Origin of the sequence: Rhodococcus sp. BE178 (genome assembly GCF_050433545.1) — a bacterium.
GTDB lineage: Bacteria > Actinomycetota > Actinomycetes > Mycobacteriales > Mycobacteriaceae > Prescottella.
In genome coordinates, this window is sequence record NZ_JBNPXA010000014.1 from 1 (window position 1) to 57,490 (window position 57,490).

At 68.8% G+C, this 57,490-nt stretch carries 55 protein-coding genes (1 of these 55 cut by a window edge); 39 read left to right on the forward strand and 16 right to left on the reverse strand.

Going from position 1 to position 57,490, the window contains the following annotated elements:
* The first annotated feature begins 105 nt into the window (after window positions 1-105).
* Window positions 106-795 (forward strand): response regulator, encoded by a 690-nt coding sequence (locus tag J2X34_RS21310; RefSeq protein WP_114721894.1) that lies wholly within the window; start codon window positions 106-108, stop codon window positions 793-795.
* Between the two features lie 77 nt (window positions 796-872).
* Here the strand turns inward: J2X34_RS21310 and J2X34_RS21315 are convergent, their stop codons facing one another.
* Window positions 873-1,721, reverse strand: coding sequence for a DUF559 domain-containing protein (locus tag J2X34_RS21315; protein WP_114721895.1), 849 nt, complete (start codon window positions 1,719-1,721; stop codon window positions 873-875).
* A 258-nt stretch (window positions 1,722-1,979) separates the two neighbouring features.
* Here J2X34_RS21315 and J2X34_RS21320 point away from each other — a divergent pair, with 258 nt between their 5' ends.
* The 3 genes from J2X34_RS21320 to J2X34_RS21330 are packed head-to-tail and all read left to right on the forward strand — an operon-like array spanning window position 1,980 to window position 5,594.
* Window positions 1,980-2,735 (forward strand): ABC transporter ATP-binding protein, encoded by a 756-nt coding sequence (locus tag J2X34_RS21320; RefSeq protein WP_114721896.1) that lies wholly within the window; start codon window positions 1,980-1,982, stop codon window positions 2,733-2,735.
* A 23-nt stretch (window positions 2,736-2,758) separates the two neighbouring features.
* On the forward strand, window positions 2,759-5,179 hold the full coding sequence (locus J2X34_RS21325; RefSeq protein WP_429519695.1) for an FtsX-like permease family protein: 2,421 nt from the start codon (window positions 2,759-2,761) through the stop codon (window positions 5,177-5,179).
* Window positions 5,180-5,234: 55 nt separating this feature from the next.
* Window positions 5,235-5,594 (forward strand): hypothetical protein, encoded by a 360-nt coding sequence (locus J2X34_RS21330; protein WP_429519831.1) that lies wholly within the window; start codon window positions 5,235-5,237, stop codon window positions 5,592-5,594.
* On the opposite strand, the gene J2X34_RS21335 is transcribed toward J2X34_RS21330, so the two are convergent.
* A complete protein-coding gene (locus J2X34_RS21335; RefSeq protein WP_429519697.1) occupies window positions 5,579-6,289 on the reverse strand; it encodes a TIGR03089 family protein in 711 nt (236 codons plus the stop codon). The genes J2X34_RS21330 and J2X34_RS21335 overlap by 16 nt on opposite strands.
* Before the next feature lie 40 nt (window positions 6,290-6,329).
* On the reverse strand, window positions 6,330-7,829 hold the full coding sequence (locus tag J2X34_RS21340; RefSeq protein WP_114722004.1) for an LCP family protein: 1,500 nt from the start codon (window positions 7,827-7,829) through the stop codon (window positions 6,330-6,332).
* A 186-nt stretch (window positions 7,830-8,015) separates the two neighbouring features.
* On the opposite strand from J2X34_RS21340, the gene rfbD reads away from it, so the two are divergent.
* The 4 genes from rfbD to J2X34_RS21360 all read left to right on the forward strand — a co-directional run bounded on the left by rfbD (window position 8,016) and on the right by J2X34_RS21360 (window position 11,745).
* Window positions 8,016-8,876 (forward strand): dTDP-4-dehydrorhamnose reductase, encoded by an 861-nt coding sequence (rfbD, locus tag J2X34_RS21345; RefSeq protein WP_429519699.1) that lies wholly within the window; start codon window positions 8,016-8,018, stop codon window positions 8,874-8,876.
* Between the two features lie 34 nt (window positions 8,877-8,910).
* Window positions 8,911-9,828 carry a glycosyltransferase family 2 protein gene (locus J2X34_RS21350; protein ID WP_429519701.1) on the forward strand — a complete coding sequence of 306 codons (918 nt, stop codon included), beginning with the start codon at window positions 8,911-8,913 and terminating at the stop codon, window positions 9,826-9,828.
* A complete protein-coding gene (locus tag J2X34_RS21355; RefSeq protein WP_429519703.1) occupies window positions 9,825-10,904 on the forward strand; it encodes a sugar phosphate nucleotidyltransferase in 1,080 nt (359 codons plus the stop codon). Before J2X34_RS21350 ends, J2X34_RS21355 begins: the two co-directional genes overlap by 4 nt.
* 64 nt (window positions 10,905-10,968) lie before the next feature.
* Window positions 10,969-11,745: an SGNH/GDSL hydrolase family protein gene (locus tag J2X34_RS21360; RefSeq protein WP_114721902.1), complete on the forward strand. Its 777-nt coding sequence runs from the start codon at window positions 10,969-10,971 to the stop codon at window positions 11,743-11,745.
* Between the two features lie 66 nt (window positions 11,746-11,811).
* On the opposite strand, the gene J2X34_RS21365 is transcribed toward J2X34_RS21360, so the two are convergent.
* Complete coding sequence (locus J2X34_RS21365; RefSeq protein ID WP_114721903.1) at window positions 11,812-13,095, reverse strand: MFS transporter; 1,284 nt, start codon at window positions 13,093-13,095, stop codon at window positions 11,812-11,814.
* Between the two features lie 178 nt (window positions 13,096-13,273).
* Between J2X34_RS21365 and J2X34_RS21370 the strand changes: the two genes are divergently transcribed.
* From J2X34_RS21370 to J2X34_RS21380, 3 genes are all read left to right on the forward strand, one after another.
* Window positions 13,274-13,990: an IclR family transcriptional regulator gene (locus J2X34_RS21370; protein WP_429519832.1), complete on the forward strand. Its 717-nt coding sequence runs from the start codon at window positions 13,274-13,276 to the stop codon at window positions 13,988-13,990.
* A 115-nt stretch (window positions 13,991-14,105) separates the two neighbouring features.
* On the forward strand, window positions 14,106-15,293 hold the full coding sequence (locus tag J2X34_RS21375; RefSeq protein WP_429519705.1) for a 4-hydroxybenzoate 3-monooxygenase: 1,188 nt from the start codon (window positions 14,106-14,108) through the stop codon (window positions 15,291-15,293).
* 138 nt (window positions 15,294-15,431) lie between these two features.
* Window positions 15,432-16,358 carry an NAD-dependent epimerase/dehydratase family protein gene (locus tag J2X34_RS21380; RefSeq protein ID WP_114721905.1) on the forward strand — a complete coding sequence of 309 codons (927 nt, stop codon included), beginning with the start codon at window positions 15,432-15,434 and terminating at the stop codon, window positions 16,356-16,358.
* Between the two features lie 95 nt (window positions 16,359-16,453).
* On the opposite strand, the gene J2X34_RS21385 is transcribed toward J2X34_RS21380, so the two are convergent.
* Genes J2X34_RS21385 through pcaH form a run of 6 tightly spaced genes read right to left on the reverse strand, consistent with a single transcriptional unit; the run spans window position 16,454 to window position 22,436 of the window.
* Window positions 16,454-17,665, reverse strand: coding sequence for an acetyl-CoA C-acetyltransferase (locus J2X34_RS21385; RefSeq protein ID WP_429519707.1), 1,212 nt, complete (start codon window positions 17,663-17,665; stop codon window positions 16,454-16,456).
* Entirely contained in the window at window positions 17,658-18,500 is an 843-nt protein-coding gene (locus J2X34_RS21390) for an IclR family transcriptional regulator (RefSeq protein WP_429519833.1), read from the reverse strand. The genes J2X34_RS21385 and J2X34_RS21390 overlap by 8 nt, the downstream gene beginning before the upstream one ends.
* 20 nt (window positions 18,501-18,520) lie before the next feature.
* The gene (gene pcaD, locus J2X34_RS21395; protein WP_429519709.1) at window positions 18,521-19,708 is read right to left on the reverse strand and encodes a 3-oxoadipate enol-lactonase; all 1,188 of its coding nucleotides are present in this window, start codon (window positions 19,706-19,708) and stop codon (window positions 18,521-18,523) included.
* On the reverse strand, window positions 19,705-21,063 hold the full coding sequence (gene pcaB / locus J2X34_RS21400; protein ID WP_429519711.1) for a 3-carboxy-cis,cis-muconate cycloisomerase: 1,359 nt from the start codon (window positions 21,061-21,063) through the stop codon (window positions 19,705-19,707). Before pcaB ends, pcaD begins: the two co-directional genes overlap by 4 nt.
* Window positions 21,064-21,076: 13 nt before the next feature.
* Window positions 21,077-21,721 (reverse strand): protocatechuate 3,4-dioxygenase subunit alpha, encoded by a 645-nt coding sequence (pcaG, locus tag J2X34_RS21405; protein ID WP_429519712.1) that lies wholly within the window; start codon window positions 21,719-21,721, stop codon window positions 21,077-21,079.
* The gene (gene pcaH, locus J2X34_RS21410; protein ID WP_114721911.1) at window positions 21,714-22,436 is read right to left on the reverse strand and encodes a protocatechuate 3,4-dioxygenase subunit beta; all 723 of its coding nucleotides are present in this window, start codon (window positions 22,434-22,436) and stop codon (window positions 21,714-21,716) included. The genes pcaG and pcaH overlap by 8 nt, the downstream gene beginning before the upstream one ends.
* Before the next feature lie 185 nt (window positions 22,437-22,621).
* Between pcaH and J2X34_RS21415 the strand changes: the two genes are divergently transcribed.
* Together J2X34_RS21415 and J2X34_RS21420 are read left to right on the forward strand one after the other, a co-directional pair.
* A complete protein-coding gene (locus J2X34_RS21415; RefSeq protein WP_114722007.1) occupies window positions 22,622-23,368 on the forward strand; it encodes a CoA transferase subunit A in 747 nt (248 codons plus the stop codon).
* Window positions 23,365-24,012, forward strand: coding sequence for a CoA transferase subunit B (locus tag J2X34_RS21420; protein WP_114721912.1), 648 nt, complete (start codon window positions 23,365-23,367; stop codon window positions 24,010-24,012). The genes J2X34_RS21415 and J2X34_RS21420 overlap by 4 nt, the downstream gene beginning before the upstream one ends.
* 25 nt (window positions 24,013-24,037) lie before the next feature.
* On the opposite strand, the gene J2X34_RS21425 is transcribed toward J2X34_RS21420, so the two are convergent.
* The 3 genes from J2X34_RS21425 to cofD are packed head-to-tail and all read right to left on the reverse strand — an operon-like array spanning window position 24,038 to window position 26,973.
* A complete protein-coding gene (locus J2X34_RS21425; RefSeq protein WP_114721913.1) occupies window positions 24,038-24,595 on the reverse strand; it encodes an NUDIX hydrolase in 558 nt (185 codons plus the stop codon).
* Window positions 24,596-25,972, reverse strand: coding sequence for a coenzyme F420-0:L-glutamate ligase (locus J2X34_RS21430; protein WP_258557877.1), 1,377 nt, complete (start codon window positions 25,970-25,972; stop codon window positions 24,596-24,598).
* On the reverse strand, window positions 25,969-26,973 hold the full coding sequence (gene cofD / locus J2X34_RS21435; protein WP_114721914.1) for a 2-phospho-L-lactate transferase: 1,005 nt from the start codon (window positions 26,971-26,973) through the stop codon (window positions 25,969-25,971). The genes J2X34_RS21430 and cofD overlap by 4 nt, the downstream gene beginning before the upstream one ends.
* Window positions 26,974-27,438: 465 nt before the next feature.
* On the opposite strand from cofD, the gene J2X34_RS21440 reads away from it, so the two are divergent.
* Window positions 27,439-27,672, forward strand: a complete 234-nt coding sequence (locus J2X34_RS21440) for a WhiB family transcriptional regulator (RefSeq protein WP_174914882.1) — start codon at window positions 27,439-27,441, stop codon at window positions 27,670-27,672.
* A gap of 7 nt (window positions 27,673-27,679) precedes the next feature.
* Here the strand turns inward: J2X34_RS21440 and J2X34_RS21445 are convergent, their stop codons facing one another.
* Complete coding sequence (locus J2X34_RS21445; protein ID WP_114721916.1) at window positions 27,680-28,171, reverse strand: metallopeptidase family protein; 492 nt, start codon at window positions 28,169-28,171, stop codon at window positions 27,680-27,682.
* Between the two features lie 131 nt (window positions 28,172-28,302).
* On the opposite strand from J2X34_RS21445, the gene J2X34_RS21450 reads away from it, so the two are divergent.
* From J2X34_RS21450 to secA, 18 genes are all read left to right on the forward strand, one after another.
* Entirely contained in the window at window positions 28,303-28,701 is a 399-nt protein-coding gene (locus J2X34_RS21450) for a DUF3499 domain-containing protein (RefSeq protein ID WP_429519716.1), read from the forward strand.
* 209 nt (window positions 28,702-28,910) lie between these two features.
* Window positions 28,911-30,293: a phosphomannomutase/phosphoglucomutase gene (locus J2X34_RS21455; RefSeq protein ID WP_114721918.1), complete on the forward strand. Its 1,383-nt coding sequence runs from the start codon at window positions 28,911-28,913 to the stop codon at window positions 30,291-30,293.
* 78 nt (window positions 30,294-30,371) lie between these two features.
* Window positions 30,372-31,511 (forward strand): tobH protein, encoded by a 1,140-nt coding sequence (locus J2X34_RS21460; protein ID WP_114721919.1) that lies wholly within the window; start codon window positions 30,372-30,374, stop codon window positions 31,509-31,511.
* Entirely contained in the window at window positions 31,511-32,758 is a 1,248-nt protein-coding gene (manA, locus tag J2X34_RS21465; protein WP_174911961.1) for a mannose-6-phosphate isomerase, class I, read from the forward strand. The genes J2X34_RS21460 and manA overlap by 1 nt, the downstream gene beginning before the upstream one ends.
* 47 nt (window positions 32,759-32,805) lie before the next feature.
* Window positions 32,806-33,726 carry a cation diffusion facilitator family transporter gene (locus tag J2X34_RS21470; protein WP_429519718.1) on the forward strand — a complete coding sequence of 307 codons (921 nt, stop codon included), beginning with the start codon at window positions 32,806-32,808 and terminating at the stop codon, window positions 33,724-33,726.
* Between the two features lie 75 nt (window positions 33,727-33,801).
* Complete coding sequence (locus J2X34_RS21475) at window positions 33,802-35,307, forward strand: amino acid permease (RefSeq protein ID WP_174911954.1); 1,506 nt, start codon at window positions 33,802-33,804, stop codon at window positions 35,305-35,307.
* Between the two features lie 108 nt (window positions 35,308-35,415).
* A complete protein-coding gene (locus J2X34_RS21480) occupies window positions 35,416-36,636 on the forward strand; it encodes an alkane 1-monooxygenase (RefSeq protein ID WP_429519720.1) in 1,221 nt (406 codons plus the stop codon).
* The gene (locus J2X34_RS21485) at window positions 36,633-36,800 is read left to right on the forward strand and encodes a rubredoxin (protein ID WP_114721924.1); all 168 of its coding nucleotides are present in this window, start codon (window positions 36,633-36,635) and stop codon (window positions 36,798-36,800) included. Before J2X34_RS21480 ends, J2X34_RS21485 begins: the two co-directional genes overlap by 4 nt.
* Before the next feature lie 2 nt (window positions 36,801-36,802).
* Window positions 36,803-36,985 carry a rubredoxin gene (locus J2X34_RS21490; RefSeq protein ID WP_114722009.1) on the forward strand — a complete coding sequence of 61 codons (183 nt, stop codon included), beginning with the start codon at window positions 36,803-36,805 and terminating at the stop codon, window positions 36,983-36,985.
* Window positions 36,986-37,034: 49 nt separating this feature from the next.
* On the forward strand, window positions 37,035-37,643 hold the full coding sequence (locus J2X34_RS21495) for a TetR family transcriptional regulator (protein ID WP_114721925.1): 609 nt from the start codon (window positions 37,035-37,037) through the stop codon (window positions 37,641-37,643).
* Window positions 37,644-37,721: 78 nt separating this feature from the next.
* The gene (gene ahcY, locus J2X34_RS21500) at window positions 37,722-39,200 is read left to right on the forward strand and encodes an adenosylhomocysteinase (protein WP_174911941.1); all 1,479 of its coding nucleotides are present in this window, start codon (window positions 37,722-37,724) and stop codon (window positions 39,198-39,200) included.
* Between the two features lie 165 nt (window positions 39,201-39,365).
* Window positions 39,366-40,028 (forward strand): dTMP kinase, encoded by a 663-nt coding sequence (locus tag J2X34_RS21505; protein WP_114721927.1) that lies wholly within the window; start codon window positions 39,366-39,368, stop codon window positions 40,026-40,028.
* 96 nt (window positions 40,029-40,124) lie between these two features.
* A complete protein-coding gene (gene mtrA / locus J2X34_RS21510) occupies window positions 40,125-40,802 on the forward strand; it encodes an MtrAB system response regulator MtrA (RefSeq protein WP_429519726.1) in 678 nt (225 codons plus the stop codon).
* Entirely contained in the window at window positions 40,799-42,607 is a 1,809-nt protein-coding gene (gene mtrB / locus J2X34_RS21515) for an MtrAB system histidine kinase MtrB (protein WP_114721929.1), read from the forward strand. The genes mtrA and mtrB overlap by 4 nt, the downstream gene beginning before the upstream one ends.
* A gap of 41 nt (window positions 42,608-42,648) precedes the next feature.
* On the forward strand, window positions 42,649-44,403 hold the full coding sequence (gene lpqB / locus J2X34_RS21520; protein ID WP_397484713.1) for an MtrAB system accessory lipoprotein LpqB: 1,755 nt from the start codon (window positions 42,649-42,651) through the stop codon (window positions 44,401-44,403).
* Window positions 44,404-44,480: 77 nt separating this feature from the next.
* A complete protein-coding gene (locus tag J2X34_RS21525) occupies window positions 44,481-45,155 on the forward strand; it encodes a ComF family protein (protein WP_114721930.1) in 675 nt (224 codons plus the stop codon).
* Window positions 45,156-45,473: 318 nt separating this feature from the next.
* The gene (hpf, locus tag J2X34_RS21530; RefSeq protein WP_114721931.1) at window positions 45,474-46,151 is read left to right on the forward strand and encodes a ribosome hibernation-promoting factor, HPF/YfiA family; all 678 of its coding nucleotides are present in this window, start codon (window positions 45,474-45,476) and stop codon (window positions 46,149-46,151) included.
* Between the two features lie 177 nt (window positions 46,152-46,328).
* A complete protein-coding gene (gene secA / locus J2X34_RS21535) occupies window positions 46,329-49,142 on the forward strand; it encodes a preprotein translocase subunit SecA (RefSeq protein ID WP_429519731.1) in 2,814 nt (937 codons plus the stop codon).
* 8 nt (window positions 49,143-49,150) lie between these two features.
* Here the strand turns inward: secA and J2X34_RS21540 are convergent, their stop codons facing one another.
* Window positions 49,151-49,681 carry an Rv3235 family protein gene (locus J2X34_RS21540; protein WP_114721933.1) on the reverse strand — a complete coding sequence of 177 codons (531 nt, stop codon included), beginning with the start codon at window positions 49,679-49,681 and terminating at the stop codon, window positions 49,151-49,153.
* Window positions 49,682-49,929: 248 nt separating this feature from the next.
* Between J2X34_RS21540 and J2X34_RS21545 the strand changes: the two genes are divergently transcribed.
* The 7 genes from J2X34_RS21545 (at window position 49,930) to J2X34_RS21575 (ending at window position 56,901) form a co-directional block, all read left to right on the forward strand.
* On the forward strand, window positions 49,930-50,388 hold the full coding sequence (locus J2X34_RS21545; RefSeq protein WP_114721934.1) for an HAD-IA family hydrolase: 459 nt from the start codon (window positions 49,930-49,932) through the stop codon (window positions 50,386-50,388).
* A 69-nt stretch (window positions 50,389-50,457) separates the two neighbouring features.
* Window positions 50,458-51,831: a WS/DGAT/MGAT family O-acyltransferase gene (locus tag J2X34_RS21550; protein ID WP_258557885.1), complete on the forward strand. Its 1,374-nt coding sequence runs from the start codon at window positions 50,458-50,460 to the stop codon at window positions 51,829-51,831.
* 75 nt (window positions 51,832-51,906) lie between these two features.
* Window positions 51,907-52,419 (forward strand): DUF6912 family protein, encoded by a 513-nt coding sequence (locus J2X34_RS21555; protein WP_181818775.1) that lies wholly within the window; start codon window positions 51,907-51,909, stop codon window positions 52,417-52,419.
* A gap of 118 nt (window positions 52,420-52,537) precedes the next feature.
* Window positions 52,538-53,653, forward strand: coding sequence for a ferredoxin reductase (locus tag J2X34_RS21560; RefSeq protein WP_114721937.1), 1,116 nt, complete (start codon window positions 52,538-52,540; stop codon window positions 53,651-53,653).
* A gap of 143 nt (window positions 53,654-53,796) precedes the next feature.
* On the forward strand, window positions 53,797-55,056 hold the full coding sequence (locus J2X34_RS21565) for a fatty acid desaturase family protein (RefSeq protein WP_114721938.1): 1,260 nt from the start codon (window positions 53,797-53,799) through the stop codon (window positions 55,054-55,056).
* Window positions 55,057-55,117: 61 nt separating this feature from the next.
* Window positions 55,118-56,356, forward strand: coding sequence for a fatty acid desaturase family protein (locus J2X34_RS21570; RefSeq protein ID WP_114721939.1), 1,239 nt, complete (start codon window positions 55,118-55,120; stop codon window positions 56,354-56,356).
* A 155-nt stretch (window positions 56,357-56,511) separates the two neighbouring features.
* Window positions 56,512-56,901, forward strand: a complete 390-nt coding sequence (locus J2X34_RS21575; RefSeq protein ID WP_114721940.1) for an SHOCT domain-containing protein — start codon at window positions 56,512-56,514, stop codon at window positions 56,899-56,901.
* Window positions 56,902-56,908: 7 nt separating this feature from the next.
* On the opposite strand, the gene rsgA is transcribed toward J2X34_RS21575, so the two are convergent.
* A protein-coding gene (gene rsgA, locus J2X34_RS21580) for a ribosome small subunit-dependent GTPase A (protein ID WP_429519834.1) crosses the window boundary here: on the reverse strand, window positions 56,909-57,490 show its 3' portion. It continues 474 nt past the right edge of the window; the window shows 582 of its 1,056 coding nt (coding positions 475-1,056); the start codon falls outside the window, past its right edge; it ends in the stop codon at window positions 56,909-56,911.

Sequence of the window (57,490 nt, forward strand, 5' to 3'; positions counted from 1 at the left end):
GGTCGGGGTGTGTGTGGTAACCACACCGATACCGGAGGTCCTCGCCTACTTCCTCACGCCACGCTGTTCGCAACCTGCCTGGGAACTACACCTAGGCTGGTCGACATGGAAGAAACCGCCACGCAGCCGATCCGCGTCGCCCTCGTCGACGATCAGCAACTGGTGCGGGCGGGGTTTCGGATGGTGATCGATTCGCAGCCGGACCTGACAGTGGTGATGGAGGCGTCCGACGGTGCCCGCGGCGTCGACGAGCTGGCGCGCACCCCCGCCGACGTCGTGCTGATGGACGTGCAGATGCCGATCATGGACGGCATCGAGGCCACCCGCCGGCTCACCGCGCAGGACGCGTCCCCGAAGGTGGTGGTGCTCACCACGTTCGAGAACGACGAGTACGTGATGTCGGCGATCAGCGCGGGCGCCAGCGGCTTCCTGCTCAAGGACGTCCCGCCGGAGCAACTGCTCGACGCGATCCGGACCGTGCACCGCGGCGACGCCGTCATCGAGGCGCGCTCCACCCGCAAGCTGTTGCAGCACGTCGGCCCGATGCTGGGCAATGCGGTACGGCCGTCGCTTCCGGACGACCTGACGCCCCGCGAGGTCGAGGTGCTCGAGGCGATGGCGCGCGGGCTGTCGAACTCGGAGATCGCCGAGAAGTTCGTGGTCTCCGAGGCGACCGTGAAAACCCATGTGGGACGGGTGCTGTCGAAGACCGGCTCGCGGGACCGGGTGCAGGCCGTGCTGTATGCGTTCCAGATCGGTCTCGTGCGGCCGCAGGATCTCCTGGGCTCCGACTGACGTCGGCCTGCGCGCCCATTCCTCAGGCCGCGGCGCGGATTCCCGCGCACACACTCGAGGAGTGGACATCCACGCCGTCAGCGCCGCGCGTGCCTGCGCCGTCGAACCACCTCGACCACCTCGTCCGCGACCCGCCCGGAGTCCTCGAGGACGTCGTACGCGGCGTACCGCAGCACCAGCCACCCCTGACGGACCAGCCAGTTCTGCCGTCGGCGGTCGGACCGGAACACCTCGGGCGCACTGTGGAACTCGCGGCCGTCGACCTCGACGACCACCCGCCCCGGTGCATCGACGAAGTCGCAGACGTACGGCCCGACGGCTTCGTTGGCGGCGAGCGGGCAGCGTCGAGCGTGGAACGCCCGTGCGAGGATCCGCTCGGGTTCGGACGCCGCGCGCACCGCGGCGACCCGCAGTTGCGCCACCGCCGCGGTGTTTCCCCAGCGCCCGGGGTGCGCAGTGCACAGGTCCCGCACGCGCTCCGGATTCACGGACCGGCACAGTTCGGCGTCGACGAGGGGCTCGAACTCGGGCGCGGGCATCACGGTCGCGCAGTCGACGAGTGCCTGCGTGGCCGACACCGTCGGCAGCGAACGGCGCTCGACGACCTCGGCCGGGTCCAGGACCCGGCGGTGGATCCGGAGCCACTCGGGGGCGCGGGCCCGGATGTTCGGCGGGACCGTCGCTTCGAGGATCTTCGGCTCGTCCGTCCACCCGTGCAGCCACGCCGCGGTGCGGTGGCTGAGGGTCGCGGTCGGCTGCCAGCGCGTCACCGCGCAGCAGAGTGCGAGCGTGGTCGGCTCGCCGGTCGCGTAGACCCGGGGGAGGACGCGCCGGTACCGGCCGGTGCGACAGCGGCTGCCGATCGTGCTCGGCGGCACCCCGGCGGCGGTCAACTCCTCGAACGTGTGGACTCCGAAGTGGTTCATGGCTGCAGCCTGGGGGCGCCCGGTGACGGAGTCGGCTACAGGCTCGGGCGCAGGAGTTCGCCTGTGGATCAGTTGGGCGCTGTGGACAGTTCGGCCTGAGCGCCCACTCCTCGGGCCGCAGCGCGGGATCCCGCGGCGATCGCGCAGGAGTGGGCTCTGGGGCTGACCCGGCGTCCTACTCCGGGATGACGCGATCCGCCGAGAGATCGCCCCGCGCTCCGATGTGGAAGGCCACTGACCAGCCATAACGTCGTAACCATGAGAACTGATGACCAGAAGGTGCGGGCGCGGGGCCTGACCAAGACCTACGGCGCCGGCGAGACCGCGGTGCACGCGCTGCGTGGCGTGGATGTGGACTTCGCGGCCGGGGCGTTCACCGCGATGATGGGGCCGTCGGGCTCGGGCAAGTCGACGCTGATGCACTGCCTGGCCGGACTGGACACGGCGACGTCGGGGACCGTGACGATCGGCGGCACCGAGATCACGGCGCTGGGCGACAAGGCGCTCACCGAACTCCGTCGCGAGCGGATCGGGTTCGTGTTCCAGGCGTTCAACCTGCTGCCGGTGCTCTCGGCGGAGGAGAACATGCTGCTACCGATGCGACTGGCGGGCCGGGTGCCCGAACCCAAATGGCGTGAGGAGGTGGTGCGCCGGCTCGGGCTGTCCGACCGGCTCGGACATCGCCCGCACGAGCTGTCCGGGGGTCAGCAGCAGCGCGTCGCCGTCGCGCGGGCGTTGCTGCCGCAGCCGGATGTCATCTTCGCGGACGAGCCCACCGGCAACCTCGACTCGCGGACCGGCGCCGAGGTGCTCGACCTGCTGCGGTCGAGTGTCCGCGAGACGGGGCAGACCGTGGTGATGGTGACGCACGACCCGGTGGCCGCGTCGTACGCCGATCGGGTGGTGCTGATCGCCGACGGCGGGATCGCCGGTGAGATCGACCGTCCCACGACCGATTCGGTGATCGAGACGATGCGCCTCCTCGGCGCCGACGACCTGAGTCGGGCGCGCTGATGCGGGGGCTGGCGTGGGCGCAGATGCGCGCACATGCGGGACGCTACCTCGCGTCGGTGCTGGCGGTCGTGATCGCCGTCGCGTTCATCGTGGCGACACTGACGCTGAATTCGACGTTGAAGGCGGGCGTGACGGATTCGCTTGCCGGGCAGTACGCGACGACGGACGTCGTGGTCAGCGGCAGCGACGACCTGGCGGCGATCCGGGCGGTGCCGGGTGTCCACGCGGTCACCGAGGACGTCTCGGCGAGCGTCAAGGTGCGCCGCGACGGGGAGGGCTCGTCGTTCGGGTCGGCGCAGTCGCTGTCCGACGATCCGGGACTGCGCTGGCAGACCCTGTCCGACGGGCGATTCCCCGAGGCGCCGGGCGAGATCGCCGTGGATGCGGGCTCGGGCGTGCCGATCGGGTCCGATCTGACCGTCACCACGCTGAGCTCCGAGGCGCAGATCAGCGACACCGCGAAGGTGGTCGGGCTGGTCGATCTGTCCGGCACGGCACAGCAGATGAACGGCACCACCGTCTTCGCGACGGTCGAGCAGCTCGACGCGTGGACGTCGGGCGGCGGGAACCGCGAGATCCGGATCGCCGGCGACGGCGTGATGTCGCAGCAGCAGCTCGCGGACCGGGTGCGCGGCGCGCTGCCCGCGGATGCGACGGTCGACACCGGTGTCCACCAGGCGGAACTGGCATCGCAGCAGTTCCTCGGCGATTCCGACCTCCTCGCGAGCGTCCTGCTGGCGTTCGGTGCCATCGCCGTCGTGGTCGCGGCGCTCGTGATCGCCAACACGTTCGCGGTGTTGCTGGCCGCGCGGACGCAGGAACTGGCGCTGCTGCGGTGCGTGGGCGCGACGGCGGCGCAGGTCCGCCGCAGTGTGCGGGTCGAGGCGGCCGGTGTCGGCGTGGCCGCGTCGGTCCTGGGCGTGATGCTGGGCGTCGGAACGGCGTGGCTCGTGGCCCGGATCGCGGCCGCGGCGGACGTCCCGATCCCGTTGCGCGGGTTGAGCGTGACGCCGGTGACGGTGATCGTCGGCGTGGTGGTGGGCGTCGTGATGACCCTGGCCGCGGCGTCGGCTCCCAGCCGTGCCGCGACCCGGGTCTCCCCGCTCGCGGCGCTGCAGCCGCTCGAATCGACGCCCGAACCCGTCGCGGTGTCGCGGGCGCGCCGCGTCCTCGGGACGCTCGCGTTGATCGCGGGTGTCGGCATCCTCGCGCTGGGGGCCACCACCGGTCAGGTGCTGATCGCGTGCGTCGGCGGTCTGCTGACGTTCGTCGCGATCGTGATGCTGAGTCAGCGGATCGTCCCGGCGGTGATCTCTCGGGTCGGTGCGCTGCTGGGACGGTTCGGTGGGCCGGTGGGGCTGCTCGCCGCAGGCAACGCCGGCCGCAATCCGCGCCGGACCGCGGCGACCGCGACGGCCCTGCTGATCGGCGTCACGCTCACGAGCACGCTCGTCGTCGGCATCGCCGTGACGAAGGCCAGTGCGCCCGGCGCGGTCGACGACCAGTTCCCGGTGGACGTGAGCGTCGAGGCGGGTGGCAGCACCGGACTGCCCGGCGTCCTGGCCGAGCGCATCCGCGGCCTCGAGGGTGTGGACGCGGTGGCCCCGCTCGGCACTGCCGACGTCTCCCTGCCCGACGGCCGGACGCTGCCGGTGGTCGGCGTGGACGTCGCGGCGGTCCGGGCGACCCTGCGCACCGACGTCGACCTGCCCGGTCCGCACCAGCTGCTGCTGTCGCCGGACGACCGGCTCGATCTGGGGCTCGACCTCGGCGAGACGGTGTCCCTCACGGGCAACGTCGGACGAAGCGAGCTGACGGTCGGCGCGTCCACGGGCCAGCCGGCCCTCACCGAGGCGCGCCTGCTCGCGGCCCTGTCGTCGCAGGTGACGACCGACCAGATGTGGATCCGGCTCGCCGACGGACTGAGCGACGACGAGCGCCGTGTGGTGCAGGACGAGATCACTGCGCTCGCGGAGCAACTGGCACCGGGAAGCGAGGTCGGTGGATCGCTGGCGATGCGCGCGACCCTCGACAGTGTCCTCGACACGCTGTTGCTGGTCGTGGCGGGACTGCTGTCGGTGGCCGTGGTGATCGCACTGATCGGCGTCGGCAACACGATGGCGCTGTCGGTGCTCGAGCGGCGCCGGGAGTCGGGCCTGCTGCGCGCCGTGGGGCTCACACGCGCGGGCCTGCGGTCGTTGCTGCTGTGGGAGGCGGTGCTGATCGCCGGGGTGGCGTCGGCGCTCGGTGTGGCGCTGGGCCTTGCGTTCGGCATCACCGGATCGGCGTCGGTGTTCGGCTTCGACGACCTCGTGCTGGGCACGCTGCCGTGGCCGACCCTCGCGTTGATCGTGCTGGGCGGGGGAGCGGCCGGAGTGCTCGCCGCGATCCTGCCGGCGCGGCGGGCAGCGCGCACCGCGCCGGTGGCGGCGCTGGCCGGGTGACGACGCTAGCGTGAGGTGTGTGAGCACGACGCGAGGGGCCCGGGATCGGCAGACCATGCTGACCCGGGCCGCTCGCGGCAGTCGGACCTCGCGCCTCGTGACCGTCGTGGCCCTGCGGTACGCCCGGTTGTGGCGGGCCCGCATCGAATTCGACGACCGGTACGGGATCTTCGTGTGTTCGGGGATGCGGGGCGGATTCGGTCGCGGCGGCACCACGCTCGGCGGCGCCTACCTGACGCGAGGCAACACCGCCGATCGCGTGATCCGGCACGAGGCCGTCCACGCCGACCAGTGGGGTTGGCACGGCGCGGTTTTCGCGCCGATGTACCTGTGGGAGGAGATCCGTAACCCCGGCGCCCGCAATCGATACGAGATCGCGGCGGGACTCGAGGACGGCGGCTACGTCGCGAGCTGAGCGGTGACCTTCTCGGATTCGACGCGCCGCGTCATCGCCGCGTCGTCCGGATTCGACACCTGCACCAGCGACGCCCCGGCGGCGAGGACCGAGACCAGCCCCGCGATCAGGTCGTCGGTGGTCGCCCACGAACGGGTGGACAGGACCCGGTCCGAGCCGCTCACGTTCTGCGCGACGGCCACCGCCCGGGCCGCTGTCAGGACATCGTCGACACCGCGGCCGTCCAGCGCCGCGGACCCGGCACTGCCGGGACGGAACTGGTCGCCGTGCACACGCACCGCGGTCGCGTAGTCGGTGACGCCCACCGGCAGGTCGGGGACCGGACGGCCGAAGGCGTCCAGCGACAGCACCGCAACCTCGGGCGCATCGGCGACGTCGTCGAGTCGATCCGCCGTGACCAGGGCCGCGTCGGCGTCGGGATCGGCCTCCAGCGTCACCTCGAGCCCGGCCCACCACGCGCCGAGCAGGACGGCGGCGGTCTGCCAGTGCGCCGGCAGCAGCACCGAGACCCGCGCGCCGGGCATCAGCGCGAACTCGTCGCACAGGAAGTTGGCGGTCTTGGCCGCCCAGTTGGCCAGCGTGATCGCGGACAGCTCCACCCGCTCGCCGGTGGCGTCGTCGTAGTACGTGATCCGCGGGCCGGCCGGGTCGGTGGCCAGGATCGGGTCGAGCAGCGCGGTGGTCAGGTTGGGCACGGTGTTCCGATCTGTACTCGGTTGACGCAGTGGTGACCGCTCAATTTACGCAGTGGGGGCCGTTGTTGCCCGCGTCGATCGCGGGACCGGGTTCGACGGGGGTGGGCGAGGTGCCGGCGCTGGAGATGCCCGAGGATCCGGATCCGGAGCCCGACGAGGTTCCGGAGGGACCCTTGTAGTCGCCGGCGAGGACGACACGCACGGTGCCCGACGACAGCGACTTGTCGGTCTCGATCGGCAGGCCACCGAGAGTCACCGAGACGGCCTGGGCGCCCTTGCTGTCCGACTTGTTCGCGAACACGGTGGATCGCGTCACGGACTTGCCCGTGTTGTTCCCGACCTCGCCGAGGCCGAAGCCCTTGCCGTCGAGGGTCGTTCCGACGCTCGAGGCGAGACCGCTGATGCTGCTGTCGTTGGAGACGTCGACGGTGACGGAGGACGGATCGATGTCGGGCATCTCGGTCGGGACGGCGGACGTGGTGCTCTGGTCGGACTTGTCCTCGGTGGGTTCCTCACCGACCAGTCCGGCGACGTACTTGCGGACGGCCTTGGGATCGACCTGCACGATCGACTCGCCGTAGTCGGTCATCGCGTTGATGTCGACGACGGGGATGGTCTCGAACTTGACCTTGCCGCCCGCGAGGTCCTTGAGCTGGGTGGCGAACTCGATGATGTCCCAGTCGGCGTCGAGCACCACCGACCGCTGCACCGCGGAACTGAGCTGGTTCAGCTTGCCGGGGTTGGTGAGGGTCTGCGCGCTCAGCACCTCGCGCACCAGCGAGGCCATGAACACCTGCTGGCGGACGATCCGGTCGAGGTCGCCGCGGGGCAGGTTGTGTCGCTGGCGGACGAAGCTCAGGGCATCGGAGCCGTCGAGTGTCTGGTCGCCGGCGGGGAACTTCGCACCCGAGAGCGGTTCGTCGACAGCCGCGTTGAGGCACACGTCGACCCCGCCGACCGCGTCGGTGAGCAGGACGAAGCCGAGCAGGCCGATCTCCGCGTAGTGGTCGACGGTGATGCCGGTCAGTTTCGCGACGGACTTGATGAGCGCTTCGCGGCCCGCCTGCGTCGATTCCTTCTCGGCGTCGGAATCGGATTCCCCGTCCTCGACCAGCTTCTGCCGCTCGGTTTCCTTGGTCGCGCCGTAAGCGGCGTTGATCTTCGACATCCCGATCCCGGGCACGTCGACGTACGCGTCGCGGGGAATGGAGATGGCGGTGGCCGAACTGCCGTCGTTGGGCACGCGCACCAGGACGATCGTGTCGGTGTTGGACGCGACCTCCTCGCCCGCACGCAGCGACTCGAGTTCGGATTGACTCAGCGGATTGCCGTGGGCGTCGGTGCGGCTGTCGGTACCGACGAGCAGGATGTCGACGGCGCCGTCCTTGGTGCCGCCCAGTCCGAGATCGCCGATCGTCGAGAGGCTCGACCGCAGCGAGTCGACACTGCGCCAAGCGAATCCGGTGATCACGAGCACCAGCACCGCAGCGACCGCGATGGCGATCTGGATGCGCGAGACCGGGGCTGGCGGTCGCGGCACTTCCGATGCGGTGGGCTCCTGCGGCACCTGTGGCCCCTCCCTGAAGATCCTTGAAAATCCGAGCAGATCCGAACTGCATTCCGAATCGCAATCCGAGCAACTGCGCGATTACAGCCGCTGTCAAGGCTACTGGTGTTCTGCGCGCAGCACGCGATACAGCTGTCCGGCGTGCCAGACTCGGAACCCGTGAAGAGGATTCTGGTGACCGGCGCACGCGGGCAGTTGGGTGGTCGCCTGCTCGCGTTACAGGACCTCGTCGACGTCCCGATCGTCGGAGTGGGTTCGGACGAGCTCGACATCACCGACCGCGGTGCCGTCGACGCCTGGGTGGAACCCGGTTCGGTGGTGGTGAACTGCGCGGCCTATACCGCCGTGGACGCGGCGGAGTCGGACGAGGAGACCGCCGCCGCGGTCAACGCGACCGGGCCGCGGAACCTGGCGTCGGCGTGTGCGCGTGCGGGGTCGCGGTTGATCCACGTCTCCACCGACTACGTCTTCGCGGGGGACCGTGCGGGGGACCGTGCCGTGCCGTACGAGACGGACGACCCCACCGATCCGCAGACGGTGTACGGCCGGACCAAGCTCGCCGGCGAGCTTGCGATCCGCGAGGTGCTGCCCGACGCGCAGATCGTCCGGACGGCATGGGTGTACACGGGAGTCGGGAACGACTTCGTCGCGACGATGCTGCGGCTCGAGCGCGACCGCGACACCGTCCAGGTGGTCACGGACCAGGTGGGTTCGCCCACGTACTCCGCGGACCTCGCTGCCGGACTGCTCGAACTGGCCCGCACCGGCGGCGGGGGCGCGACCACGCTGCACGCGACCAACTCGGGTACCGCGACATGGTTCGACCTTGCCCGTGCCGTGTTCGAGGGGGTGGGCGCCGACCCCGCGCGGGTCCGGCCGTGCAGCAGCGCCGAGTTCGTGCGCCCCGCGCCGCGACCCGCCTACTCGGTGCTCTCGCCCGCGTCGTGGGTTGCAGCCGGTCTGACCCCGCTGCGGCCGTGGCAGGACGCGCTGGGCGACGCGCTGGCCCGGCTCGAATGAGGACGATGCGGGCTTTCGGGATACGCTTGCCCGCGTGAGTTCGAAGCTGGCCGTGGTGACGGTGACCTACTCGCCCGGCGAGCATCTGGAGCATTTCCTCGACACGTTGGCCGATGCGACGGTCGAAAACCCGCAGGTCATCCTGGCCGACAACGGGTCGACCGACGGGGCGCCCGAGGCCGCTGCGGCGGCTCACGATCACGTCCGACTGCTCCGCACCGGCGGCAACATCGGGTACGGCGGTGCGATCAATCGCGCCGTCGCCGAGATCGACCCCGACATCGAGTTCGTCGTCGTCGTCAATCCCGATGTGCGCTGGTCGCCCGGCGCGATCGACGAACTGCTCGCCGCGGCAGCGCGCTGGCCGCGGGCCGGTGCCCTCGGGCCGATGGTCCGCGAACCCGACGGCAGCATGTACCCCTCGGCCCGTCGCGTGCCCGATCTGATCTCCGGTGCCGGCCACGCCGTCCTCGGTTCCGTGTGGCCGTCCAACCCGTGGACGCAGCGGTACCTCCAGGAGAACGAGACCATCACCGAGCGTCCCGCCGGGTGGTTGTCCGGCTCGTGCCTGCTGCTGCGCCGGGTCGCGTTCGACTCGATCGACGGCTTCGACTCCCGCTACTTCATGTACATGGAGGATGTGGACCTCGGTGACCGGCTCGGTAAGGCGGGCTGGCTCAACGTCTTCGTGCCGTCGGCCGAGGTGACCCATGCCAAGGGCCATGCCGCGGGCCGGCATCCCGAGTTGATGCTGCCCGCCCATCATCAGAGCGCCTACCGCTTCCAGGCCGATCGCCACCCCGCGTGGTGGCAGGCCCCGCTGCGGTGGGCTCTGCGGGGTGGACTCGCCTTGCGTTCGAAGCTCGCGGTCGCGGCAGCGGTTCGGGAGCGCCGGGAAGACGAGCGCAAGCAGAACGAGTGTCGAGAGATCGAGATTGAGGGGAAAGCATGACAACTGCTTCGGCGACCGATGCCGTCATTCTGGTCGGGGGTCAGGGGACCCGGCTGCGTCCGCTGACGCTGTCCGCCCCCAAGCCCATGCTCCCCACTGCCGGGGTGCCGTTCCTCACGCACCTGTTGGCCCGGATCAAGCAGGCCGGAATCACGCACGTCGTGCTGGGCACGTCGTTCAAGGCCGAGGTGTTCGAGGAGCATTTCGGTGACGGCAGCGATCTGGGGCTCGAGATCGAGTACCTCACCGAGGTCGAGCCGATGGGTACCGGCGGCGGTATCCGCAACGTGCTGCCGAGCCTGCGTGCGGACAACATCATGGTCTTCAACGGTGACGTCCTGGGCGGCACCGATCTCGGCGCGGTGCTCGACACCCATCACCGGACCAACGCCGATGTGACGCTGCACCTCGTGCGGGTCGGCGATCCGCGAGCGTTCGGTTGCGTGCCCACCGACGACGACGGCAGGGTCAAGGCGTTCCTGGAGAAGACCCAGGATCCGCCGACCGACCAGATCAATGCCGGCTGCTACGTCTTCCGCCGCGAGATCATCGAGAAGATCCCGTCGGATCGCCCGGTGTCGGTCGAGCGTGAGGTGTTTCCGGCCCTGCTGGCCGACGGGGCCCGCGTGTTCGGTCACGTCGACACGTCGTACTGGCGTGACATGGGTACCCCCGACGACTTCGTTCGCGGCTCCGCGGACCTGGTGCGCGGCATCGCGCCGTCGCCGGCACTCGAGGGTCCGCGCGGCGAGTCGCTGGTCCATCCCGGCGCGGGTGTCGCACCGGGCGCGCTGCTGATCGGCGGCACCGTCGTGGGGCGGGGCGCCGAGGTGGGCGCGGGCGCCCGACTCGACGGCGCGGTGCTGTTCGACGGCGCCCAGGTGGAGGCCGGTGCCGTGGTCGAGCGGTCGATCATCGGTTTCGGCGCCCGTATCGGTCCGCGCGCGTTGATCCGCGACGCCGTGATCGGCGACGGCGCGGATGTCGGTGCGCGGTGCGAACTGATCGGCGGGGCGCGAGTGTGGCCCGGCGTCAAGCTGCCCGACGGCGGAGTGCGCTTCAGCACCGACGTGTGATTCGGCGACGTGTGATTCGGCACTGAGCCGGCTTCCTTAGTCTTGCTACTGAAATACTGGGAGCATGATGTCGCAGGAACCCGTCTTCCACAGGTACGTCGCCCTCGGTGACTCGTTCACCGAGGGTGTCGGCGACCCCGACGCCACCCGACCGAACGGCCTGCGCGGCTGGGCGGACCGGGTGGCCGAGGAGCTCGCCCGGCGCAGCGCCGACTTCGGCTACGCCAATCTCGCGATCCGGGGGCGGCTGCTCGGCCCGATCGTCGACGAACAGCTCGACGCCGCGGTCGCGCTCGAACCCGATCTGGTGACGATCTACGCGGGTGGCAACGACCTGATGCGCCCCAAGATCGACCTCGACGCCCTCGTCGCGCGGTACGACGACGCGATCGGCAAGCTGACCGCGACCGGCGCGACCGTGCTGGTGTGGACCGCGTACGACGCGGGCTGGTCTGCGGTGTTCTCGAAGATCCGTGGCCGCTCGGCCGTCTACAACGAGCTGGTCCGTGAGGTCGCGGATCGGCACGGCGCGAAGCTCGTCGACTTCTGGCGCTTCGACGAGTACCAGGATCTGCGGATGTGGGACTGGGACCGGCTGCACATGTCCACGCCGGGCCACCAGAACATGGCGATCCGGGTGCTCGAGACGCTCGGCGTCGAGCACCACATCGTGATGGATCCGCTGGGTCCCGATCTGCCCACCGACAAGGCCTCCCAGCGTCGCGCCGATCTCGAGTGGACCAGGGGATTCCTGATTCCGTGGATCGGGCGGCGCGTCCGTGGCACGTCGTCGGGCGACGGCGTCAGCGCCAAGCGGCCCGCGCTCGCGCCCATTCGCTAGCGGATACCGACCGACGAGAGAAGGCCGACCGGGAATCCCGGTCGGCCTTCGCTCATGTCAGGTCCGTCAGTCGGTACCGAGGTTGCGGGTCGAGGAGATCGCAACCAGGCCGATCAGGCCGACCAACGCGAAGGCGTAGAAGCCCCACGGCACCGCGTATCCGGCGCCGAGCAGCGCGCCGCCGAGGATCGGGCCGCAGATCGCGCCGACGCGTCCGACGCCGGCCGACCAGCCCAGCGCGGTCGCGCGGATGTTCGCGGGATGGTTGGCGCTGGTGAAGGCGTACACGAGAACCTGGGCGCTGAACACGAAGCAGCCGGCCAGGAACACCATCACGTAGATGCCGCCGGCGACGTCGATGCTGAGCAGCGCGAGGAAGATGGCAGCGCCGGTGAACCACACGATGGCCGCGGTGCGGGGGCCGACCTTGTCGGCGACGCGGCCCGCGATGAGCAGGCCGACGACGGCGCCGGCGTTGAGGATCAGCAGGAAGGTCAGGGCCGCGCCCAGCTCGTAGCCGGCCTCACGCATGATCGTCGGCAGCCAGGTGTTGAGGCCGTACACCAGCAGCAGACCCATGAACGACGTGACCCAGATGGCGATGCTGTTCCGCAGGAACTTGGGCGAGAAGAGCGTCTTCACGGGATCGGTGGCCGTGGCGACGGGCGCGTCGGCGGCCGTCGCGGCCTCGAGCGCGAGACCGTACTGTGCCGCGATGGCCTCGGCTTCCTCGCGGCGGCCCTTGGACAGCAGGTACGAGGGCGACTCCGGCAGGTACTTGATCATCAGCGGGATCAGCACGATGGCCGGTGCCGCGCCGACGACGAACATCGAGTGCCAGCCGAACGGGTCGATGAGCACGAGGGCCAGGGCCGCGGTGGCGACGGCGCCGACGTGGTACCCGGTCATCAGCATCGTGGACGCGGATCCGCCACCCTGCTTCTTGGAGAACTCGTTGACCAGTGCCAGGGCGGTCGGCAGTGCGCCACCCAGTCCGACGCCCGCGAGGAAGCGGAGCAGACCGAAGATGAACGGATTCGGGGCGACCGCGCACAGCAGGGTCAGGATCGAGAACGCCGCGACGGCGTAGATCAGTGCCCGGCGCCGTCCGATGACGTCGGTGAGGGTGCCGATGACGAGCGCGCCGATCGTCATGCCGACGAGCCCGAACGTCGAGATTGTCGTGATCGCGCTCGTGCTCAGGTTCCAGTCGCCGTACTCGCGCAGCGAGGGGATGACTGCACCCAGGACCACGAGATCGAATCCGTCGAGAAGGACGGCGATCCAACACAGTGGGGCGACCCACATCGCGGCGCGACCGCGTGTCGCGGGTCGTTCGATGGTGCTCATTCGATCTCCAGAAGCCAAGGTGTTCGCAATACGAACCACCGTTCAATTTCAGAACTCGGCCATTGTTTGGTGGGTCACATGTGAATGTCAAGCCACGAACCGGTGGGTTGGTGGCCCCGTCGGCGTGTGGTCCGGCCACACTGGACAGGTGATCGACGAAGGCGAGATCGACCGCAGCATGCTCGGTCGGGCGTTCCGAATACTGAATTCCTTCTCTGTGGATCGACCGCGGATGACGCAGTCCGACCTGAGTCGGCGAACCGGTCTGCCGTTGCCGACCGTGCACCGGTTGTGCATCCAATTGGCGGACAACGGCGCGCTCGAACGCGCTGCCGACGGCAGCTACGAGATCGGTGTCCGGTTGTGGGAGATCGGCGCCCTCGCGCCCGGGGCGCACGGCCTCCGGCAGGTGGCGATGCCCTACCTCGAGGACCTCTACGAGGCCACGCACGAGAACGTCCAACTGATCGTCCGCGAGGGCCTCGAGGCGCTCTATATCGAGCGACTTTCCGCACGTGGGGCGGTCGCTGTGGTCGGGCGCGCGGGCGGTCGGCTGCCGCTGCACGCATCGAGTGGCGGGCTGGTTCTGCTCGCGCACGGTGGGACGGAACTCCTCGGTGAGGTGCTCGCTGCCGGGCTCGAGCGATTCACGCCCAACACCATCACCACCGAGCATCGACTGCGATCCACCCTCGATCAGATCCGCCGCAAGGGTTTCATCGTGTGCCGCGAGCACCTCAACATCGGCACGCTCGCGGTCGCCGCTCCGGTCTTCAGGGCCGGCGGGGAGGTGGCCGCGTCGATCTCCGTCGTGGTGGCCGCGTCGGCGGATCCGACCCCTCTCATCCCCGCGTTGCGGGCCGCCGCGCGAGGCGTCTCACGCGGCCTGGCGTGACCGAGATCTCTCCGACCCCACGGGATTGGTCTTTCACTGAGTGAAAGTCGAGGTGTTGCCACGGATCGGCCGCGGGAACAGTGGTGGCCATCACGATCTACCGAGGAGTAACCGTATGACCCACTCGAGCACTCAGGTCGGCATCGTCGGCGCCGGCCCGGCCGGACTGATGCTGTCCCACCTCCTGCACCTTCGCGGCATCGAGTCCGTCGTTCTCGAGGCGCGCACCCGGGAAGAGGTGGAGGGCACCATCCGTGCCGGTGTGCTCGAGCAGAACACCGTCGACCTGATGACCGCGACCGGTCTCGGCGACCGGCTGAAGGCCGAGGGCCTCGAGCACCACGGCATCGAACTGCGCTTCGGCGGCCGCGGCCACCGGATCGCGTTCGACGAACTCACCGACGGACGCGCGGTCATGGTCTACCCGCAGCACGAGGTCCTCAAGGACCTCATCGCCAAGCGCATCGCGGACGGGGGCGAAATCCGGTTCGGCGTCTCCGACGTCGAGGTCCACGACCACACCACCGACAACCCGTACATCACCTACACCGACGCGGACGGCAGTGAGCAGAAGCTCGGGTGTGCGCTCGTCGGCGGCTGCGACGGCTCGCGCACCAAGACCCGCAAGCTGATCCCCGAGCCGTCCATCCGCCAGGACCACTTCCGCCAGTACCCGTTCGCGTGGTTCGGCATCCTCGCCGAGGCGCCGCCGTCGTCCGAGGAACTGATCTACGCCAACCACCCGCGCGGATTCGCGCTCATCAGCACCCGCACCCAGGAGGTCCAGCGCCACTACCTCCAGGTGGATCCGGACGATTCGGTGGACAACTGGTCCGACGACCGCATCTGGTCGGAGTTGCACGCCCGCGTCGACGGTGAGGGTGCGGAGATCAAGGACGGCAAGATCTTCGAGAAGTCGATCCTGCAGTTCCGCAGCTTCGTGTGCGAGCCGATGCAGCACGGCAACCTGTTCCTCGCGGGCGACGCCGCCCACACCGTGCCGCCGACCGGTGCCAAGGGCCTCAACCTCGCCGTCGCCGACGTGTACGAGCTGTCGAAGGGCATGGCCGAGTTCTTCGAGACCGGCAACCGCGGCCGGATCGACCGCTACACCGAGACGGTGCTGCCGCGGATCTGGCGCACGCAGCACTTCTCGTGGTGGATGTCCTCGATGCTGCACCGCCTGCCCGACGCGTCCGGCTTCGACCACAAGCGTCAGGTCGCCGAACTCGACATGGTGACCCGCTCGGTCGCCGGTCGCACGCTGATCGCCGAGAACTACGTGGGCACCCCGCTGGGCTGATTCGCACGGCAGCGATGCGCCGCCCCGAAACCCGGGGCGGCGCATTTCTCGCTGTCCGGGAAAGCCGTGATGTGGTGGAGTCGACGTTCCGTAGGTTCGGAAATTGCAGCACCGCACCACCTACAGAAGAGGCTTTCCATGAAGATCCTGATCGTCGGCGGCACCGGCATGATCGGTGCCCACGCGGCACTTCACCTCCGCGAGCAGGGCAACGACGTCACCGTCGCCGCGCGTAACCCGCTCGCTGACGACTCACCGGTGCGCGAGTTCCCGGTGCTGCTCGGCGACTACACCGAACAGACCTTCACCGCCGCGCAGTTGGCGCCCTTCGAGGGCATCGTCTTCGCGGCGGGCCAGGACATCCGGCACATGGGTCGGGTCGCAGATGCCGCTGCCGAGGACGAGTTCTGGGAGAAGACCCAGACCGGCGGCGTGCCGCGGTTCGCCGCGCTGGCCAAGGAGGCCGGCGTCGCCCGGTTCGTCCAGGTGGGCAGCTACTACCACCACCTGCGGCCGGAGTACGCCGAGACGATGCCGTACGTCGCGGCGCGCCAGGCGGCCGACGAGGGCGCCCGCGCGCTGGCCGACGACAACTTCAACGTCTCGACCCTGAACCCGCCGTCGATCCTCGGCGCGATCAGCGGGGTGTCGGCCAAGCGCTACCGCAAGCTGTTCTCGTGGGCGGCCGGCAACGAGCCGCAGATTCCGGACTTCGCGCCCGCGGGCGGCACCAACTATCTGTCGGCGGGCTCGCTGGCCGAGGCGATCTGGGGTGCGCTGCAGCGCGCCGAGTCGGGCAAGGCGTACCTGATCGGCGACCAGAACCTCACCTTCCGTGAGTACTTCCAGTTGCTCGTCGACGCCGCCGGTGGCGACCGGGTCATCGAGGAGCGCGACGAGGAGCATCCGCTGCTGCCCGACAGCTTCATCGTGCAGGGCCGCGGCAACGTCATCTCGTACGAACCGGCCGCCGCCGACGTCGAACTGCTGGCCTACACGCGGAACGACTGCGCGCGGGCGATCGCCGAGATGCACGACATCGTGAAGGCCGCGACTGCGGGCTGACATACGCGAAAGGGCCGGTTCCACCGAATGATTCGGTGGAACCGGCCCTTGTCGTAGTCAGGTCGTACTCGGGTCAGGCTCGGGTCAGGCTCGGGTCAGCCCAGGCGCTCGAACACCGCGGCCAGGCCCTGGCCGCCGCCGATGCACATGGTCTCGAGGCCGTAGCGGGCCTCGCGACGGTCCATCTCGCGCAGCAGTGTCGCGAGGATGCGGGCGCCGGTGGCGCCGACGGGGTGGCCCAGCGAGATGCCGGAGCCGTTGGGGTTGAGGCGCGGGTCGTCGGGCTCGAGACCCCACGTGCGGGTCACCGCGAGAGCCTGCGCCGCGAACGCCTCGTTGAGTTCGATGACGCCCATGTCGGCCAGCGACAGACCGAGCCGCGAGAGGGCCTTCTCGGTGGACGGCACCGGGCCGATGCCCATTGTGCGCGGCGGCACACCGGCGACGGCCCAGCTGGCGAGCCGGGCGAGCGGACGCAGGCCGAGGGCGTTCGCCTTCTCCGGCGTGGTGACGATGGCGATGGCGGCGCCGTCGTTCTGGCCGCTGGCGTTGCCGGCGGTGACGGTGGACTGGGGGTCGACCTTGCCGCGGATCGGGCGCAGCTTCGCGAGCGACTCGACGCTGGTGTCGGCGCGCGGGTGCTCGTCGGTGTCGACGACCAGCGGATCGCCCTTGCGCTGCGGCACCGACACGGGGACGATCTCCTGCGCGAAGATGCCGCCGCGCTGTGCGGCGACGGCGCGCTGGTGCGACTGGACGGCGAGGGCGTCCTGGTCCTCGCGGCTGATGGAGAACTCGGCGCGCAGGTTCTCGGCGGTCTCGATCATGCCGCCGGGCACCGGGTAGTTGCGGCCGCCGGCGGTGACGCGGGCGCGGGCGAGGCGGTCGTTGAGGGCGAGGGATTCGCCGCGGACGCCGTACCGCATGCCGGTGGCGTAGAACTCGGCCTGGCTCATCGACTCGACGCCGCCGGCGAGGACGAGGTCGCTGCCGCCGGACTGCACCTGCATCACTGCCTGGATGATCGCCTGCAGGCCGGAGCCGCAGCGGCGGTCCACCTGCAGACCCGGAACGTCCACGCCCAGTCCGGCATTGAGGGCCGCGATGCGGCCGATGGCCGGGGCCTCGCCACCGGGGGAGGACTGGCCGAGGATCACGTCGTCGATGTCGGCACCGGAGATGCCGGTGCGGGTGACCAGTTCGGTGATGACGGTGGCCGCGAGATCCTCGGGGGGAACGTCGCGGAAGACGCCGCCGAATCGGCCGACGGGGGTGCGGAGCGGTTCGCAGATGACTGCGTCAGACATGTCGTTTTCCTTGGTGCGGTGATGATTGAGTCTGGGTGCGGGCGAGGTCGGCCGAGATGGCCTCTGCGGTCGCGACGGCGGCGGGGACGAGCGTGTCGTACACCGCCTCGGTGGAGTAGCGCGCGGCCTGCGTCGAGATGTTCACGGCGGCGACCACGGCACCCGACCGATCGCGGATCGGTGCGGCGAGGGAACGCAGGCCCTCCTCGAGTTCCTGGTCGACCACGCAGTAGCCGTCGGCCCGGATCTTGTCGAGTTCGGCGCGCAACGCATCGGGGGTGGCGATGGTGCGGCCGGTGAGCGGGGTCAGGTCGACGCGGTCCAGGTAGGCGTCGAGGTCGGCGGGTTCGAGCCCGGCCAACAGGACGCGGCCCATCGACGTCGCGAACGCGGGGAACCGGGTCCCGATCGTGATGGACACCGTCATGATGCGGCTGACCGGCCGGCGCGCGACGTACACGACGTCGCCGTCGTCGAGGATCGACACCGACGTCGACTCGTGGACCTGGTTCGACAGCGATTCGAGGTGCGGTCGGGCGATGTCGGGCAGAGACAGGCTCGACAGGTAGCTGTAGCCGAGTTCGAGGACCCGGGGGGTCAGCCAGAACACCGAGCCGTCGGTGCGGACGTAGCCGAGTTCGACCAGGGTGAGCAGGAACCGACGGGCCGTCGCGCGGGTGAGATCGGTGGCCCGGGCGACGTCGCTGAGCGTGCGCTGCGGGTTCTCGGCGTCGAACGCCCGGATGACGGACAGGCCGCGTGCGAGCGACTGCACGTAATCCGTCGAGGCCGCGGTCGGTTCGGTCGCGCTCGAGTTGCTCCCGCTCGAGTTGATCCCGCTCGAGTTGCTCACTGTCAGGTACTCCCCTCGGTGGCACCCGCCAGGTCGGCGAGGGCCTGCTTGCCGAGCGCGAAGGCCCGGTTGCTGTTCGGCACACCCGCGTACACCGCGGTATGGAGGAATACTTCCACGAGCAGGTCCGGGTCCATGCCCGCGCGCAGCGCGGCCCGGATGTGCATGTCGAGTTCGTGTTCGTTGCCGACCGCGGTGAGGATCGCCATCGTCAGCAGGCGGCGGGTGGGGTGGTCGAGGCCGTCGCGGGCCCAGATGTCGCCCCACGCGGTGCGGGTGATGAAGTCCTGGAACGGGTCGGTGAACGCGGTGCTGCCCGCGATCGCGCGGTCCACGTGCGCGTCGCCGAGGACCGAGCGGCGCACCGACATTCCGACGTCGTGCACCGCGCGGCGGGCCACACCCACCGGCGTCGAGCCCGCGACGTGCGCCTCGATCAGCCGGGTCACGGCGCCGGCCTGCTCGACGTTCGCGAGATGCGCGCCGGGGGACACGACGTGGAGTTCGGCACCGGCGATGCCGTCGGCGATCGACTGCAGCGCCGACGGCGGCGTCGGGCCGTCCTGCCCCGCGGCGATCACGAGCGTGGGCGCGACGATCCGGGCGAGGTCGGCGCGGCCGTCCCACGAGGACAGCGCCTCGCAGCACGCGGCGTAGCCCTCGTTCGTGGTACCGGAGACCATCGTGACGTGGCGGGACACGAGCTCCGGATCACGCTGCGCCAGTTCGGGGGTGAACCAGCGTCCGACGACGGACTCGGCGATGGATGCGACGCCGTCGGCGCGGACGGCGGCCGCGCGATCGAGCCACGGCTGGGCCGGGGCGAACTGCGCGGCCGTGCACATCACCGTGAGCGTCTGTACGCGCTGCGGGTGGTGCGCCGCCAGCCACTGTCCGACGGCCCCGCCGAGGGACAGGCCCACGAAGTGCACCGCGTCCAGGCCGAGCGTGTCGAGCAGTGCGATGACGTCGCCGCCGAGATCGGCCATCGTGTACGGGCCCGCGGGAGCGGGGGAGCCGCCGTGGCCGCGGTGGTCGACCGCGATCACGTGGGCGCGGCTCGACAGCGCACGGATCTGGGGATCCCACATGTGCAGGTCCGAGCCCAGCGAACCGAGCAGCAGGACCGGCGGGGCGGCGGGGTCGCCGTGTAGTTCGTAGTGCAGGGCGCAGGGCCCGTCCTGGGTCATACGAGTCCTCCGAAGGTTCGGTCGGTCTGTGTGGTCCGGGCGGCGAGCGCACGGTCGACGAGGTCGTCGGCGTGGCCGAGGTAGTTCGACGGATCCAGCAGGTCGCGCAGTTCGTCGGCGGACAGGTGGGCCGTGATCTGGGGCGCCCGGTCGAGCGGGACTCCGGAAGCCGCTGCGGCGGTGACGATGTCGCGCGCCGAGTCGGTGTGCGCGGACAGTGCTCCGGTGACCCGTTCGGCGAGGATGAGCCCGCCGGTGATATCGAGGTTGTGTGCCATCGCGTCGCCGTGGACGCGTAGTCCGCCGAGGCTCGAGGCCAGCCGATGCGCTGCCCCGCCGGTGAGACGCAGCAGATCGGTGAGCGTCTCCCATTCGGCGTGCCACGCGCCCGCGGCCCGCGCGAACTCGTGGTCCATCGACGACAGGACCGTCGCGACCAGTCCCGGCACCCGCCGGGCGGCGGCGCGAGCCGTGATCGCGGCGACCGGGTTCTGCTTGTGCGGCATGGCAGACGAGCCTCCCGGTGCGTCCTCGGCGACCTCGCCGAACTCGGTCGAGGCCATCGCGGTGATATCGGTGGCGGGCTTGGAGATCGCTCCCGCGGCGACGCCGAGCGCGGACGCCAGGGCAGCGATCGGGGTCCGGGTGGTGTGCCACGGAACGACCTGCCGCGCCAGGCCCAGTTCGTCCGCGAGGGCCTCGGCCATCGCGAGACCGTGGGGGTGGACGGCCGCGAGAGTGCCCGCCGCACCGCCGAACTGGACGGGCAGCGCGGACAGGGCGCGCTCGAGCTGCGCGGTCGCGTCGTCGAGGCCGGTGAACCAGGACACCGCGAGCGCGCCGAACGTGGTCGGCAGGGCTTGCTGCCCGAGCGTGCGCGCCACCATCGGTGTGTCGCGGTGCGCTCGCGCGAGTTCGGCACCGGCGTTCGCCGCCGCCTGCAGATCGGCGAGCACCCGACGGCCCGCCCTGCGCGACAACAGCATCAGCGCCGAGTCCATGACGTCCTGGCTGGTGGCGCCCACGTGCACGGCCGAGGCCGGAACCCCCTCGGCGGCACAGGCCGCCCGGAGGAGGCGGACCAGTGGGATCACGGGATTGCCGCCGGCGGCGGATCTGCGGCCGAGGTCGGCGATGTCGATCCCGTCCGGCGCGCCGAGCGCCGCGGCGACGGAGGTGACCGTCGCCGCGTGCTCGGCCGACACCAGTCCGACGGTCGCGGCCGCCCGGGTCAGGGCGGCCTCGACCTGGAGCAGCGCCACAACCCAGGCGTGGTCCGAGATCTCCTCGGCGAGAGCGGGCTCGCCGCCGGCACCGAAGAGGGGATCGAACAGTTCACCGCGGGTGTGGGTCACGAAATGCTCCTGGTCACAGCTCGAAGAACGGCGTCTCGACGCCGTCGGGATCGCTGTCCTGAACATAGACCGTGAGGCTGTAGCCGTCGTCGGTCTTGCGCGCGATCAGCTTCGGCCGCTGCGACTCGGGCAGTGACGTCAGGACCGGGTCGACGGCGTGCGTGTCGGTGTCCTCCGGGAAGTACAGCCGGGTGTACAGGCGCTCGAGCATGCCGCGGGCGAACACGCCCACGTTGACGTGCGGGGCCTCGACGGTGTCGTTCTCGGCGGGCAGCGGTCCCGGCTTGACGGTGTGGATCGCTGCGGTGCCCGTCTCGTCGGCCCCGGCACGGCCGAAGCCCCGAAATCCCGCCGGAACCGGCTCGGCAGCGCCGCGCGGATCGTCGGCGTGGGCGAAGCGGCCCACGGCGTCGGCCTGCCAGGTCTCGATCATCGCGTCGGCGACCGGCACGCGATCACCGTCGATGACGGTGATGCGCAGCGTGATCCGGCCGGGTGCGCCCTCGGGCGCGGCGTCCGGGCCGTCCGCCCACGGGAGACCGATGTGCCAGTACGGGCCCACCGTCTGCGACGGGGTGACGCCGAACTCGGCGGTGGTGAAGTCGCCCGGGGTGACGTCGTAGATCGGTGCGGTGTTCTTGGGGGCGGTGTCAGTCATCGTGATCCTCGTCGTCCTCGAACGGGGTGGCGTCGCGTCCGCGCAGGACGATGTCGAAACGGAAGCCCAGGGCCCAGTCGGCCACGGTCGCGTCGTAGTCGAAGACGCTGACCATCCGGTGCCGGGCGGCGGCGGGGACCGCGTTGTAGATCGGGTCCTGGAAGAACAGCGGATCGTCCGGGAAGTACATCTGCGTCACGAGGCGCTGCGTGAACGCCTGACCGAACAGCGAGAAGTGGATGTGCGACGGCCGCCACGCGTTGTCGTGGTTGCGCCAGGGGTACGCGCCCGGCTTGATCGTGGTGAAGGTGTAGTGGCCGTCGGCGTCGGTGACGCAGCGGCCGATGCCGTCGAAGTGGGGGTCGAGCGGCGCGGGCCAGTTGTCGCCGATGTGCCGGTAGCGGCCGCCCGCGTTGGCCTGCCACACCTCGAGCAGCGTGTTCGGGACGGGCTTGCCGTTGCTGTCGAGCACCCGACCGTGCACGACGATCCGCTGGCCCTGGGCCTCGCCGCCGTTCGCGATCGTCAGGTCGGCGTCGCCGGGCTGCACGCGGTCCTCGCCGAACACCGGTCCGGTGAGCTCGCCCAGTCGCTGCGGTAGCAGCTTCAGCGGCTGCCGGGGGCTGCGGAGCCCGGTGGTCTTGTAGTCCGCGAAGTCCGGCGGGGCATTCACGCCGGTGCTGACCGGCCGATATTGCGGGGGCAGATGAAGCATGTGACGACCTCGTAGTGGGGGCGGTGGGTGAGGGGGAATCGAGATTGTTCGCTAGGTGGACATCAGGACGCTATGCGAACACGCTAGTGGCTTTCTGTGGCGCAATCAATGATCCGCCGCGCTCGTGTTCGTTATGCGGACAGTGGTTCACAATACGCACTAGTCGTCGTATGCTGGCCTGCATGATGGACAAAGTCATTGCCACAGCGGCCGAGGCCGTCGCAGACGTGCCGGACGGCGCGACGATCGCCGTCGGTGGATTCGGTCTGGTCGGAGTGCCGGAGATCCTCATCAACGCGCTGCTGGAGCAGGGCGCCACGGATCTCGAGACGGTGAGCAACAACTGTGGCACCGACGGCTTCGGCCTCGGTGTGCTGCTCGAGAAGGGCCGTATCCGCCGGACCATCAGCTCGTACGTGGGCGACAACAAGGAGTTCGCGAGGCAGTACCTCTCGGGCGAGCTCGAGGTGGAGCTGACGCCGCAGGGCACGCTCGCCGAGCGGCTGCGCGCCGGCGGCGCCGGCATCCCCGCGTTCTTCACCCCGGCCGGCGTCGGCACCCAGGTCGCCGAGGGCGGGCTGCCCCGCCGCTACGACGGCAACGGCGGGATCGCCGTCGCGAGCCCGGTCAAGGAGACCCGCGAGTTCGACGGGCAGACCTACGTGATGGAACGCGGCATCGCCGCCGACTACGCCCTCGTCCACGCATGGAAGGGCGACCGCCACGGCAACCTCGTGTTCCGCCGCAGCGCCCGCAACTTCAACCCCCCGGCCGCCGCGTCGGGCCGGATCACCATCGCGCAGGTCGAGCACCTCGTCGAGCCCGGCGAGCTGGACCCGGACCAGATCCACACCCCGGGCATCCACGTGCAGCGCGTCGTGCACGTGGGCAAGGTCACTGTCGGAATCGAGAAGCGAACGGTACGAGCATGACTCAGGCTATTGCGCAGAAGCTGACCCGCGAGCAGATGGCGGCGCGGGTCGCCCAGGAACTCGCCGACGGCCAGTACGTCAACCTCGGCATCGGCATGCCGACGCTGGTGCCGAACTACATCCCCGAGGACATCACCGTCGTCCTGCACTCCGAGAACGGTGTGCTCGGCGTGGGGCCGTACCCCACCGAGGACGAACTGGACCCCGAGCTCATCAACGCCGGCAAGGAGACCATCACGGTCCTGCCGGGCGCGTCGTACTTCGACTCGTCGCAGTCGTTCGGCATGATCCGCGGCGGTCAGGTGGACGTCGCCGTCCTCGGCGCGATGCAGGTCAGCGCCAAGGGTGATCTCGCCAACTGGATGATCCCCGGCCACATGGTCAAGGGCATGGGCGGCGCGATGGACCTCGTCCACGGCGCCAAGCGCGTCATCGTGATGATGGAGCACGTGTCCAAGAAGGGCGAGTCGAAGATCCTCGACGAATGCACCCTGCCGCTCACCGGCAAGGCGTGCGTGCAGCGGATCATCACTGACATGGCCGTCCTCGACGTCACCGACGAGGGCCTGCGCCTGGTCGAGACCGCCCCCGGCATCAGCGTCGACGAAGTCGTCGCCGCGACCGCCGCGAAGCTGCTGGTCTAGCTTCACCGCCGGCCGGCGGACGGGCTCAACGCCCGTCCGCCAACCGGACCAGGTGGTCGATCGTCTCCTTCTCGGCCCCCTCGGGCAGGTCGGCCACCGGCCACCACCGCAGATCCTGCGACTCGTCGCTGATCACGGCCGGCACCGCCGAGGCGGGCCCGGGCGCCCGGACCAGGAACCGCAGGTCCAGGTGGCGCGTCGGAACACCCAGCGAGCACGTGATGGGGTGCGTGTGCGCCGACAGCAACCGCGGATCGATCCGTAGCCCCTCGATCCCCGACTCCTCGCGTGCCTCCCGCAGCGCCGAGTCGACGACGGTGCCGTCCCCGGGCTCGCAGTGCCCGCCCAGCTGGATCCACCGGCCCACCCTCGGGTGCAGCGTCAGCAGGACGTGGGAGCCGTCCTCGTCCAACACCAGCGACGAGGCCGTGATGTGCCCGGGCACATGCGAACGCAGGCAACCGTCGGGTGCGGAATCGAGGAACGCGAGCATCGTGTGCCGCAGCGACTCCGCATCGTCGGAATCGGTGTCCCAGTTCCAGAGTGAGTCCACCGCCGACGCGTGCAGTGACTGTGCCGACATCTACAGCTCCAGCAGCGCGTCGCCGGGCGCGACGGGGTCGCGCGGCGTGAGCGCCTCGAGGGGATGTCCGACGGCGATCGCACCCAGCGGCTGCCAGTCGTCCGGCAGACCGAGCTCGGTCCGGACCGTGTCGGCCGCGAAGATCGTCGACCCGATCCAGCAGCTCCCGACGCCGCGGGTCGCGAGCGAGACGAGCAGACCCTGCACGGCCGCGCCGACCGCGACGGTGAACATCGTCGACTCGGCCCGGGTGCGCCGCTCATCCGGGTAGTCGTGCGCACCGTCCGGCACACAGAACGGGATCACGACCTCGGGGGCGCGGAAGAGGATGTCGCCCCGGCCCACTCGACGCTCGATCCGCTCGGCGCTCATCCCGTCGGCGGCGAGGTCGTCCCGCCAGCGCTGCTGCATGGCGTCGAGCACACGCTTGCGGGTCTCGGGTGTGCGCAGCCACACGAACCGTACCGGACGCGTGTGATGCGGCGCGGGCGCCGTGAGTGCCTCGGCGACCGACTCGCGCAGCACCTCGGGGTCCACCGGCTCCTCGGAGAACGCGCGCACCGACCGTCGCAGCAGCAGTGCCTCGCGGCGGCCCTGTTCCATCGACTCCTCAGTGCCGAGCCAGAACAGGTCCTCCGGACCGCGGCGGATCAGCTTGTCGGCGACGGAACCGTCGTCGTCGAGCCTGATCCCACGGACCACCGCGACCGGCATGCCGCCGAGCTTGCCTTTCACGAGGTCGCCCGCGGCCGCGATCTCGTCGGCCACCGCGACCTCGGTGACCATCAATTCGTTGCCCTGACCGTCGACCGCGCCGGCATACGCGTGCAGGACCGGGACTCCCGACGCGCCGATCGCGACGTCGATCTGGCCGATCCGCCACGCGCGACCCATCGTGTCCGTCACGACCACCGCGACGTCGACACCGAGGCGGTCCCGGATCTGCTCGCGCAGCCTCCGGGCGCTTCCGTCCGGATCCTCCGGCAGCAGGGCGAGTTCCGCGCCGTCGACGTTCGATCCGTCGATCCCCGACGCGGCCTGCACGATGCCCAACCGGTTCTCGGTGATGAGCGTGCGTCCCTTGCGGGCCACCACCCGCACCGCCTCCTGGTCGACCAGACGTCGACGCGCGGCGTCTCGTTCCTCGGGGTCGGTGGGCGACGCGACGATCCGGCCCTCGACCTTCGAGAAGACCTTGCTCGTGACGACGAGGACATCGCCGTCGGCCAACCACGGTGCCGCGCCGACGATCGCCGCGGCCAGGTCGTCGCCCGGACGGAACTCGGGCAGCCCGGGGACCGGCAGGATCTCGATCGCGCGCCCCGCCCCGTGATCACGCACCGTCACGAGTTCACTACCGCGACACTCGTCGTTCACAAGTTCACTCCGGCCAGGTCGAATGCGGCACGGACCATCTCGGCGGTCGCATCGGGATCGGTCATGAGCAGCGGGACGCTGCGCACCTCGACACCGGGCACGTCGGCCTCGTCGGTGGAGTGGATCAGCCAGCCGTCGAGGATGCCCGTGCCGGACCGCGCGCCGTAGTGGCGGCCGATCGCCTCCGCCGAGGTCTCGACTCCGATCACCTCGAGGCACTCATCGGCCATGCCGCGCAACGGCTTTCCGCCGATGATGGGGGAGAGGCCGACAACCTTGGCCTTCGTGGTCCGCAGCGCGCCGCGGATGCCGGGCACCGCCAGGATGGCGCCGATGCTGACGACCGGATTCGACGGTGCGAGCAGCACGACGTCCGCGGACTCGATCGCCTCGAGGACTCCGGGAGCCGGTTTCGCCTGTTCCGCACCGACATACGCGAAACTGTGCGTGGGAACCTGTGCGCGGTAACGGACCCACCACTCCTGGAAGTGGATCGCTCGCTGCTGCTCGCCGGTGGGGTTTTCGGGATCGGTTACGACGACATGTGTTTCGCTGCGATCGTCCGACACGGGCAACAGGGCCACGCCGGGCTTCCAGCGGTTGCACAGGGCCTCGGTGACCGCCGAGAGCGGGTAGCCGGCGCGCAGCATCTGACTGCGGATGAGGTGTGTCGCGATGTCCCGGTCGCCCAGGCCGAACCAATCCGGCTGCGCACCGTACGCCGCGAGTTCCTCTTTCGCATTCCAAGTTTCGCCGATGTGGCCCCATCCGCGCTCGGGATCGATGCCGCCGCCGAGGGTGTACATGCAGGTGTCGAGGTCCGGGCAGATGCGCAGGCCGTGCATCCACACGTCGTCTCCGACATTGACCACCGCGGTGATCCGATGGTCGTTCGCAGGGCCGGAATTCGCGTCTCCGGTGTCGAGGCCGCCGAGCAGACTTCGAACTCCCTGGAGGAAACGGGCCCCTCCGACGCCGCCAACCAATACAGTCACGTTCACAACTCGAAGCCTATGCGGTCCCGCCGCGTGCTGGTCGACGCCGTCTCATCGGCCGGGTTGTACCACGCTGTGCGACGGGCGGCGGATGGTAAACGACTTTTCGGTTTCAGCTTGACCCGACACGCCAGGGCATGTCTAATCACATGTATGTCATTCCAAGTTCGAGGGGCGAGTTCACTTGGAGCGGCCCTCGACTCGAACCATCGTTCGGGCGGTTGTCAGGACGGGTGTCGGGGTGGGAACGACAGCACGGAATTCGAGATCAATCGACATTTTCTGCGCTAATACAGGTGAGGAGGCGGAGCGATGCCCTATCAGCAATACGAGTTCGAAACTCCTCTGAGCGTGGTCGGCGACGAACCGCGGACCGATTCCGAAGCGGGCGCAGCAGTAGGCGTCAGCTACGACGAGTTCGAGCTCGGAGTGACAGTGCCGCAGCTCAGTCTGATCCCAGGTTTCGACGAGATGTTCGACTCCATCGAGGATCAGTGGCAGGACCGCGCGCTGTGCGCGCAGACCGATCCCGAGGCGTTCTTCCCTGAAAAGGGTGGATCCACCCGCGAGGCCAAGCGCATCTGCATGGGGTGCGAGGTGCGCGGGGAATGCCTCGAGTACGCGCTCGCCAATGACGAGCGATTCGGCATCTGGGGTGGGCTCTCCGAGCGGGAGCGCCGGCGCCTCAAGCGCGGAATCGTCTAGTTCGTCACTACTCGTCGGCCTCCGGGAGATCGGGGTCGACAACGTCGGGGTCGACCCCGAGATACGTCGACACCTGCTCCACGAGCACGTCGTGAACCAGATCCTCGAGGTCGTGAGGATCCTTGGCGCGCAACTCGATCGGGCGCCGGAACAGCACGATACGTGCCCGCGTCGCGGTCCCGTGACGATCGATGCCGGCCGGAATGAGCCGCGACAGCGGCACCGGACCGTCCGCCACCACCTCCGGCGGCCAGTTCACCGAATCCGGATCGATCGCGCGTATCCGTGGCACGTCGTCCACCGCAATGTCGAGCTTCGTCAAGCGATCGTGCCAACGCGCGTCGATGGGCTCGAACGCGCCCAGAACCAGCTGATCGAACTTCTCTGCGCGCGTCCGCGCCGCCGGTAGATCCGGCGGAAACAATGGACCGCGGATTCCGCGACCTCGCCGCGCGACCGAACGTGACGTCAGCGGGCGGGGACGACGAGCTCTGGCCATGAAGGGGACATTACAGCGGTGCCCCGACATCCCCACCGCGTCACGTTCCGGCCCGCCCTCCGCATCACGTCTCGGTCGCGTCGGTGTGTCCGAGTAGGCCAACCGGACACATGGGGTTAGTCTCCTTCCTTGTGAGATCACTGCGTCGATGCTGCCGGCCTGGGTGCAAGAACCCTGCTGTCGCGACCTTGACGTACGTCTACTCCGATTCGACCGCTGTGGTCGGCCCGTTGGCCACCGTCGCCGAGCCCCATTCGTGGGATCTGTGCGAGACCCACGCATCGCGGATAACCGCCCCCAAGGGCTGGGAACTCGTGCGGTACGAGGGCGGATTCTCCTCCAGCACACCCGACGAGGACGACCTCACCGCGCTTGCGGAAGCGGTCCGGGAGGCCGGCCTCGGCGAGCGTCCCCGCAACGACGGATCCGCATCCGATCCGCGCTCCGGCGCAGCCTCTCCGTCGGCACCGCCCACCGCCCGCACCGGGCGTCGCGGGCACCTCCGGGTCTTACCCGACCCCGCGAACTGATCGGTTCCATCGGGGCTTCGGCCCGTGCCTGATCTGTCCTTTTCCTGCTCGACCTCGGCCGACGTATCCGGACATCTCGCTCAGGAAGCGCGGTTGGCCTGCTCCCCACTAGGCTCTGTGGGACGGCCAAGTCGAACCAACTCGGTCGGCGAACAAACCTCAGTGGACGAACTATGTGTCGCATCTACGAAAAGCAGGAGTAACCAGAAGTGGCTCGATCTGTCGAATCCGTGAATGCCGTGATCAAGGCCTACGACGTCCGTGGCGTCGTGGGAGAACAGATCGATACAGACTTCGTGCGTGACGTGGGCGCCTCGTTCGCCCGACTGGTGCGTGACGAGCAGTCCGGTGCCGAGGCCGTGACCCGGGTCGCGATCGGCCACGACATGCGTGAGTCGTCACCCGAACTGTCCCGTGCCTTCGCGGAGGGCGTCGTCGCGCAGGGCCTCGACGTGATCCACATCGGCCTGGCGTCCACCGACCAGCTGTACTTCGCGTCCGGAATCCTCGACTGCCCGGGTGCGATGTTCACCGCGAGCCACAACCCCGCCAAGTACAACGGCATCAAGCTGTGCCGCGCCGGTGCCAAGCCCGTCGGCCAGGACACCGGCCTCGGCGTGATCACGCGCGAGGTCGCCGAGGGCGTCCCCGCGTACGACGGTCCGGTCGGACAGGTCTCCGAGGAGGAGCTCCTCGACCAGTACGCCAGTTTTGTCCGCGGCCTGGTCGACCTTGCCGAGCTGCGGCCGCTGAAGATCGCCGTCGACGCCGGCAACGGCATGGGCGGACACACCGTCCCGGCCGTCTTCGGGCCGATGCCCGTCACCGTGCTTCCGCTGTACTTCGAGCTCGACGGCAGCTTCCCCAACCACGAGGCCAACCCCCTCGATCCCGCCAACCTGGTGGATCTGCAGGAACACGTGCGTGCCACGGGCGCGGACATCGGTCTGGCCTTCGACGGCGACGCCGACCGCTGCTTCGTCGTCGACGAGAAGGGCAACCCGGTCTCGCCGTCCGCGGTGACCGCGCTCGTCGCCGACCGCGAGCTCGCGAAGGAGCCCGGGGCCACGGTGATCCACAACCTGATCACGTCCCGTTTCGTGCCGGAACTGGTCGAGAAGCTCGGCGGCACCGCCGTGCGCACCCGCGTCGGTCACTCCTTCATCAAGCAGCAGATGGCCGAGACGGGTGCGGTGTTCGGCGGCGAGCACTCCGCCCACTACTACTTCCGTGACTTCTGGGGCGCCGATTCGGGCATGCTGGCGGCCCTGCACGTACTGGCGGCCCTCGGCGAACAGGATCGTCCGCTGTCGGAGCTGATGCAGTCGTACGAGGCCTACGCCGCGTCCGGGGAGATCAACTCGACGGTCGCCGACGCCGCCGAACGGACGGCCGCCGTCGTCGACCTCTTCGCGGACCGGACCGTCTCCGTCGATCGCCTGGACGGCGTCACGGTCGACCTCGGCGACGGGGCATGGTTCAACCTGCGCGCGTCCAACACCGAGCCGCTGCTGCGCCTCAACGTCGAGGCGCGCACGTCGGCCGATGTCGATGCTCTCGTTGCCGAGATCCTCGGAGCAGTCCGCGCCTAGTCATCGAATTGCTGGGATACTCGAGGCACCTGATCTCGTCGGGGAACAGGGACTCGGGGAAAGGGAGGTGAGTTCGTGATGACAGCTCCGTCGTCTCTGCTCGATCTCGATGACGCCGATGCTCTGCTGGCCGCCGACGTCGACGGCGTGCTCCGTTTCGCCGCGCTCGGCGGCGCTCAGATTCGTGCCACCCAAGCCGCCGTCGAGGAGGACGGGCTGGTCAGGCTGCGCGGCCTGCAGCCGCGCAGCATCGTGTTCGTCACCGGTGACGGAAGTGCGTCGCGGGCCGCCGAGATCGTCGTGGCGGCCCTCGGCGGCCGGACCGGCATGCCGCTGGTCGTCAGCGTCGGTGCGCCGCCGTGGGTCGGGCCACTCGACGTCCTGGTCGTCGCCGGTGACGATGCCGGCGATCCACGGCTCGTCGAGTCCGTGGACAGTGCGTTGCGCCGAGGCGCGGAAGTGGTCGTCGCCGCACCCGACGAGGGCCCCCTCCGTGCCGCCGGCGCGGGTCGTGCGACGGTCCTCCCGCCGCGGATCGCGGTTCCGGATCATCATGGCCTGCTGCGGTACCTCGCAGCGTTCCTCGCGGTGCTGATCGCGGTCGAGGGGGAACGGACCGCCAAGGTGTGCCCCGACCTGGGTCGGCTCGCGGACGCGGTCGACGAGGAGGCACTCCGCGACCACCCCCGCAACGAGGTCTTCCACAATCCGGCCAAATCCCTGGCGGCGCGCATGCAGGGCCGCCGGGTGGTCTTCAGCGGCGACACCCGCGCCACCACCCACCTCGCGCGCCACGGGAGCGAGACCCTGCTCCGCATGGGTGCGGGCGTGGCCGCGGCTGCGGAGCTGGCCGACGTCGTCTCCGGGGTGCGGAAGTTCTCGGCGGCGAATCCGGCTGCACCGGCCGGATACGACCCGTTCTTCCACGACGATCAGCTCGACGGCCCGCCACCGGGCGCGCCGCTGCGGGTGCTGGTGTTCGCCGCGGAGGCGAATCGGCCGCTCGTCGAGCGTCGCGTCGCGGCACTGCCGGATGTCGACCTCGTCGTCGCGGAATCGGAAGCGGCGACGGCCGGTCCCCGATACGACGCGCCGCCCGGATCACCGGCCGATTCCCCGGCGGTGTCCGCGACTCGGACGGAGATCGAGCAGATAGCAGTACTCGTCGGTCGGCTCGAGATGAGCGCGGCCTACCTACGTTTGATCGGTGGTAACTAGTGCGCCAACTCGAAGGTGCGCTCCGGTCCTACGCCTGGGGGTCACGGACCGCGCTCGCGGAACTGTGCGGACGTCCGAGCCCCAGCGCACATCCGGAGGCAGAACTGTGGCTGGGAGCGCATCCCGGTGATCCCGCGCGAGTGATCGAGGACGGCGACAGCCGTTCCTTGCGCGACGTCGTCGACGACAACCCGGCCCGGGAACTGGGCGAGCGGAGCATCGCTGCGTTCGGGGAGCGGCTGCCCTTCCTGCTCAAGGTGCTCGCCGCCGACGAGCCGTTGTCCTTGCAGGCTCACCCGAGCGCCGAGCAGGCCCGCGAGGGCTTCGCGCGCGAGGAGGCGTCCGGTATCCCCGTCGACTCGGCGGAACGGAACTACCGCGACGCGAGCCACAAGCCCGAACTCGTCGTGGCGCTCACCCGGTTCGAGGCGCTCGCCGGCTTCCGTGATCCGCACCGGACGGTGCGCCTGCTGAGCGCCCTGAACGTGCCGGAGCTCGAGCCCTACGCGGGTCTGCTCGCCGGGCAGCCCGACCCGGACGGCCTGCGGGCCCTGTTCACGACGTGGATCACGTTGCCGCCGCACGCGCTCGCGGCTCTGCTGCCGGCGGTGCTCGACGGGTGCGTCGCGTACCTGTCGGCCACGGGGTCGGGGACGGCGGAGTTCGCACAGGAGGCGCGGACGGCGCTGGAGCTGAGCGAGGGCTATCCCGGGGACGCGGGGGTCATGGCGTCCCTGCTGCTCAACCGGGTGACCCTCGAGCCGGGGCAGGGACTCTTCCTGGACGCCGGCAACCTCCACGCCTATCTGCACGGGACCGCGGTGGAGATCATGGCGAACTCCGACAACGTGCTGCGCGGTGGCCTCACGCCCAAGCACGTCGACGTCCCGGAACTGTTGCGGGTGTTGGATTTCGAGTCGGTGGATGTTCCCGTTCTGACGTCGGTCGCGACCGGCCGGGTGGGGGAGTCGACGTACCGGACGCCGGCCCCGGAGTTCGTACTGTCCCGGATCGACCTCGATGCGTCGGGGGCGGGTCCGGACGCGGCCACCATGTTCGAACCGGACGGTCCGCAGATCCTGCTGTGCACGTCGGGTGCCGCGAAACTGGAGTGCGATTCGCAGTCGCTGATGCTCGAGCGGGGTGCAGCCGCGTGGATCTCCGCGTCGGACAACGCGGTTCACATTCAGGCATGTGCCGACGACACCCAGATCTTCCGTGCTGCCGTCGGCGATGTGACCCACTGAGTGCCCGTAGCGTGTGATCCACTCGAATTCGACGAGAGGAGAAGCCGGTGTCGGCTCACGGGGGCAAGAGGGCGATCCTCGCGGCACTGACCGCGAATGCGGGAATCGCGGTCGCCAAGTTCACCGGCTTCCTCATCACGGGGTCGTCCTCGATGCTGGCCGAATCGGTTCACTCGGTCGCCGATACGTCCAATCAGGGGCTGCTGCTGTTCGGTCAGAACCGTGCCGAGAAGCAGGCCGACCAGCTCCACCAGTTCGGCTACGGGCGCAACCGGTACTTCTACTCGTTCGTCGTGGCGCTCGTGCTGTTCACCCTCGGTTCGCTGTTCGCGATCTACGAGGGCATCCACAAGATCCAGCACCCGGAGGGCCTGTCGTCGCCGATGGTGGCGATCGTGATCCTGCTGGTCGCGATCGGACTCGAGTCGTACAGCTTCCTCACCGCGGTCAAGGAATCCCGCCCGCTGAAGGGGAAGGCGACCTGGTGGGGTTTCATCCGCACGTCGCGCACCCCCGAACTGCCGGTCGTACTGCTCGAGGACACCGGTGCCCTCATCGGTCTGGTTCTCGCGCTAGGCGGCGTCGGGTTGACGATGGCCACCGGCGATCCGGTGTGGGACGGCGTCGGCACCCTCTGCATCGGTGCCCTGCTGGGCATCATCGCGATCGTGCTCATCGTCGAGATGAAGAGCCTGCTGATCGGTGAGGGCGCGACGCAGGACGAGGAGAACCGGATCCTGTCAGCGCTCGTCGACGGTGTCCGGATCGATCGTGTGATCCACTGCCGGACCCAGTATCTGGGGCCCGAGGAGATCCTGGTCGCGGCCAAGGTCGCGATCACGCCGGGCGCCGACATCGAGGACGTCGCGACCGCGATCGACGAGGCCGAAGCACGGGTACGGGCCGCGGTTCCGGCCGCTCGCCTGATCTATCTCGAACCCGACCTGTACCGCGCCACCGCGGGGTAGCCGATCCGGAAACCGTGCTGCGGTCCGCGTCCGGGCATAGGCTGACGACCATCCCTACCTCCCGAGGAGGACGTGATGGTGACACCCGACCGGAAGGCGGCGAAGCCCCGCTCCGGGCTGTTTCGGACCAAGTCGATCGAACAGTCGATTCTCGAGACCGACGAACCGGAGACCAAACTCCGCAAGGACCTGACCGCGTGGGACCTGACGGTGTTCGGGGTCGCGGTCGTGATCGGCGCCGGCATCTTCACCTTGACGGCCCGCACCGCCGGCAACGTTGCTGGACCCTCGGTGTCGCTCGCGTTCGCCTTCGCCGCAGTCTCGTGCGCACTGGCCGCGCTGTGTTACGCCGAGTTCGCGTCGACCGTGCCCGTCGCGGGCAGCGCATATACCTTCTCGTACGCGACGTTCGGTGAGTTCGTCGCGTGGATCATCGGCTGGGATCTCATCCTCGAGTTCGCGCTCGCGGCCTCGGTGGTTGCGAAGGGCTGGTCGCTGTATCTCGGTGAGGTCCTCGGAAGTGCCACGCCGATCGTGCATGTCGGGTCGCTGAAGATCGACTGGGGTGCGGTCCTGATCGTCGCGGTCATCACGGTGCTGTTGGCGACGGGCACGAAGTTGTCGTCGCGGGTCTCGGCGGTGATCACCGCGATCAAGGTGGCGGTCGTGCTCTTCGTGGTGGTGGTCGGGGCCTTCTTCATCAAGGCATCCAACTACTCGCCCTACATTCCGCCGTCCGAGTCCGGCTCCACCGGGGAGGGCATCCACCAGTCGCTGTTCTCGTACGTCACGGGCGCCGGTGGCAGCACGTTCGGTTGGTACGGCCTGCTCGCCGCCGCCAGTCTGGTGTTCTTCGCGTTCATCGGTTTCGACGTGGTCGCGACCACCGCGGAGGAGACCAAGGATCCGCAGACCGCCTTGCCGCGAGGCATTCTCGGCTCGCTCGCGATCGTGACGGTGCTGTACGTGGCGGTCTCGCTCGTGCTCACCGGGATGGTGAACTACACCGAACTGGCGGGCGACAACTCCACGCTCGCGACGGCGTTCGCACTCAACGGAATGGACTGGGCCAAGAACCTCATCTCGTTCGGCGCGCTGGCGGGCCTCACGACGGTGGTGATGGTCCTGATGCTGGGGCAGACACGCGTGTTGTTCGCGATGTCCCGCGACGGCCTGATGCCCCGGTCGCTCGCGCCCACCGGCAAGCACGGGACGCCGGTGCGGATCACGGTTCTCGTCGGCGTCATCGTCGGACTCCTCGCGGCCTTCTTCCCGATCGGCACGCTCGAGGAGATGGTGAACATCGGCACGCTGTTCGCGTTCGTGTTGGTGTCGATCGGCGTCGTGGTGCTGCGGCGGACCCGTCCCGACCTGCCGCGCGGATTCCGGGTGCCCCTCGTGCCGCTGGTCCCGATCCTCGCGGTCATCGCGTGTGTGTGGCTCATGGTGAATCTGTCGGTCGAGACGTGGCTGCGGTTCGTCGTCTGGATGGCGATCGGCGTGGTCGTGTACTTCGCCTACAGTCGCCGGCACTCGATGCTGAGCATCCGGGCCCGTGCGGCGAAAAGCGACACCACCTGATCGATTTACAAATCGACGTGATTGTCTAGACGTCATACGTATCGACGCGTATCGTCCATTTCATGGTGATCCTGCTCATAGTGGGCGGGCTCGTGGAAGGGGACGTCGATGGCGACGCATGCGACCGCCGACGCTGGGGTCTGGCGGGACAAGAAGCGCTATCTGTGGCTACTGGGGCTCATCCCGCCCACCGCGATCTTCCTGGCGCTGGGCTTGGTGTGGCTGACGAACCGGGTGGGCCTGGAGGCGGTGGCGCCCATCTGGTGGTGGATCGGCCCGCTGCTGGTGTACGTGCTGCTGCCGATCCTCGACCTGGCCTTCGGTGCGGACGGGCAGAACCCGCCCGATGAGGTGATGGAGCAACTCGAGAACGACCGGTACTACCGCTGGTGTACCTACGCCTACATCCCGCTGCAGATCGTGACGGTGGTGGTCGCCTGTTACCTGTGGTCGGCCGACGATCTGAGCTGGCTCGGTATCGACGGCGGGCTGGGGCTGGTGTCGAAGATCGGCCTGGCCATCAGTGTCGGGTGTGTGGCCGGCATCGGAATCAACACCGCGCACGAGCTGGGGCACAAGAAGGACGATCTCGAGCGGTGGCTGTCGAAGATCACCCTCGCGCAGTCCTTCTACGGACACTTCTACATCGAGCACAACCGTGGCCATCACGTCCGGGTCGCAACGCCGGAGGATCCCGCGAGTTCCCGCCTGGGCGAAAGCTTCTGGGCCTTCCTGCCGCGCAGCGTGTGGGGGAGTCTGCGGTCGTCCTGGGCGCTGGAGAAGGTTCGTTTGGAACGGCTCGGCAAGGGGCCGTGGACGATTCGCAACGACGTCCTCAACGCCTGGTTGATGTCGGTCGTGCTCTTCGGCGCGATGATCGCGATCTTCGGTTGGGAGGTGGCCCCGTTCCTGTTGCTGCAGGCGGTGTTCGGATTCTCCCTGCTCGAGACGGTGAACTATCTCGAGCACTACGGCCTGCTCCGGCAGCGCACCGACAGTGGACGTTACGAGCGCTGCACGCCGGCGCACAGCTGGAACAGCGATCACATCTGCACCAACATCTTCCTCTACCACCTGCAGCGGCACAGCGATCACCACGCGAACCCGACACGGCGCTATCAGACGTTGCGCAGCATGGACATTGCGCCGAACCTGCCCAGCGGGTACGCGAGCATGATCATGCTCGCGTACGTGCCGCCGCTCTGGCGGGCGGTGATGGATCGCCGCGTGCTCGCGCACTACGACGGCGACGTCACGCGGGCCAACCTGCAGCCGGCCAAGCGTGAGAAGTTGCTGGCGCGGCACGGAGCGGGCGGAGGCCGGGCATGAGTGCGTTTCGGTGTCCCGTGTGCGAGTTCGTGTTCGACGAGTCCGTCGGCGCCCCGCGGGAGGGATTCCCGGCCGGCACGGCGTGGGATTCGGTGCCGGACGACTGGTGCTGCCCCGACTGCGGTGTCCGCGAGAAGATCGATTTCGAGCCCGTAGGAGGGTGATCGTGAACGAGTACAAGCTCTACCAGTGCGCACAGTGCGGATTCGAGTACGACGAGGCGGAGGGCTGGCCCGACGAGGGCATCGCCCCCGGCACGCGCTGGGGGGACATCCCCGACGATTGGCGTTGCCCGGACTGCGGGGCGGCGAAGGCGGACTTCTTCATGGTCGAGGTCGAGCGAAGCTGAGCCGTGTGCCGGTCGAGCGCAGCCGAGCAGTGTCACTAGGGTCGGTGGCATGACCGAGTCGCAACCCCGCGTGCCCTATCAGGAGGCCTCGCGGCTGCTGCTGCGCGAGTCGATCCTCGGCGCCGTCCACGACCTGCTGCTCGAGCGGGACTGGTCGAAGGTGACGATGACCGATGTCGCCGCGGTCGCCGGGATCAGTCGGCAGACGCTGTACAACGAGTTCGGGTCGCGTCAGGGGCTCGCGGAGGGGTATGCGCTGCAATTGGTCGACCGGTTCGTCGATGCGGTGGCGTCGGCGGTGTACGCGCACGTCGGGGATGCCCGCGCGGCCCTCGTGGACGGGTTCGCCGCGTTCTTCCAGGCGAGCACCGAGGACCCGCTGGTGTGCTCGTTGCGGACCGGTGCCGCCAAACCGGACCTGCTGCGGATCGTCACGACCGACAGCGCCCCGCTCATCGAGCGGGCGTCGGGGCGTCTGGCGGAGACGTTCCGGCGGAGTTGGATTCAGGCGTCCGAGGCCGATTCGGTGATCTTGGCGCGGGGTGTCGTACGAGTCGCGCTGAGTTACGTTTCGATGCCTCCCGCGTCCGATGGTGACGATGCGCGTGACCTTGCCGCGCTGCTGGCCCCGTTCGTGGACGTCGTCGCACACGTGTGACGGGGTACGGCCCGTCCCCGGGTGGGATCGGTACCCGATAACCTGGGTGTCATTCCAGACAGCGAACAGGAGAGACACATGACGTCCTCAGTTTCAGCGGCGCCCGTGGCCGAGCACCGTAACGGTATCGATTTCAAGGTGGCGGATCTGTCGCTCGCCGAGTTCGGACGCAAGGAGATCCGGCTGGCCGAGCACGAGATGCCGGGTCTGATGGCACTGCGTCGTGAGTACGCAGACGTGTTGCCGCTCAAGGGCGCTCGCGTGTCCGGCTCGCTGCACATGACCATCCAGACCGCGGTCCTGATCGAGACGCTGGTCGCTCTCGGTGCTGAAGTTCGATGGGCGTCGTGCAACATCTTCTCGACGCAGGATCACGCGGCCGCGGCCGTCGTCGTCGGCCCGCACGGCACCGTCGAGGAGCCCAAGGGCGTCCCCGTGTTCGCATGGAAGGGCGAGACCCTCGAGGAGTACTGGTGGGCGGCTGAGCAGATGCTCACATGGCCCGGTACCACCGCCAACATGATCCTCGACGACGGTGGTGACGCGACGATGCTGGTGCTGCGCGGTGCACAGTACGAGAAGGCCGGCGTCGTCCCGCCCACCGACGACGAGCACGACTCGGACGAGTACAAGGTGTTCCTGGCGCTGCTGCGCAAGTCGCTCGAGGCCGACGGCGGCAAGTGGACGGCCATCGCGGAGAACGTCAAGGGCGTCACCGAGGAGACCACCACCGGCGTGCTGCGGCTGTACCAGTTCGCCGCCGCGGGTGAGCTGGCGTTCCCGGCCATCAACGTCAACGACTCGGTCACCAAGAGCAAGTTCGACAACAAGTACGGCACCCGCCACTCGCTGCTCGACGGCATCAACCGCGGCACCGACGTGCTGATCGGTGGCAAGGCTGCGCTGGTGTGCGGCTACGGCGACGTCGGCAAGGGCTGCGCCGAGGCGCTGCGCGGCCAGGGCGCCCGCGTCACGGTCACCGAGGTCGACCCGATCAACGCCCTCCAGGCGCTGATGGACGGCTTCAACGTCAAGACCGTCGAGGAGTTCATCGGCGAGGCCGACATCGTGATCACCGCGACCGGCAACAAGGACATCATCTCCTTCGAGCACATGAAGCAGATGAAGCACCAGGCCATCCTCGGCAACATCGGTCACTTCGACAACGAGATCGACATGGCCGGCCTCGAGCGCGCCGCCGACGTCACCCGCGTCAACATCAAGCCGCAGGTCGACGAGTTCACCTTCGCCGACGGCCACAGCATCATCGTGCTGTCCGAGGGGCGCCTGCTGAACCTGGGCAACGCCACCGGCCACCCGTCGTTCGTGATGTCGAACTCGTTCGCGAACCAGACGATCGCGCAGATCGAGCTGTGGACCAAGCCGGACGAGTACGACAACGAGGTCTACCGCCTGCCCAAGCACCTCGACGAGAAGGTCGCGAAGATCCACGTCGAGGCGCTCGGTGGCTCGATCACCAAGCTGACCAAGGATCAGGCCGAGTACATCGGCGTCGACGTCGAGGGCCCGTACAAGCCGGAGCACTACCGCTACTGACCCGAGTCGTAGGACCGCGTCGGTCGCACTGACGACGGTGGCCGGGGATCGTGACACGATCCCCGGCCACTGCTGTTCGCCCCGGATGATCCGGACAGCGCTGTGACGGCCCTCGCAGGGCCGGATCCGCGGGCGCGGCCGCGGGCACCGATAGGCTCGGCGATCGTGGGAACTCTGATCGCCCTGGAAGGGCTCGACGGTGCCGGCAAGCGGACACTGGTCGGAAAGGTCGTCACGCAGCTCGAGCAGGACGGTCTGACGGTCGCAACGCTGGATTTCCCGCGCTACGGTGCGTCGATCCATGCCGATCTCGCGTCGGAGGCGCTCAAGGGGGAGCACGGCGACCTGAGCGAGTCGGTCCACGCGATGGCGGTGATGTTCGCGCTCGACCGTGCCGGTGCCGCACCGCAACTGCGGGATCTGGTCGCCCGCCACGATGTGGTGATCCTGGACCGCTACGTCGCCTCCAACGCGGCGTACGGCGCGGCCCGGCTACACCAGCACGGGGACGGCGAGTTCGTCACCTGGATCGAAGAGCTCGAGTTCGACCGATTGGGTCTGCCACGGCCGGACCTGCAGATGTACCTCGACGTGCCCGTGGCGCTCGCGGAGGAACGGGCGCGTCGGCGCGAGGCCGCGGACAGTTCGCGCGCGCTGGACGCCTACGAGAAGGACAGCGGCCTGCAGGCTCGCACGGGGGAGGTGTACCGGGAGCTGGCCGCCGCGGACTGGAACTCGCCGTGGTTGTCCGTCGCGCCCGATGTGGATCCGGGCACTCTCGCCGATAAACTGGCACTCTTGCATAAGCGGCGCGGCGCGGCGCAGTAATACCGGGCGGTCCGTGACGGCAACATTGAGCGGCACGCCGCGGCAGTGAACGCGCCTTTCCGCATTTAGCAGCCTCAGAGATGTAACGATAGGGATATGAAGCCAAGGATTCTGGTTGTCGACGATGACACGGCGCTCGCCGAGATGCTCACCATCGTGCTCCGCGGTGAGGGATTCGAACCCTTCGTGGTCGGTGACGGCAGCCAGGCGTTGTCGGCCGTTCGTGAGACCCGACCGGATCTGGTGCTCCTCGACCTCATGCTGCCGGGCATGAACGGTATCGACGTGTGCCGGGTGCTGCGGGCCGAATCGGGTGTCCCGATCGTCATGCTCACCGCCAAGACGGACACGGTCGACGTCGTCCTGGGCCTCGAGTCCGGCGCGGACGACTACATCATGAAGCCGTTCAAGCCGAAGGGACTGGTTGCCCGGGTGCGCGCTCGCCTGCGCCGCACGGAGGAGGAGCCGGCCGAGGTCCTGAGCATCGGCGACATCATGATCGATGTGCCGGCGCACAAGGTGACACGCGACAACGCGCTCATCTCGCTCACGCCGCTCGAGTTCGACCTGCTGGTCGCCCTCGCACGCAAGCCGCGGCAGGTGTTCACCCGTGAGGTCCTACTCGAGCAGGTCTGGGGATACCGTCACGCGGCGGACACCCGACTGGTGAACGTGCACGTGCAGCGTCTGCGCGCCAAGGTCGAGAAGGATCCCGAGAATCCCGAGGTGGTGCTTACCGTCAGGGGGGTCGGCTACAAGGCCGGACCGCCGTGATCGGTGCCCGCCGGAACCGGCGGCGAGCCAGCCGGGCTTTCTCGCCGCTGATCCGCTGGTGTCGAGCGTGCGGCAACTGGCTTGCCCACGCATGGCGCCGGTCTTTGCAGCTCCGCGTCGTCGTGTCGACGTTGTCGCTGTCGCTGATCGTGATCACGATTCTGGGTGTGGTGTTGACCAGCCAGATCACCGATCGGCTCCTCGAGGCGAAGATCACCGCCGCCACCGAGGAACTCGATCGTGCGCGCAGCACGGTCGAGGCGCAGCTCTCCGGCGCCGACGACAGCGGCTCGCTCCAGGTGCGGCTCGACGCTGCCCGTCTGGCGCTGACGAACCGCCAGCCCGACGGTGGTCAGACGTCCGGATCCGCAGGTACCTTCGATCCGGTGCTCATCGTGCCAGGGGACGGCCCACGGGAACCGACCACGAGCGGGCCGGCGAACCAGATCCCGGCGAGCCTGCGCGACTTCGTTCGTGCCAACCAGATCAGCTACCAGTTCGCGACGGTGTCCGACCCCAACGGGTACTCGGGTCCGGCGCTGATCATCGGCAGCCCCACGGCGTCGGACATCTCGACTCTCGAGCTGTACCTCGTGTTCCCCCTCGCGAGCGAGGACCGCAGCCTGTCCCTGGTGCGGGGCACGATGCTGATCGGTGGTGCGGTGCTGGCGGTGCTGCTCGCCGCGATCTCGATGCTCGTCGCACGCCAGGTCGTCATGCCGATCCGGTCGGCGTCCCGGATCGCGGTGCGGTTCGCGGACGGCCGGCTCAAGGAACGCATGCCGGTCCGCGGCGAGGACGACATGGCCCGGCTCGCGATGTCGTTCAACGAGATGGCCGAGAGTCTGTCGAAGCAGATCACGCAGCTCGAGGAGTTCGGCAATCTGCAGAAACGGTTCACGTCGGACGTGAGCCACGAGCTGCGCACCCCGCTCACCACGGTCCGGATGGCCGCGGACCTGATCCACGACAGCAGCGACGAGCTCGACCCCATCCTGAAGCGGTCGTCCGAGCTGCTCGTCGCGGAGCTGGACCGGTTCGAGAGCCTGCTCGGGGACCTGCTCGAGATCTCCCGGCACGACGCCGGTGTCGCGGAGCTGGCGGCCGAACAACTGGACCTGCGGATGTGTGCGCGTGCGGCGGTCTCGACCGTTCGCCACCTCGCGAAGGAGACCTCGACGGAACTGATCGTGGATCTGCCGGACGAGGCAGTGATCGCGGAGGTCGATCCGCGCCGTGTGGAGCGCATCCTGCGGAACCTGCTCGCGAACGCGATCGACCACGGCGAGGGCAAGCCCGTCCTGTTGCGGTTGCGGGCCGACGACGACGCGGCCGCCTTCATCGTCCGCGACCAGGGTGTGGGACTGCGCCCTGGGGAGGAGAAGTTGGTGTTCAACCGGTTCTGGCGGTCGGACCCGTCCCGCGTCCGGCGTTCCGGCGGAACCGGGCTGGGCCTGGCGATCAGCGTGGAGGACGCGAACCTGCACAACGGCACGCTCGAGGCGTGGGGCGAACCCGGCGAGGGCGCGTGCTTCCGCCTGACGTTGCCGCGTGTGCGCGGGCGCAAGGTCACCCGGAGCCCGCTCCCGCTGAAGCCGTCGACCAAGAAGCTCGTCCAGGGACAACCGCTGCCTCCGACCAAGCCCGAACCTGAGCCCGCGGCCGCGTCCTCGGCCGGTGACGAGATGGCGCCCGCCGGGTCGGGCGCTGCCCAGTCGGCGACGCAGCCGGTTGAGCGGCCTCCCCGGCAGCTGGACCCGGACGAGTCTCCGACGGTGCCCCGGGTGCGGGAGCGTGAGTCGTGACCGGCATTCGGGTGCGCCACGGCAGGCGCTCGCGGACGGTAGTGGCCGCGGCGTCGCTGGCCGCGCTGCTGCTCGGCACGGCGGGCTGTGCGAATCTGCCGGACTCGTCGACGCCGCAGGCGATCGGGACCATCGAGCGTGCGCCGGTCAGTACGAGCGTGGAGGCCCCGGCGCCCGGACGCGAGCCGGATCTGCTGCTGCGAGATTTCGTCAAGGCCAGCACCGACCCGGCCAATCGGCATCTTGCCGCCCGGCAGTACCTGACCAAGGACATGTCGGCGCGGTGGGACGATGCCGCGAGCGCGACGATCGTCGACAAGATCGATCTCATCCTCGAGTCACGCACCGCCGACCGCGCGGTCTACACGATTCGCGCCAACCGGGTGGGCGAGCTCGAACCGGGCGGTTTGTACCAGGCGCAGGAGGGCACGTTCGAGGCCAAGTTCAGCTGGGCCAAGGTGGACGGTGAATGGCGGATCGACGATCTGCCCAACGGCGTGATCATGGACCGTCCCCAGTTCCTCAATTCGTATCAGCGCAAATCGTTGTACTTCCTCGACCCGACGGCTCAGACGGTCGTCCCCGACCCTCGCTGGATCGCGGCGAGCCCGGACCAGATGGTCACGCAGCTGATCGGTCTCCTCATCGACGGTCCCAAACCGTCGCTGGCCGGTGCGGTGCGCAACGAACTGGGTTCGGGGGTCTCCGTGCTCGGCACCATCACCAAGGCCGACGGCCGAGCCTCCCAGGTCGGGGTGGGGCTGGGCGGTGTGAGCGTCGACTTCCAGGGCCTCGGGCGGATGAACACGCAGTCGCGCGAACTCCTTGCCGCGCAGGTGGTCTGGACGTTGGCAAACGCCGACATCTCCGGTCCGTACGTCCTGTTGGCCGACGGCCAGCCGCTCGACGAGCGGTACCCCGAAGGATGGACGACGGCGGACGTGGCGTCGCTCAATCCGCTCGCGACGACCAGCGCGACCGTCGGCCTCCACGCGCTGCGCGGCGGCGGGCTGGCCTCCGTGAACGACGGGGTCGTCGCGCCGGTCCCCGGGTACTTCGGTGCGTCGGACAATCTCCGGTCGATCGCGTTGTCGCGGGACGGCACGCTCACGGCCGCGGTGGCCGAGACACGCCGGCCGGCGCCGGAGCCGCAGACCGCGCTGGTCGTGGGGACCTACGACGGAAACGTGGCGACCGCGCTCGAGGCGCAGTCGATCACCCGGCCGTCGTGGGCGTTCGACGGCTCCACCGTGTGGGCCGCCGTCAACGGCTCGACCGTCGTGCGGGTGGTTCGCGAGACCGGAACCGGAAAGCTCACGACGATGAACGTCGAGACCGGCGCGATCAATGCGATCGGCGGGCCGATCACCGAGCTGCGGCTGTCCCGCGACGGGGTCCGGGCGGCGTTGATCGTCGACGGCAAGGTCTATGTGGCGACGGTGATGCAGCAGCCGGACGGCGAGTTCTCGCTCACCAATCCACGCGCCATCGCGCACGGTCTCGGCAGTCCCGCGGTGTCGCTCGACTGGAGCACCGGGGACACGGTGGTCGTGGCCCGTTCGGGTTCGGACGTGCCGGTCGTGCAGCTGGCCGTCGACGGTTCGCGGATGGACTCGCTGCCGAGCCGCAACCTCACCTCGCCGGTGGTGGCGGTGGACGCGTCGTCGACCACCGAGTTCGTCGCGGACTCGCGAGCGGTGTTCCAGCTCAACAACAACGACCCAGCCGGCGACCGGTACTGGCGTGAGGTTCCGGGCCTGACCGGGACGAATGCGGTCCCGGTGCTGCCGGGCTGACCTCGCCGCCGTCGGTGCTCGAGGGTGTCTGCCGGTGCCTGTCGGCGCTTGTCGGGGGCACGGGGCACACTCCCGGCATGCGCGCACTCCTCGACCTGGTCCTCCCCGCCGAGTGCGGGGGTTGCGGTGAACCCGGTTCGGGGTGGTGCGACCGGTGCAGGCGCACCCTGTCCGACGACCCGGTGGCGGTGCATCCTCGGGTGGATCCCGGCGTCCCGGTGTGGGCGCTGGGACCGTATGCGGGTCCACGGCGGCGTGCGGTGATCGCGGCGAAGGAACGGGGTCGGCGAGATCTCGCAGCCCCGCTGGGCGCTGCGCTCGCGGACGCGGTCGACACGCTGCGGCGCTGGGGCGAGTTGGATCCGCCGCAGCTGGCGCCGCTGGTGCTCGTTCCGGCCCCGACGCGGGCCCGCACGGCGCGCACCCGTGGTGGAGACCCGGTGCTGCGGTCCACGCAGGCCGCCGCGCGTCTGCTGGAGACCGGTTGCCACGTCTGTCCGGCGCTGTCGATGCGACGTGGTGTGCGTGATTCCGTCGGGCTGTCGGCGGCGCAGCGGCAGGACAATCTGGCGGGCCGGATTTGCGTGTCCGCTTCCCGTCGCGACGAGATCGTCAGGCTCGGTTGCATGGGTGCCGAGGTCGTTCTCGTGGACGACGTCGTCACCACCGGGGCAACCTCGGCGGAGGCGGTTCGGGTTCTCGAATCGGAAGGTGTGCAGGTCGGGGCGGTATTGGTTGTCGCCGCGGCCTGATCGGACAATTCCGGCGGCGATCCCGGGCGGATATCGCGACGGCTTCCGGAGGCTTGCGGGGTCCTTCCGAGTCCTTCCGGGGGGCTTCTCGAGGCGCGACGAAATCGCGGGATCGGGACAGATGTCACAGACGACACACCGGTGAAATATGGCTGAACAGTGGCACACGGAGCGGTTACGTACTAGCGTCGCGTTCACACCCGAAGTCACAGGTGGGAGGTGATATTTCACGTTCTGAGCCGGGTGGTTCCCCGCCCGGTCGAGATCGAACTCGCCGGTCTCCACCAATGTGAGCCGGCCGTTTATCGGGAGGTACGAGTGACGACCCCTACGCAAGCCTCGGTTTTCGTCGACGAAGACACCGCCAACGCGGAGGCTCCAAGTACTACGGGCGCGAACAACGCCGAAATCGTCGTCAAAGGACGCAACGTGGAAGTGCCGGATCATTTCCGGGTCTACGTTTCCGAGAAGCTCGCACGACTCGAGCGTTTCGATCCCACCATCTTCCACTTCGACGTGGAACTCCAGCACGAACGTAATCGCCGACAGGCGAAGAGTTGCCAGCGAGTCGAGATCACGGCTCGCGGCAAGGGCCCTGTCGCCCGCGCCGAAGCGAGCGCGGACAGTTTCTACGCGGCATTCGAATCCGTGACTGCCAAACTGGAAAGTCGATTGCGTCGAACCAAGGATCGCCGCAAGGTCCACTACGGAGAGAAGACTCCCGTCTCCGTCGCGCAGGCCACAGCCGCGCTGGCACAGGACGACTCGCTGGCGATCGACCGCGATTTGTCCTTGGACGGCGAGGCTCCGCCCGGTCCGGGTCAGATCGTGCGCACGAAGGTCCACTCCGCCGAGCCGATGACCGTCGACGACGCGCTGTACGAGATGGAGCTGGTCGGGCACGACTTCTATCTGTTCCACGACAAGGAGACCGATCGGCCTTCTGTCGTGTATCGACGCCACGCGTTCGACTACGGGTTGATACGTCTGGCGTGATGTCGCGGACGGTCGGTCTACTCGCCCGATCGTGATTGCGCATACCATGGGATCCGGCTGGGGTCACCCGACCTCGGCCGGATTCCGTTTGTCATTACCTGACACCGAGGATTGAGGACAAAGAGGACCGTGCCGTCACTGTCGCTATCGAAGCTGCTCCGTGTAGGTGAAGGTCGCATGGTCAAGCGGCTCAAGCACATCGCCGACCATGTCTCCTCCCTCTCTCCCGAGGTCGAGAAGCTGTCCGACGAACAACTCCGGGCCAAGACCGACGAATTCCGGAAGCGTTACGCCGACGGCGAGACGCTCGACGAGATGCTGCCCGAGGCATTCTCCGTGGCCCGGGAGGCCGCGAGCCGCGTGCTCGGCCAGCGCCACTTCGACGTCCAGGTGATGGGTGGCGCGGCGCTGCACTTCGGCAACGTCGCCGAGATGAAGACCGGCGAGGGCAAGACCCTGACCTGTGTGCTGCCGGCGTACCTCAATGCGATCTCCAGTGACGGCGTGCACGTCGTCACCGTCAACGACTACCTCGCCAAGCGCGACTCGGAGTGGATGGGCCGCGTCCACCGCTTCCTGGGTCTCGAGATCGACGTGATCCTGTCCGGGATGACTCCCGCGCAGCGTCGCAAGGCGTACGCCGCCGACATCACCTACGGCACCAACAACGAGTTCGGTTTCGACTACCTGCGCGACAACATGACGCACAGCCTCGACGACCTCGTCCAGCGTGGCCACAACTTCGCCGTCGTCGACGAGGTCGACTCGATCCTCATCGACGAGGCCCGCACCCCGCTCATCATCTCGGGTCCGGCCGACGCGTCCAGCAAGTGGTACAGCGAGTTCGCGCGGATCGCACCGCTGCTCAAGAAGGACGTCCACTACGAGGTCGACATCCGTAAGCGCACCATCGGCGTGCACGAGGCCGGTGTGGAGTTCGTCGAGGACCAGCTCGGTATCGACAACCTGTACGAGGCCGCGAACTCGCCGCTGGTGAGCTACCTCAACAACGCCATCAAGGCGAAGGAGCTCTACCAGCGGGACAAGGACTACATCGTCCGCGACGGCGAGGTCATCATCGTCGACGAGTTCACCGGCCGTGTGCTGGTGGGCCGCCGCTACAACGAGGGCATGCACCAGGCGATCGAGGCCAAGGAGAAGGTCGAGATCAAGGCCGAGAACCAGACCCTCGCCACGATCACGCTGCAGAACTACTTCCGCCTGTACGACCGGCTGTCGGGCATGACGGGTACGGCCGAGACCGAGGCCGCCGAGCTGCACCAGACCTACGGCCTGGGCGTCATCCCGATCCCGACCAACCGTCCGCTGATCCGTGTCGACAACGGCGACCTGATCTACAAGAGCGAAGAGGCCAAGTTCGACGCCGTCGTCGACGATGTCGTCGAGCGGCACCAGAACGGCCAGCCGGTCCTGATCGGTACCACCAGCGTCGAGCGCTCGGAATACCTGTCGAAGCAGTTCACCAAGCGCGGCGTGGTGCACAGCGTGCTCAACGCCAAGTTCCACGAGCAGGAGGCGACGATCGTCGCCGAGGCCGGACGCTCCGGCGCCGTGACCGTGGCGACCAACATGGCCGGTCGTGGCACCGACGTCGTGCTGGGCGGCAACCCCGACATCATCGCCGACCTCGTGCTGCGCAAGCAGGGCCTCGACCCGGTGCACAACCCGGACGAGTACGAGGCCGCGTGGGAGGGCGTCCTCGACAAGGTCAAGGCCGAGGTCAAGGCGGACGCGGAGAAGGTCCGCGCCGCCGGCGGCCTGTATGTGCTCGGCACCGAGCGGCACGAGTCGCGTCGTATCGACAACCAGCTGCGCGGTCGTTCCGGCCGTCAGGGCGATCCCGGTGAGTCGCGCTTCTACCTGTCGCTCGGCGACGAACTGATGCGGCGCTTCAACGGTGCGGCGCTCGAGTCGATCATGACGCGCCTGAACCTGCCCGACGATGTCCCGATCGAGGCCAAGATGGTCTCGAAGGCGATCAAGAGCGCACAGACGCAGGTCGAGCAGCAGAACTTCGAGATCCGCAAGAACGTCCTCAAGTACGACGAGGTGATGAACCAGCAGCGCACCGTCATCTACGAGGAGCGCCGCCGCATCCTCGAAGGCGAGGATCTCGAGGGCCAGGTCGAGTCGATGATCACGGACGTGGTCACCGCGTACGTCAACGGCGCCACCGCCGAGGGGTATGTCGAGGACTGGGATCTGGACCAGCTCTGGACGGCCCTGAAGACGCTGTACCCGGTCGGAATCGACTACAAGGAGCTCGTAGGCGCGGCCGAGGCCGGGGAGTCGGACCTGGGCCGGGAGGAGCTGCTCGAGGCGTTGCTGGAGGACGCCAGGGACGCGTACGCCAAGCGTGAGCAGCAGATCGACGAGATCGCCGGCGCGAACGGAATGCGTGAGCTCGAACGCCGCGTGCTGCTGTCCGTGCTGGACCGCAAGTGGCGTGAGCACCTCTACGAGATGGACTACCTCAAGGAGGGCATCGGCCTGCGCGCGATGGCGCAGCGCGATCCGCTCGTCGAGTACCAGCGCGAGGGCTACGACATGTTCATCGCGATGCTCGAAGGCCTCAAGGAAGAGTCCGTCGGGTTCCTGTTCAACCTCCAGGTGGAGGCCGGCACCCCGCAGGGCGGCGGCTCCCCGGTGAGCGTCACCGCGGCCTCGGCGGCAGCCACCGCGGGTGGCGGGCCCTCGCTCGCCAAGCAGCAGGCGCAGCCGCTCCCGTCCCAGCAGGCCGCCCAGGACGCGGCCCGTTCGGCGGCCCCGTCAGCGCTCAAGGCGAAGGGGCTCGACGAGATGCAGCCGCGTGGGCTCACCTTCTCCGGTCCCGCCGAAGACGGTAACGCCCAGGTCAGTCGCTCTGCGGACGAGCAGGACGGGGCCCCGGGCACGCGCCGCGAGCGCCGCGAGGCCGCCCGCCAGGATTCGAAGGCGAAGAAGGCCCCGCGCTCCAAGCGCAAGCGCTGACGCTGACCTCAGGCGATTCGCAGTGACGTGATCGCCCAACCGGCCGGGTGTCTGCTGTTGCCGCGTTCGATACGCGCGGCAACAGCGAACACCCGGCCGCCGCGGTTGTAGGTGCCGAACACCTCGAACGCCTCGAACACCTCGGTCGCGGCCGCGTGGACCCGTTGCACGCGGACGCGCGCGAGGGTGGCCGTACCCAGTCGGCTGCCGACCGGGGCCGACCGCACGAGCGCGTGGACGAGATCCAGCACGGTCGGGGTGACGATCGAGCGCAGCTGGGCCGGGGCGCGGCGGCGGTCGAGGACCTCGAGGGTCAGGCGCAGCGCGCTTTCCGCGAACTGTCGCGCGTCGGGCGACGTGACCGAATCCGGTGCCGCGGACGGCGCGCGGCGTGGTGACCGGCCGTCGTGGGGTGAGCGCTGTGCGGACCGGACGGATGCGGACCGCGGCGCAGGCGAGCACGCCGAAGAGCCCGGGGCATCGGATGTCGGTGGTTCGAACTGCGGTGCACGGGACAGGAACCGGTGCGGTGCGGACATGATCTGGCCTCTCCGGTATCGCGCGGTCGCCGGGAAGCGGCGGGAGCCGATACGCAATGTCGACAGGTGCTGCTACAGGTCGACTCCGCGGAGAGGTACGGAATCTGGCGGACAGCATGGCACGTTCGATTCCGAAAAGCGAGGGGGTGCGCGCGATCGGTTTCGGTCCGACTCGTGTCGCCCGTGTCGCCCGTGTCGTCCGTGTCGCCTGTGTCGCCAGCGGGGGCGGCGAGTTCTAGGGTGAGCGTGTGCGCGGACTGGTGTTGGACTTCGGCGGGGTGCTGGCGGGTCCCGGCGCGGACGCGGACCTGATGGCCCGCGTCGTGGGTGACGCGCGTCGACGGGGAATCCGCACCGCGATCCTCAGCAACGATCCCGGCGGTCCGGGGGCACAGGGACTGCGCGACCTGGCGGGCCCGTTCGTGGACGAGGTCGTGCTGTCCGGTGACGTGGGAATGGCGAAGCCGAACCGGCGGATCTACGAATTGACCGCGGCTCGGCTCGGGCTCGATCCCCTCGAGTGCGTCTTCGTCGACGACCTCGTGGGGAACGTGCGCGCGGCGGCCGCGGCGGGCATGGTGGGGGTGCACCACGTCGACCCGTCGGCGGCGGTGGAAGAGATTGCGATTCTTCTCGATTCGGGAATCCGCCCGGAATCGGACGGTGGGGATCCGGCGGGCGAGGATCTCCGGGGCAGGGGGCGATAGGTGGCCAGGGCGACCAGACTGACGACGCAGGACGCGTCGTTCTACTTTCTCGACGCGAGCAACACGCCGATGCATCTGGGTTCACTCGCGATCCTCCAGCTACCCGAGTCGGGTCTCGAGTTCGAGGCCGTGCTCCGGCTGATCGAGAGTCGCCTGCACCTGGTGCCGCGGTATCGGCAGAAGGTTCGGGAGGTCGCGTTCGGGCTGGCCCGGCCGGTGTGGGTCGACGACCCGGACTTCGACATCACCTACCACGTCCGACGCTCCGCGGTGCCGTCTCCGGGAACGGACGAACAGCTGCACGACCTGGTGGCGCGACTGGTCTCGCGGCCGTTGGACACGACTCGGCCGCTGTGGGAGATGTACGTCGTCGAAGGATTGGCCGACAACCGGTGTGCGGTGTTCACGAAGTCGCATTCGGCGTTGGTCGACGGCGAGACGGCCCTCGAGATGAGTCAGGTGATCCTCGACGAGGACGCCGCGCCCGTGGTCGCGAGTGACGATCTGTGGATGCCGGAGCCGGCGCCGGGGGAGCCGGCGCTGGTCGCCGCGGCCCTCGCCCAACTCGTCTCCCGGCCCGGCGATGGGTTTGCAACCCTGCGAATGACGTTGGGGGACATGGCATCGGTAGTGGACGAGGCGGTCGACGTGGTCGGCAAGCTCGCCACCCTGGCGCGCACGGCGGCGCAGCCGGCGCCGTCGAGCCCGCTGAACGCCCCGATCTCCCGCAACCGCCGGTTCGCCGTGGCGCGCACCGATCTCGAGCGCTACCGCAGGATCCGCGCCCGCTACGGATGCTCGATCAACGACGTGGTCCTGACCGTGGTCGCGGGTGCGATGCGGAATTGGCTCCTGGCCCGCGGTGAGCCGGTATCGGAGGCCACCACCCTGCGCGTGCTGGCCCCGATGTCCATCTGCGAGGCGCGACCGGGTACCAACGGTGCGAGCGTGATCGACGTGTGCGACGACGGCGAGGTCGGTGCGCCGCACGGTCGGACGTCGTCGTTCCTGGTGGATCTGCCGGTCGGTGAGCCCAATCCGGTCGTCCGGCTCTCACACGTCGCGCACGCGACGGAGGCGTTCGGGCGGCAGAGTCGGCCGGTGACGGCCCGGACGATGATCCGGTTGTCCGGGTTCGCGCCCGCGTCCCTGCACGCCCGCGGCGCCCGGGCGGCGAGCAGCCTGTCGCAGCGGATGTTCAACCTCATGGTCACCAACGCGCCGGGACCGCAGATCCCGCTCTATCTGGCCGGGATGCGGATGGTCGAGATGTATCCCGTGTCGCCGCTGCTGAAGAATCAGACCCTGAGCATTGCGTTGACGTCGTACGACGGCCACGTCTACTACGGTTTGAATGCGGATCGCGACGCCATGGCCGACGTGGATGTGGTCGCCGCGTCGTTGCACGAGTCTCTCGAGGAGTTGGTGGAAGCCAGTGGCTGAGTCGGAATCGCGGTCGGTACGGACGCAAGTGACCGGAGGTCGGGCGTGAGGGTCTACATTCCCGCGACCATCCCGATGCTGCGGCAACTGGTTGCCGAGCGGGAGTTCTCCCCGGTGAGCCGGACCGCGTTCGCGGTCACGCCGGCACTGCGGGAGGCGTACAACTCCGGCGACGACGAGGAGCTCGCCGAGGTGGCGATGGCGGAGGCCGCGCGGGCATCGCTGCGGTTGATCGCGGCCGCCACGCCGGACGAGGACGAGGGCGAGGGCGGTGACGGCGGCGAGGCTGGTGAGGTCGCGCCCATGTCGCGCCGCGCGGTGATCGCGGCCGACGTCGACGACGTCAAGCTGCGCCCCGATCTCGACGACGCGGTGGTCCGTCTGGCCGACGTTCTCACGCTGTCCCAGGTCGCGTCGGTGCACGTCGATCTGGCGGAGGCGGAGTCCGACATCGCGAAGGCCGCGCAGGTGGTCGACGCTGCCGATCTCGGCGACCCGGACGCGGAGTTCGTGCTCGGCGACGCAGAGGATCACGAGCTCGCGTGGTACGCGACGCAGGAGTTGCCGTTCCTGCTCGAGCTACTCTGACCGGCGGCGGACCCGCCCGACGAGTCGTTAGCGCGCCTTACTACTCGGCCGTAACTTACGCCACCGTAGCCTCATGCCCTACGCTGGCCGTACGCGCGAAGTGCGAGATGGAGGTCGGATGGGACTGAAGAGCTGGATCGAGGCGCCGGCGGCAAGGGTCGCGGGCTCGAACCGGTCCGTGGCGAACGTGGTGCGCGGTGCCGTCACCCGGTTGACCACGCCGTTGCTTCCCGACGACTACCTGCACCTGGTGAACCCCTTGTGGTCCGCGCGTGAACTGCGCGGACGTATCGTCGAGGTCCGGCCCGAGACGGCCGATTCGGCGACGCTGGTGATCAAGCCGGGGTGGGGCTTCGACTTCGCATACCAGCCCGGTCAGTACGTCGGCATCGGCATCCACGTTGACGGACGGTGGCACTGGCGGTCCTACTCGCTCACGTCGGCTCCCAACGTCGACCACAAGCTGATCTCGATCACCGTGAAGGCGATGCCCGAGGGCTTCCTGTCGAGTCACCTGGTGACGGGTGTGCCGTCGGGGACGATCGTGCGCCTGGCCGCGCCGACCGGAAACTTCGCGTTGCCGGAGCCGCCGCCGGAGAAGATCCTGTTCCTCACCGCGGGCAGTGGCATCACCCCGGTGATGTCGATGCTGCGGACGATGAGCCGGCGCGGGGAACTGCCCGACGTCGTCCACATCCACTCGGCACCCACCGAGGACGCGGTCATGTTCGGCGACGAGCTCGCGGAGCTGCAGAAGGACTACCCGTCGTTCGGTTGCCACGTCCGGCACACGCGGTCCGAGGGCAAGTTCGCGCTGTCCGAGCTGGACGAGGTGTGCCCGGACTGGCGCGAGCGACAGACGTGGGCGTGTGGGCCCCTCGGGATGCTCGATGACATCGAGAAGACCTGGGAGCAGGAGGGCATCACGCCGAACCTGCACCTGGAGCGGTTCGCCGTGTCCCGGGCCGATCTGTCCGGCGAGGGCGGCACCGTCACGTTCGACCGGTCGGAGAAGTCGATCGAGGTGGACGGCGCCACCACACTGCTCGAGGCGGGCGAGAAGGCCGGCGTGCTGATGCCGTTCGGCTGCCGCATGGGTATCTGCCAGACCTGCGTGGTCCCGCTCGCATCGGGTCACGCCGTGGACCTGCGCAACGGTAAGGAACATGCCGAGGGGGAGCGCATCCAGACCTGCATCTCGGCCGCGGCCGGCGATTGCACGCTCGAGGTCTGAGGTCTCGTGTGATCCGGACGGCAGCCGGGCCGACAGGTGTCCGGTTTCCCGTATCGTTGTACCCAGTGCCTGTGCGGTACCCAGTGCCTTGCGTCGATGGCCGACGCCGGTGATCTGATCTATATATCCAACGGAGGACCTCGGTGGCCATCACGGACATCAAAGAGTTCGCCCACCTCACCGACGCCGATATCGAAGCCCTCGGGCGAGAATTGGATGCGATTCGTCGCGATGTCGAGGAGTCTCGGGGCGTACGGGATGCCCGCTACATTCGGAGCACGATCCGGCTGCAGCGTTCCCTCGAGCTGGGCGGACGGGCGGTCCTGTTCGGCAGCCGTCATCGGCCGGCCTGGGTGGTGGGGACGACGCTGCTCACGCTCGCCAAGTGCATCGAGAACATGGAACTCGGGCACAACGTCACCCACGGCCAGTGGGACTGGATGAACGATCCGGAGATCCACTCCACGACGTGGGAGTGGGACATGACGGGTCCCTCGGAACACTGGAAGCGCGCACACAACTACACCCACCACACGTACACCAACATCGTGGGCATGGACGACGACGTGGGATTCGGCATCCTCCGGATGACGCGCGACGAGAAGTGGCGCCCGATCAACCTGCTGCAGCCGATCGCGAACGTGATCCTGGCGGCGACGTTCGAGTGGGGCATTGCGCTGCACGACCTGTCGGCGCAGAAGGAACTCGAGGGCGTCGACCCCGAGCATTGGAATTCGGGACCGAACAAGCAGTTCGCGGTCAAGATCGTCCGTCAGGTCGGCAAGGATTTCGTGCTGTTCCCCGCGCTGACGGGTCGGGCGTGGAAGCACACCCTTGCCGCGAACACGACCGCGAACTTCCTGCGCAATTTGTGGGCGTACGCGGTGATCTTCTGCGGGCACTTCCCGGACGGCGCCGAGAAGTTCACCGTCGAACAGTTCGAGAACGAGACGCGGGCGCAGTGGTACCTGAGGCAGATGCTCGGCAGCGCCAACATCGACGCCGGTCCGGTGATGGCGTTCATGACCGGCAACCTGAGCTATCAGATCGAACACCACCTGTTCCCGGACCTGCCGTCCAACCGGTACTCCGAGATCGCGGTGCGGGTGCGGGCGCTGTGCAACAAGTACGACCTGCCGTACACCTCCGGTCCGCTCAGCCGTCAGTACCTCCTGGCACTGCGCACGATCCACAAGCTCGCGTTGCCGGATCGTTTCCTCAAGCGGACATCGGACGATGCACCGGAGACGTCGTCGGAGCACAAGTTCCGGCTCAGCGGCTCGCGGATCGCCGAGGCGCTGCGGGTCGACGAGGAGACCGGGCAGCACCGTGGCCTGCTGTCGGCGCTGCGTGCTCATGCCGAGGCGCGGGTGGGGCGGCGTCGCGCAAAGCGACGAAAGTGATCTACCTCACAGTCACTTCGCGTTAACCTACGGTCTCGTAACTTACGGTACGGTAGGCCTCGTGGCGATTACCGACATCAAGGAGTACGCGCATCTGACGGATGCGGACGTCGAGGCGCTCGGTCGCGAACTCGACGCGATCCGTCGCGATGTCGAGGACTCCCGTGGCGAGCGCGATGCGCGCTACATCCGTAATACCATCCGACTGCAGCGTGGACTCGAGATCGGCGGGCGCGCAGTGTTGTTCGGCAGCCGCAAGCGTCCCCTGTGGGTGCTCGGTGCCGGCATGCTGGGCGTCGCGAAGATCATCGAGAACATGGAGCTCGGGCACAACGTGATGCACGGGCAGTGGGACTGGATGAACGATCCGGAAGTCCACTCCTCGAGCTGGGAGTGGGACAACGCCGACCCGTCGGCGCACTGGAAGCAGACCCACAACTACCTGCACCACAAGTACACGAACATCCTGGGCATGGACGACGACGTGGGCTACGGCCTGCTGCGCGTCACCCGCGACCAGCGCTGGAAGCCGTTCAACTACGGCAACCTCGCGTACAATGCGATCCTCGCGCTCCTGTTCGAGTACGGCATCGCGATCCAGCTGCTCGAGCTCGGGAAGGTCGCGGCCGGACGCGACGACCGCGAGCTCACCAAGCGGAACGCGAAAGAGGTCGGCGCCAAGATCGCCAAGCAGGCCGTCAAGGACTACGTGATCTACCCGGCCCTCACCGGGAAGGCATGGAAGACGACCCTCACCGCGAACCTCACGGCCGGCGTCATCCGCAACCTGTGGACCAACGCGGTGATCTTCTGCGGGCACTTCCCTGACGGCGCCGAGAAGTTCACGAAGGCCGACGTCGACAAGGAGACGAAGGCCGAGTGGTACCTGCGGCAGATGCTCGGCAGCGCCAACATCTCCGGCGGTCCCGTCATGGACTTCATGACCGGCAACCTCAGCTACCAGATCGAGCACCACATCTACCCGGACCTGCCGTCCAACCGGTACGCCGAGATCGCGGTCAAGGTGCGGGCGCTGTGCGAGAAGTACGACCTCCCGTACACCACCGGCCCGCTGCCGGTGCAGTACCTCAAGTCGTGGCGCACCATCGCCAAGCTGTCGCTGCCGAACAAGTACCTCAAGGACACGTCCGATGACGCGCCCGAGACGGCGTCGGAGCGCAAGTTCGGCGGCAACGCCGTCCCCACCGTCGACCCGCTCACCGGTCGCCGTCGCGGACTGCACTCGGCCATCAAGGCGTCGAGGAAGCGTCGCGGCCTGCGCGCGCTGCTGTCGCGCTAGAGATCGCTCTCCGACCCGGACTGCCGCTGTGGCCCGCACCGAATCGGTGCGGGCCACAGCGGTGTTGTGGACCGTTTCCTGGACCGTGGGTCACCCGCGGTGGGAGAGTGGTGACGGAGAGCCTGTTCGACATCGTCTCGTGAACGGAGCGGACAATGGACTCATTCTGGGACTACTTCTGGCTGGTCTTCGCATGTTTCGCGTTCGCGGCGTACCTGATGGTTCTCTTCATGATCTTCGCCGACCTGTTTCGGGACCATCGCATGTCGGGATGGATGAAGGCGCTGTGGGTATTCCTGCTGTTCGTCCTGCCGGTCATCGCGGCCTGCGTGTACCTGATCGTTCGGGGCCCGGCCATGGCGGAGCGCGCGGCAGTCGCCGAACGGCAGTACCTGCAGGCCGAGACCGAGTACATCAGGGATGTGGCCGGGACATCGACGGACGAGCAGCTGGCCACGGCGCGGTCGCTCCTCGACTCCGGGGCCATCACCGAGGACGAGTACCGCGTCCTCGCGGCGCGGGCGCAGGGGGCGTCGGCGTCGTAGGCGCTTCTCAGGCCCAGGACTCGTTCGTCATCAGCGCGACGAGCAGGTGGCGCACCGCCTCGACGCGGCCCGCGGACTTGCCGGTGAGCGTGTCCAGCGCGCATTCGGGGTCGGCCGGGGGACCCAGGTGGGTGCAGCCGCGAGGGCAGTCCTCGGCGGCGGCCGCGAGATCGGTGAACGCGCTGACGACGTTCTCGGGGGAGATGTGCGCGAGGCCGAACGACCGGATGCCGGGGGTGTCGACCACCCAGCCGCCGCTGGGCAGGGGCAGCGCCACCGACTGCGTCGACGTGTGCCGGCCCTTGCCGACGCCGGACACGACGCCCGTCGCCCGATCCGCGTCCGGGACGAGGCGATTGACCATGGTCGACTTCCCGACGCCGGAGTGACCGATGAGCGCCGTCACCTTGCCCGTGAGGATCTCCGTCACCGGTTCGATCGGATCGTCCCGCCCGGCCACGACGACCGGGATGTCCAGGTCGGCGAACGTCGCGGCGAACTCGTCGGGCGTGGCCAGGTCGCTCTTGGTGAGGCACAGGATCGGTTTCAGGCCGCCGACGTACGCGGCGACGAGAGCCCGCTCGACGAA

Bases quoted from the DNA above. Each gene is read 5' to 3' on its own strand.
- J2X34_RS21415 (WP_114722007.1), top strand. From the start codon at position 22,622: ATGGACAAAGTCATTGCCACAGCGGCCGAGGCCGTCGCAGACGTGCCG.
- J2X34_RS21525 (WP_114721930.1), top strand. From the start codon at position 44,481: ATGCGCGCACTCCTCGACCTGGTCCTCCCCGCCGAGTGCGGGGGTTGC.
- pcaD (WP_429519709.1), bottom strand. From the start codon at position 19,708: ATGACCCAGGACGGGCCCTGCGCCCTGCACTACGAACTACACGGCGAC.
- J2X34_RS21555 (WP_181818775.1), top strand. From the start codon at position 51,907: ATGCTGCGGCAACTGGTTGCCGAGCGGGAGTTCTCCCCGGTGAGCCGG.
- secA (WP_429519731.1), top strand. From the start codon at position 46,329: ATGGTCAAGCGGCTCAAGCACATCGCCGACCATGTCTCCTCCCTCTCT.
- pcaH (WP_114721911.1), bottom strand. From the start codon at position 22,436: ATGCTTCATCTGCCCCCGCAATATCGGCCGGTCAGCACCGGCGTGAAT.
- J2X34_RS21540 (WP_114721933.1), bottom strand. From the start codon at position 49,681: ATGTCCGCACCGCACCGGTTCCTGTCCCGTGCACCGCAGTTCGAACCA.
- J2X34_RS21360 (WP_114721902.1), top strand. From the start codon at position 10,969: ATGATGTCGCAGGAACCCGTCTTCCACAGGTACGTCGCCCTCGGTGAC.
- pcaG (WP_429519712.1), bottom strand. From the start codon at position 21,721: ATGACTGACACCGCCCCCAAGAACACCGCACCGATCTACGACGTCACC.
- J2X34_RS21425 (WP_114721913.1), bottom strand. From the start codon at position 24,595: ATGTCGGCACAGTCACTGCACGCGTCGGCGGTGGACTCACTCTGGAAC.
- J2X34_RS21445 (WP_114721916.1), bottom strand. From the start codon at position 28,171: ATGGCCAGAGCTCGTCGTCCCCGCCCGCTGACGTCACGTTCGGTCGCG.
- J2X34_RS21480 (WP_429519720.1), top strand. From the start codon at position 35,416: ATGGCGACGCATGCGACCGCCGACGCTGGGGTCTGGCGGGACAAGAAG.
- J2X34_RS21310 (WP_114721894.1), top strand. From the start codon at position 106: ATGGAAGAAACCGCCACGCAGCCGATCCGCGTCGCCCTCGTCGACGAT.
- J2X34_RS21330 (WP_429519831.1), top strand. From the start codon at position 5,235: ATGCTGACCCGGGCCGCTCGCGGCAGTCGGACCTCGCGCCTCGTGACC.
- J2X34_RS21375 (WP_429519705.1), top strand. From the start codon at position 14,106: ATGACCCACTCGAGCACTCAGGTCGGCATCGTCGGCGCCGGCCCGGCC.
- J2X34_RS21575 (WP_114721940.1), top strand. From the start codon at position 56,512: ATGGACTCATTCTGGGACTACTTCTGGCTGGTCTTCGCATGTTTCGCG.
- J2X34_RS21365 (WP_114721903.1), bottom strand. From the start codon at position 13,095: ATGAGCACCATCGAACGACCCGCGACACGCGGTCGCGCCGCGATGTGG.
- ahcY (WP_174911941.1), top strand. From the start codon at position 37,722: ATGACGTCCTCAGTTTCAGCGGCGCCCGTGGCCGAGCACCGTAACGGT.
- J2X34_RS21320 (WP_114721896.1), top strand. From the start codon at position 1,980: ATGAGAACTGATGACCAGAAGGTGCGGGCGCGGGGCCTGACCAAGACC.
- J2X34_RS21550 (WP_258557885.1), top strand. From the start codon at position 50,458: ATGCATCTGGGTTCACTCGCGATCCTCCAGCTACCCGAGTCGGGTCTC.
- J2X34_RS21420 (WP_114721912.1), top strand. From the start codon at position 23,365: ATGACTCAGGCTATTGCGCAGAAGCTGACCCGCGAGCAGATGGCGGCG.
- J2X34_RS21460 (WP_114721919.1), top strand. From the start codon at position 30,372: ATGACAGCTCCGTCGTCTCTGCTCGATCTCGATGACGCCGATGCTCTG.
- J2X34_RS21475 (WP_174911954.1), top strand. From the start codon at position 33,802: ATGGTGACACCCGACCGGAAGGCGGCGAAGCCCCGCTCCGGGCTGTTT.
- J2X34_RS21315 (WP_114721895.1), bottom strand. From the start codon at position 1,721: ATGAACCACTTCGGAGTCCACACGTTCGAGGAGTTGACCGCCGCCGGG.
- J2X34_RS21380 (WP_114721905.1), top strand. From the start codon at position 15,432: ATGAAGATCCTGATCGTCGGCGGCACCGGCATGATCGGTGCCCACGCG.
- J2X34_RS21325 (WP_429519695.1), top strand. From the start codon at position 2,759: ATGCGCGCACATGCGGGACGCTACCTCGCGTCGGTGCTGGCGGTCGTG.
- J2X34_RS21370 (WP_429519832.1), top strand. From the start codon at position 13,274: ATGCTCGGTCGGGCGTTCCGAATACTGAATTCCTTCTCTGTGGATCGA.
- J2X34_RS21560 (WP_114721937.1), top strand. From the start codon at position 52,538: ATGGGACTGAAGAGCTGGATCGAGGCGCCGGCGGCAAGGGTCGCGGGC.
- J2X34_RS21485 (WP_114721924.1), top strand. From the start codon at position 36,633: ATGAGTGCGTTTCGGTGTCCCGTGTGCGAGTTCGTGTTCGACGAGTCC.
- J2X34_RS21385 (WP_429519707.1), bottom strand. From the start codon at position 17,665: ATGTCTGACGCAGTCATCTGCGAACCGCTCCGCACCCCCGTCGGCCGA.
- J2X34_RS21440 (WP_174914882.1), top strand. From the start codon at position 27,439: ATGTTCGACTCCATCGAGGATCAGTGGCAGGACCGCGCGCTGTGCGCG.
- mtrA (WP_429519726.1), top strand. From the start codon at position 40,125: ATGAAGCCAAGGATTCTGGTTGTCGACGATGACACGGCGCTCGCCGAG.
- J2X34_RS21495 (WP_114721925.1), top strand. From the start codon at position 37,035: ATGACCGAGTCGCAACCCCGCGTGCCCTATCAGGAGGCCTCGCGGCTG.
- J2X34_RS21355 (WP_429519703.1), top strand. From the start codon at position 9,825: ATGACAACTGCTTCGGCGACCGATGCCGTCATTCTGGTCGGGGGTCAG.